Annotated in this window: 56 protein-coding genes (2 of these 56 cut by a window edge); 29 read left to right on the top strand and 27 right to left on the bottom strand. The window is 62.5% G+C overall.

What is annotated here, in order from left to right; all coding sequences use genetic code 11:
• The 4 genes in view from rpoB to BB347_RS12170 are tightly spaced (at most 3 nt apart) and all read left to right on the top strand, a layout consistent with a single transcriptional unit that may run on beyond the window.
• On the top strand, positions 1-1143 hold the 3' portion of the coding sequence (gene rpoB / locus BB347_RS12155) for a DNA-directed RNA polymerase subunit B (protein ID WP_076583661.1). It extends 687 nt beyond the left edge of the window; 1143 of the gene's 1830 nt are visible here — the last part of the coding sequence; its start codon lies off the left edge, out of view; its stop codon occupies positions 1141-1143.
• Between the two features lie 3 nt (positions 1144-1146).
• A complete protein-coding gene (locus tag BB347_RS12160; protein ID WP_076583663.1) occupies positions 1147-4071 on the top strand; it encodes a DNA-directed RNA polymerase subunit A' in 2925 nt (974 codons plus the stop codon).
• The gene (gene rpoA2 / locus BB347_RS12165) at positions 4064-5254 is read left to right on the top strand and encodes a DNA-directed RNA polymerase subunit A'' (RefSeq protein WP_076583665.1); all 1191 of its coding nucleotides are present in this window, start codon (positions 4064-4066) and stop codon (positions 5252-5254) included. Before BB347_RS12160 ends, rpoA2 begins: the two co-directional genes overlap by 8 nt.
• A complete protein-coding gene (locus BB347_RS12170) occupies positions 5254-5673 on the top strand; it encodes a NusA-like transcription termination signal-binding factor (RefSeq protein WP_076583667.1) in 420 nt (139 codons plus the stop codon). The genes rpoA2 and BB347_RS12170 overlap by 1 nt, the downstream gene beginning before the upstream one ends.
• A 73-nt stretch (positions 5674-5746) precedes the next feature.
• Here the strand turns inward: BB347_RS12170 and BB347_RS12175 are convergent, their stop codons facing one another.
• A complete protein-coding gene (locus BB347_RS12175; protein WP_139327054.1) occupies positions 5747-6190 on the bottom strand; it encodes a hypothetical protein in 444 nt (147 codons plus the stop codon).
• Positions 6191-6557: 367 nt separating this feature from the next.
• On the opposite strand from BB347_RS12175, the gene BB347_RS12180 reads away from it, so the two are divergent.
• From BB347_RS12180 to BB347_RS19985, 3 genes are all read left to right on the top strand, one after another.
• On the top strand, positions 6558-6986 hold the full coding sequence (locus tag BB347_RS12180) for a 30S ribosomal protein S12 (protein ID WP_004267302.1): 429 nt from the start codon (positions 6558-6560) through the stop codon (positions 6984-6986).
• Between the two features lie 2 nt (positions 6987-6988).
• Entirely contained in the window at positions 6989-7597 is a 609-nt protein-coding gene (locus tag BB347_RS12185; RefSeq protein ID WP_076583670.1) for a 30S ribosomal protein S7, read from the top strand.
• A 211-nt stretch (positions 7598-7808) separates the two neighbouring features.
• The gene (locus BB347_RS19985; RefSeq protein WP_449289603.1) at positions 7809-7934 is read left to right on the top strand and encodes a DUF7503 family protein; all 126 of its coding nucleotides are present in this window, start codon (positions 7809-7811) and stop codon (positions 7932-7934) included.
• Positions 7935-7941: 7 nt separating this feature from the next.
• On the opposite strand, the gene BB347_RS12190 is transcribed toward BB347_RS19985, so the two are convergent.
• The 3 genes from BB347_RS12190 to BB347_RS12200 all read right to left on the bottom strand — a co-directional run bounded on the left by BB347_RS12190 (position 7942) and on the right by BB347_RS12200 (position 11774).
• Complete coding sequence (locus tag BB347_RS12190; RefSeq protein ID WP_076583672.1) at positions 7942-10026, bottom strand: hypothetical protein; 2085 nt, start codon at positions 10024-10026, stop codon at positions 7942-7944.
• A gap of 66 nt (positions 10027-10092) precedes the next feature.
• On the bottom strand, positions 10093-10812 hold the full coding sequence (locus BB347_RS12195; protein WP_076583673.1) for a DUF7504 family protein: 720 nt from the start codon (positions 10810-10812) through the stop codon (positions 10093-10095).
• A 206-nt stretch (positions 10813-11018) separates the two neighbouring features.
• A complete protein-coding gene (locus tag BB347_RS12200; RefSeq protein ID WP_076583675.1) occupies positions 11019-11774 on the bottom strand; it encodes a DUF5781 family protein in 756 nt (251 codons plus the stop codon).
• 244 nt (positions 11775-12018) lie between these two features.
• Here BB347_RS12200 and BB347_RS12205 point away from each other — a divergent pair, with 244 nt between their 5' ends.
• Entirely contained in the window at positions 12019-14205 is a 2187-nt protein-coding gene (locus tag BB347_RS12205; RefSeq protein ID WP_076583677.1) for an elongation factor EF-2, read from the top strand.
• A gap of 255 nt (positions 14206-14460) precedes the next feature.
• On the opposite strand, the gene BB347_RS12210 is transcribed toward BB347_RS12205, so the two are convergent.
• Both BB347_RS12210 and serS read right to left on the bottom strand, forming a co-directional pair.
• Positions 14461-15603 carry a Fic family protein gene (locus BB347_RS12210; protein ID WP_076583678.1) on the bottom strand — a complete coding sequence of 381 codons (1143 nt, stop codon included), beginning with the start codon at positions 15601-15603 and terminating at the stop codon, positions 14461-14463.
• Positions 15604-15746: 143 nt separating this feature from the next.
• Positions 15747-17126: a serine--tRNA ligase gene (gene serS / locus BB347_RS12215; RefSeq protein WP_076583680.1), complete on the bottom strand. Its 1380-nt coding sequence runs from the start codon at positions 17124-17126 to the stop codon at positions 15747-15749.
• Positions 17127-17263: 137 nt separating this feature from the next.
• Here serS and BB347_RS12220 point away from each other — a divergent pair, with 137 nt between their 5' ends.
• The gene (locus BB347_RS12220) at positions 17264-18472 is read left to right on the top strand and encodes a potassium channel family protein (RefSeq protein ID WP_076583682.1); all 1209 of its coding nucleotides are present in this window, start codon (positions 17264-17266) and stop codon (positions 18470-18472) included.
• Between the two features lie 40 nt (positions 18473-18512).
• Here BB347_RS12220 and BB347_RS19355 read toward each other — a convergent pair whose 3' ends face one another.
• The 3 genes from BB347_RS19355 to BB347_RS12230 all read right to left on the bottom strand — a co-directional run bounded on the left by BB347_RS19355 (position 18513) and on the right by BB347_RS12230 (position 20063).
• Positions 18513-18650 (bottom strand): hypothetical protein, encoded by a 138-nt coding sequence (locus tag BB347_RS19355; protein ID WP_168170952.1) that lies wholly within the window; start codon positions 18648-18650, stop codon positions 18513-18515.
• A gap of 256 nt (positions 18651-18906) precedes the next feature.
• Entirely contained in the window at positions 18907-19488 is a 582-nt protein-coding gene (locus BB347_RS12225; RefSeq protein ID WP_076583684.1) for a magnesium transporter, read from the bottom strand.
• Entirely contained in the window at positions 19488-20063 is a 576-nt protein-coding gene (locus BB347_RS12230) for a magnesium transporter (RefSeq protein ID WP_076583686.1), read from the bottom strand. Before BB347_RS12230 ends, BB347_RS12225 begins: the two co-directional genes overlap by 1 nt.
• 168 nt (positions 20064-20231) lie before the next feature.
• Between BB347_RS12230 and BB347_RS19360 the strand changes: the two genes are divergently transcribed.
• Both BB347_RS19360 and mgtE read left to right on the top strand, forming a co-directional pair.
• On the top strand, positions 20232-20408 hold the full coding sequence (locus BB347_RS19360; protein ID WP_168170953.1) for a hypothetical protein: 177 nt from the start codon (positions 20232-20234) through the stop codon (positions 20406-20408).
• Positions 20395-21462, top strand: a complete 1068-nt coding sequence (gene mgtE, locus BB347_RS12235) for a magnesium transporter (protein ID WP_076583688.1) — start codon at positions 20395-20397, stop codon at positions 21460-21462. The genes BB347_RS19360 and mgtE overlap by 14 nt, the downstream gene beginning before the upstream one ends.
• Before the next feature lie 76 nt (positions 21463-21538).
• Here the strand turns inward: mgtE and BB347_RS12240 are convergent, their stop codons facing one another.
• Entirely contained in the window at positions 21539-21931 is a 393-nt protein-coding gene (locus BB347_RS12240) for a fluoride efflux transporter FluC (protein WP_076583690.1), read from the bottom strand.
• Complete coding sequence (locus tag BB347_RS12245; RefSeq protein WP_076583692.1) at positions 21928-22341, bottom strand: fluoride efflux transporter FluC; 414 nt, start codon at positions 22339-22341, stop codon at positions 21928-21930. The genes BB347_RS12240 and BB347_RS12245 overlap by 4 nt, the downstream gene beginning before the upstream one ends.
• A gap of 232 nt (positions 22342-22573) precedes the next feature.
• Between BB347_RS12245 and BB347_RS12250 the strand changes: the two genes are divergently transcribed.
• Entirely contained in the window at positions 22574-23479 is a 906-nt protein-coding gene (locus BB347_RS12250) for a cation diffusion facilitator family transporter (protein ID WP_076583694.1), read from the top strand.
• A gap of 3 nt (positions 23480-23482) precedes the next feature.
• Here the strand turns inward: BB347_RS12250 and BB347_RS12255 are convergent, their stop codons facing one another.
• The gene (locus tag BB347_RS12255) at positions 23483-24709 is read right to left on the bottom strand and encodes a sensor histidine kinase (RefSeq protein WP_076583696.1); all 1227 of its coding nucleotides are present in this window, start codon (positions 24707-24709) and stop codon (positions 23483-23485) included.
• 151 nt (positions 24710-24860) lie between these two features.
• On the opposite strand from BB347_RS12255, the gene BB347_RS12260 reads away from it, so the two are divergent.
• The 4 genes from BB347_RS12260 to BB347_RS12275 all read left to right on the top strand — a co-directional run bounded on the left by BB347_RS12260 (position 24861) and on the right by BB347_RS12275 (position 30135).
• The gene (locus tag BB347_RS12260) at positions 24861-25787 is read left to right on the top strand and encodes an MBL fold metallo-hydrolase (RefSeq protein WP_076583698.1); all 927 of its coding nucleotides are present in this window, start codon (positions 24861-24863) and stop codon (positions 25785-25787) included.
• Between the two features lie 203 nt (positions 25788-25990).
• Entirely contained in the window at positions 25991-27949 is a 1959-nt protein-coding gene (locus BB347_RS12265; RefSeq protein WP_076583701.1) for an AMP-dependent synthetase/ligase, read from the top strand.
• Between the two features lie 80 nt (positions 27950-28029).
• Positions 28030-28302 (top strand): hypothetical protein, encoded by a 273-nt coding sequence (locus BB347_RS12270; protein WP_076583703.1) that lies wholly within the window; start codon positions 28030-28032, stop codon positions 28300-28302.
• Between the two features lie 144 nt (positions 28303-28446).
• Complete coding sequence (locus BB347_RS12275; protein WP_076583705.1) at positions 28447-30135, top strand: aldehyde ferredoxin oxidoreductase family protein; 1689 nt, start codon at positions 28447-28449, stop codon at positions 30133-30135.
• A gap of 106 nt (positions 30136-30241) precedes the next feature.
• On the opposite strand, the gene BB347_RS12280 is transcribed toward BB347_RS12275, so the two are convergent.
• A complete protein-coding gene (locus tag BB347_RS12280; protein WP_076583707.1) occupies positions 30242-30679 on the bottom strand; it encodes a hypothetical protein in 438 nt (145 codons plus the stop codon).
• Between the two features lie 209 nt (positions 30680-30888).
• On the opposite strand from BB347_RS12280, the gene BB347_RS12285 reads away from it, so the two are divergent.
• Entirely contained in the window at positions 30889-31275 is a 387-nt protein-coding gene (locus BB347_RS12285) for a hotdog family protein (RefSeq protein ID WP_076583709.1), read from the top strand.
• A gap of 119 nt (positions 31276-31394) precedes the next feature.
• Here the strand turns inward: BB347_RS12285 and BB347_RS12290 are convergent, their stop codons facing one another.
• The 3 genes from BB347_RS12290 to BB347_RS12300 all read right to left on the bottom strand — a co-directional run bounded on the left by BB347_RS12290 (position 31395) and on the right by BB347_RS12300 (position 34448).
• A complete protein-coding gene (locus tag BB347_RS12290; protein WP_076583711.1) occupies positions 31395-31685 on the bottom strand; it encodes a hypothetical protein in 291 nt (96 codons plus the stop codon).
• 41 nt (positions 31686-31726) lie between these two features.
• Positions 31727-32863 carry a thiolase family protein gene (locus BB347_RS12295; RefSeq protein WP_076583713.1) on the bottom strand — a complete coding sequence of 379 codons (1137 nt, stop codon included), beginning with the start codon at positions 32861-32863 and terminating at the stop codon, positions 31727-31729.
• Positions 32864-32984: 121 nt separating this feature from the next.
• Entirely contained in the window at positions 32985-34448 is a 1464-nt protein-coding gene (locus BB347_RS12300) for a hypothetical protein (RefSeq protein WP_076583714.1), read from the bottom strand.
• Between the two features lie 229 nt (positions 34449-34677).
• On the opposite strand from BB347_RS12300, the gene BB347_RS12305 reads away from it, so the two are divergent.
• Positions 34678-35532, top strand: a complete 855-nt coding sequence (locus BB347_RS12305; RefSeq protein ID WP_076583716.1) for a DUF5806 family protein — start codon at positions 34678-34680, stop codon at positions 35530-35532.
• A gap of 363 nt (positions 35533-35895) precedes the next feature.
• Positions 35896-36852, top strand: a complete 957-nt coding sequence (locus BB347_RS12310; protein ID WP_076583717.1) for a hypothetical protein — start codon at positions 35896-35898, stop codon at positions 36850-36852.
• 215 nt (positions 36853-37067) lie between these two features.
• Here BB347_RS12310 and BB347_RS12315 read toward each other — a convergent pair whose 3' ends face one another.
• Entirely contained in the window at positions 37068-37610 is a 543-nt protein-coding gene (locus BB347_RS12315) for a DUF7529 family protein (protein ID WP_076583719.1), read from the bottom strand.
• Positions 37611-37709: 99 nt separating this feature from the next.
• Positions 37710-38420, bottom strand: coding sequence for a lipoyl protein ligase domain-containing protein (locus BB347_RS12320; protein ID WP_076583720.1), 711 nt, complete (start codon positions 38418-38420; stop codon positions 37710-37712).
• 172 nt (positions 38421-38592) lie between these two features.
• Between BB347_RS12320 and BB347_RS12325 the strand changes: the two genes are divergently transcribed.
• Complete coding sequence (locus tag BB347_RS12325) at positions 38593-38754, top strand: preprotein translocase subunit Sec61beta (protein WP_076583722.1); 162 nt, start codon at positions 38593-38595, stop codon at positions 38752-38754.
• 95 nt (positions 38755-38849) lie between these two features.
• Here the strand turns inward: BB347_RS12325 and BB347_RS12330 are convergent, their stop codons facing one another.
• The 6 genes from BB347_RS12330 to BB347_RS12355 all read right to left on the bottom strand — a co-directional run bounded on the left by BB347_RS12330 (position 38850) and on the right by BB347_RS12355 (position 44884).
• Entirely contained in the window at positions 38850-39599 is a 750-nt protein-coding gene (locus BB347_RS12330) for a protein-L-isoaspartate O-methyltransferase family protein (protein WP_076583723.1), read from the bottom strand.
• 107 nt (positions 39600-39706) lie between these two features.
• Positions 39707-40366 (bottom strand): HVO_0476 family zinc finger protein, encoded by a 660-nt coding sequence (locus BB347_RS12335; protein WP_076583725.1) that lies wholly within the window; start codon positions 40364-40366, stop codon positions 39707-39709.
• Between the two features lie 149 nt (positions 40367-40515).
• On the bottom strand, positions 40516-41466 hold the full coding sequence (locus tag BB347_RS12340; protein ID WP_076583727.1) for an aminopeptidase: 951 nt from the start codon (positions 41464-41466) through the stop codon (positions 40516-40518).
• A 70-nt stretch (positions 41467-41536) separates the two neighbouring features.
• Positions 41537-42736, bottom strand: coding sequence for a hypothetical protein (locus BB347_RS12345; protein WP_076583729.1), 1200 nt, complete (start codon positions 42734-42736; stop codon positions 41537-41539).
• A gap of 1 nt (position 42737) precedes the next feature.
• Complete coding sequence (locus BB347_RS12350) at positions 42738-44057, bottom strand: hypothetical protein (RefSeq protein WP_076583730.1); 1320 nt, start codon at positions 44055-44057, stop codon at positions 42738-42740.
• Between the two features lie 233 nt (positions 44058-44290).
• Positions 44291-44884 carry a DUF7382 domain-containing protein gene (locus BB347_RS12355; RefSeq protein ID WP_076583732.1) on the bottom strand — a complete coding sequence of 198 codons (594 nt, stop codon included), beginning with the start codon at positions 44882-44884 and terminating at the stop codon, positions 44291-44293.
• Between the two features lie 75 nt (positions 44885-44959).
• On the opposite strand from BB347_RS12355, the gene BB347_RS12360 reads away from it, so the two are divergent.
• From BB347_RS12360 to BB347_RS12385, 6 genes are all read left to right on the top strand, one after another.
• A complete protein-coding gene (locus BB347_RS12360) occupies positions 44960-46012 on the top strand; it encodes an ATP-binding protein (RefSeq protein ID WP_076583734.1) in 1053 nt (350 codons plus the stop codon).
• A gap of 92 nt (positions 46013-46104) precedes the next feature.
• Positions 46105-46767, top strand: coding sequence for a DUF7310 family coiled-coil domain-containing protein (locus tag BB347_RS12365; protein ID WP_236995950.1), 663 nt, complete (start codon positions 46105-46107; stop codon positions 46765-46767).
• Positions 46764-47228, top strand: a complete 465-nt coding sequence (locus BB347_RS12370) for a DUF7311 family protein (RefSeq protein WP_076583737.1) — start codon at positions 46764-46766, stop codon at positions 47226-47228. The genes BB347_RS12365 and BB347_RS12370 overlap by 4 nt, the downstream gene beginning before the upstream one ends.
• 31 nt (positions 47229-47259) lie before the next feature.
• Entirely contained in the window at positions 47260-49185 is a 1926-nt protein-coding gene (locus BB347_RS12375; protein ID WP_076583887.1) for an ATPase, T2SS/T4P/T4SS family, read from the top strand.
• Between the two features lie 3 nt (positions 49186-49188).
• Positions 49189-50910 (top strand): secretion system protein, encoded by a 1722-nt coding sequence (locus tag BB347_RS12380; RefSeq protein ID WP_076583738.1) that lies wholly within the window; start codon positions 49189-49191, stop codon positions 50908-50910.
• Positions 50911-50985: 75 nt separating this feature from the next.
• A complete protein-coding gene (locus BB347_RS12385; protein ID WP_076583740.1) occupies positions 50986-52341 on the top strand; it encodes a DUF7125 family protein in 1356 nt (451 codons plus the stop codon).
• 53 nt (positions 52342-52394) lie between these two features.
• Here the strand turns inward: BB347_RS12385 and BB347_RS12390 are convergent, their stop codons facing one another.
• Both BB347_RS12390 and BB347_RS12395 read right to left on the bottom strand, forming a co-directional pair.
• The gene (locus BB347_RS12390) at positions 52395-53090 is read right to left on the bottom strand and encodes a MinD/ParA family ATP-binding protein (RefSeq protein WP_076583741.1); all 696 of its coding nucleotides are present in this window, start codon (positions 53088-53090) and stop codon (positions 52395-52397) included.
• Positions 53087-53452, bottom strand: a complete 366-nt coding sequence (locus BB347_RS12395) for a DUF7857 domain-containing protein (protein ID WP_076583743.1) — start codon at positions 53450-53452, stop codon at positions 53087-53089. The genes BB347_RS12390 and BB347_RS12395 overlap by 4 nt, the downstream gene beginning before the upstream one ends.
• A gap of 184 nt (positions 53453-53636) precedes the next feature.
• Between BB347_RS12395 and BB347_RS12400 the strand changes: the two genes are divergently transcribed.
• Positions 53637-54650: a type II glyceraldehyde-3-phosphate dehydrogenase gene (locus tag BB347_RS12400; RefSeq protein ID WP_076583744.1), complete on the top strand. Its 1014-nt coding sequence runs from the start codon at positions 53637-53639 to the stop codon at positions 54648-54650.
• A gap of 119 nt (positions 54651-54769) precedes the next feature.
• Complete coding sequence (locus tag BB347_RS12405) at positions 54770-55171, top strand: Hsp20/alpha crystallin family protein (protein ID WP_076583746.1); 402 nt, start codon at positions 54770-54772, stop codon at positions 55169-55171.
• A gap of 99 nt (positions 55172-55270) precedes the next feature.
• Here the strand turns inward: BB347_RS12405 and BB347_RS12410 are convergent, their stop codons facing one another.
• The gene (locus BB347_RS12410) at positions 55271-56146 is read right to left on the bottom strand and encodes an ATP-grasp domain-containing protein (RefSeq protein ID WP_076583747.1); all 876 of its coding nucleotides are present in this window, start codon (positions 56144-56146) and stop codon (positions 55271-55273) included.
• Positions 56147-56270: 124 nt separating this feature from the next.
• On the opposite strand from BB347_RS12410, the gene BB347_RS12415 reads away from it, so the two are divergent.
• Positions 56271-56422, top strand: the 5' portion of a protein-coding gene (locus BB347_RS12415; RefSeq protein ID WP_076583750.1) for a bile acid:sodium symporter family protein. It continues 694 nt past the right edge of the window; only the first 152 of its 846 coding nucleotides appear in the window; its start codon is at positions 56271-56273; the stop codon falls past the right edge of the window.

The following is a 56422-nucleotide window of genomic DNA, read 5'->3' on the forward strand; positions in this document are numbered from 1 at the left end:
AAAGCCAGCGTCGAGCGTGCACTCGCGCGTTCGCACTTCTTCCGGACCTACGAGGGCGAGGAACGACGCTACCCTGGTGGGCAGGAGGATCGCTTCGAAATCCCGAGCCAGGACGTCCGTGGCGCACGCGGTGAGGAAGCCTACGCCCACTTGGACGAGGACGGCCTCGTGAATCCGGAAACGACCGTCGACGAGAACTCCGTGCTACTCGGCAAGACCTCTCCGCCGCGATTCCTGGAAGAGCCCGACGACATGGGCGGCCTCTCGCCACAGAAGCGTCGGGAGACCAGTGTCACGATGCGCTCGGGAGAGAGCGGCGTCGTCGACACGGTCACCTTGATGGAAGGCGAGGACGGCTCGAAGCTCTCGAAGGTCTCCGTGCGCGACGAGCGAATCCCCGAACTCGGGGACAAGTTCGCGTCCCGTCACGGACAGAAGGGCGTCGTCGGCCACCTCGCGCCACAGGAGGACATGCCGTTTACCGAGGAGGGAGTCGTTCCCGACCTCGTCCTCAATCCACACGCGTTGCCATCGCGGATGACTGTCGGGCACATCCTCGAGATGATCGGCGGGAAACTCGGTGCGATGGAAGGCCGCCGTGTCGACGGGACGCCGTTCCTCGGCGAGGACGAGGACGAACTCCGCGATGGACTCGAGGAGAACGGCTTCAACTCCGCGGGGAAGGAGACGATGTACTCCGGCGTGACGGGAGAGAAGATTGAAGCCGAAATCTTCGTCGGGATCATCTTCTACCAGAAACTCTACCACATGGTCTCGAACAAACTGCACGCCCGTTCGCGCGGTCCCGTGCAAGTTCTCACTCGCCAGCCAACGGAGGGTCGCGCCCGCGAAGGTGGACTCCGTATCGGTGAGATGGAACGGGACGTCTTCATCGGTCACGGTGCCGCGATGACGCTCAAGGAACGACTGCTCGACGAATCCGACCGCGAGTTCATCAACGTCTGTGGCCAGTGTGGGATGAGCGCGGTCGAGAACGTCGAACAACGACGTGTTTACTGTCCGAACTGCGACGAGGAGACCGACATCCACGAGATCGAGATGAGCTACGCGTTCAAGCTTCTCTTAGACGAGATGAAGGCACTGGGTATCGCGCCACGACTGGAACTGGCAGACGCCGTTTAAACAATGCAACACAGCACACCAAAAGATATCGGATCGATCAACTTCGGGCTGATGGAGCCCGAGGAGTACCGGGAGATGAGCGCGACGAAGATCATCACCGCCGACACCTACGACGACGACGGGTTCCCCATCGACATGGGGTTGATGGACCCGCGTCTCGGCGTGATCGATCCCGGCCTCGAGTGTAAGACCTGCGGGAAACACTCCGGTTCCTGTAACGGCCACTTCGGCCACATCGAACTGGCCGCGCCGGTCATCCACGTCGGCTTTACGAAGCTCATTCGACGACTCCTGCGAGGGACTTGCCGAGAGTGTTCGAAGCTCCTGCTCACCGAGGACGAACGAGAGGAGTTCCGAGCGGACATCACGGAGTCTCGAAAGCTCGGTCGTGACCTCAACGACGTCACCAAAGCCGCGATCCGACAGGCTCGAAAGAAAGATCGCTGTCCGTTCTGTGGCGAGGTCCAGTACGATATCGACCACGAGAAGCCAACGACCTACTACGAGGTCCAACAGGTTCTGACGAGCGAGTACTCCCAGCGCATCGCTGGTGCGATGCAGGGCGACGAGGAGGAAGGCATCGAGCGAACGACGCCGGACGAACTTGCCGAGAAGACAGAGATCGAACTCACGCGGGTCAACGAGATTCTCTCGGGATCGTTCCGTCCACGCGAGAGCCAGCGAAAGGCAATCGAGAAGGCACTCGACATCGACCTCACGGAAGAGGACACGAACAAACTGATGCCGAGTGACATCCGGGATTGGTTCGAAGCGATTCCGGACGAGGATATTCAGGTACTCGGCATCGACGCCGATCGTTCCCGGCCGGAGTGGATGATCCTGACGGTCCTCCCAGTTCCGCCGGTTACCGCACGGCCGTCGATCACGCTCGACAACGGCCAGCGATCCGAGGACGACCTCACCCACAAGCTGGTCGACATTATCCGAATCAACCAGCGGTTCATGGAGAACCGTGAGGCAGGAGCACCACAGCTGATCATCGAGGACCTCTGGGAACTCCTGCAGTACCACGTCACCACGTTCATGGACAACGAGATTTCGGGAACGCCGCCGGCACGACACCGCTCCGGACGCCCGCTCAAGACGCTCTCCCAGCGTCTGAAGGGCAAGGAAGGTCGCTTCCGTGGCTCCCTGTCCGGAAAGCGTGTCAACTTCTCGGCTCGTACCGTCATCTCGCCGGACCCGACCCTCTCGCTGAACGAAGTCGGGGTTCCAGACCGCGTCGCGAAGGAGATGACCCAGACGATGAACGTCACCGAGCGCAATCTCGAGGATGCCCGTCGGTTCGTCTCCAATGGTCCCGAGGGCCACCCTGGCGCGAATTACGTCCGTCGGCCGGACGGGCGACGACTGAAGGTGACCGAGAAGAACTGCGAGCAACTCGCAGAGAAGGTCGAAGCCGGGTGGGAGGTCAACCGACACCTCATCGACGGCGACATCGTCATCTTCAACCGCCAGCCGTCGCTCCACCGGATGTCGATCATGGCCCACGAGGTCGTGGTTATGCCGTACAAGACGTTCCGACTCAACACCGTCGTCTGTCCGCCGTACAACGCCGACTTCGACGGGGACGAGATGAACATGCACGCCCTGCAGAACGAGGAGGCCCGCGCCGAAGCGCGCGTCCTCATGCGCGTGCAAGAACAGATCCTGAGCCCACGCTTCGGTGAGAACATCATCGGTGCAATTCAGGACCACATCTCCGGAACGTACCTGCTCACGCACGACAACCCGCGGTTCAACGAGACACAGGCACTCGACTTGCTTCGGGCGACCCGAATCGACGAACTGCCGGAGCCGAGCGGAATCGACGACGAAGACGAACCGTTCTGGACCGGCCACGACGTCTTCTCCGAACTCTTGCCCGACGATCTCGACCTCGAGTTCACCGGCACTGTCGGCGATCAGGTCGTCGTCGAAGACGGGCAGTTGCTCGAGGGAACGATCGCCGAGGACGAAGTCGGCGAGTTCGGCGGCGAAATTGTCGACACGATCACGAAAGAGTACGGCAACACCCGCTCGCGGATCTTCATCAACGAGATTTCGACGCTCGCAATGCGTGCGATCATGCACTTCGGGTTCTCGATCGGGATCGACGACGAGACCATCCCGGAGGAAGCACAGTCTCGAATCGACGAGACGATCGAGGACGCGAACGACCGCGTCGAGGAACTCATCGATGCCTACGAGAACAACGACCTCGAGAGTCTCCCCGGTCGAACGATCGACGAGACCCTCGAGATGAAGATCATGCAGACGCTCTCGCGTGCGCGTGACAATGCGGGGAACATCGCCGACGAGCACTTCCAGGACGACAACCCGGCGGTCGTTATGGCGAACTCCGGTGCGCGTGGGTCGATGCTCAACCTGACGCAGATGGCCGGCGCAGTCGGTCAGCAGGCAGTTCGCGGGGAGCGAATCAACCGCGGCTACGAGGATCGGACCCTGAGCCACTACGAGCCAAACGACCTTTCCGCGGAGGCACACGGATTCGTCGAGAACTCCTACACCAGCGGCCTGACGCCCCGGGAGTTCTTCTTCCACGCGATGGGTGGCCGCGAGGGCCTGGTCGACACGGCAGTCCGAACCTCGAAGTCCGGCTACCTCCAGCGTCGGCTGATCAACGCCCTCTCCGAACTCGAGACTCAATACGACGGGACGGTCCGAGACACCTCGGACACCATCGTCCAATTCGAGTTTGGTGAGGACGGCACCTCGCCGGTTCGCGTCTCCTCTGGAACGGACAACACCATCGATGTCGACGACATCGCGACTCGCGTGCTCGATTCGGAGTTCGACTCCGAGGCCGATCGAGACGACTTCCTCGGTACGAAGCCACAACTGACGAACCTCTCGGAGCACGCGGATGATCGCCTCGAGGGAACGGAGGTGACCTCCGATGACTGAGGTCGACTACGACGTGAGCGACGACACGATCGCCGTCGTCGAGGACGCCGACCTTCCGCGACGACTCAAAGACGAGGTCTACGAGACGATCGAATCGCGAGACGACGCAACGGTCGAAGACGCCGACGAACTCGCGAAAGCCGTCGAAACGCGCTACGTCGATACGCGCGTCGACCCACTCGATCCCGTCGGAACCGTCTCGGCACAGTCGATCGGCGAACCCGGAACGCAGCTGACGATGAACACGTTCCACTACGCCGGTGTCGCGGAGATCGACGTTACCCAGGGGCTTCCACGCCTCATCGAACTCGTCGACGCGCGGAAGACTCCGGATACGCCGATGATGACGGTCTATCTGGAAGACGAGTACGCAACCGAACGCGAGAACGCCCACGAAGTCGTCTGGAAACTCGAGGCGACGAAGATCCTCGCACTCGGTGACGTCTCGACGAACGTCGCCGACATGCGGGTTCAGATCTCGCTCAACGAGGACACGCTAGAAGAGCGCATGATCACGCCCGACGAGGTTGCCGAGATCATCGAGGACAACCTCGACGTGAGCACGGTTCAGCAGGGGACCGAGATTCAGTTCGGTCCGGAAGAACCGTCGTACCGAGACCTCCTGCAGTTAGTCGAAGAACTGCGCGACATCACGTTCAAGGGAATCGAAGAGATTTCCCGCGTCGTGATCCGTCGCGAAGAACTCGAGGACGGCGAGGAGTTCGTCCTCTATACGGAAGGATCGGCCTTCGGTGACGCTCTCGAAATCGAGGGTGTCGACGCCTCGAGAACGACGTGTAACAACATCCACGAGATCCACCGAAATCTGGGTATCGAGGCCGCCCGCGAAGCGATCATCGAGGAGACGAACAACACGCTGGCCGAGCAGGGTCTCGACGACGTGAACGTTCGCCACCTGATGCTCGTCGCCGACATGATGACCAACGAGGGGACGATCGAGTCGATCGGTCGCCACGGCATTTCCGGATCGAAAGACTCCGTCCTCGCACGTGCGGCATTCGAGGTCACGGTCAACCACCTCCTGAACGCGGCGATCCACGGCGAGATCGACGAACTTGACGGCGTTACCGAGAACGTCATCGTCGGCAAACCGATCAAACTCGGAACCGGGGACGTCGACCTGCGGATGGGATCGACCGGGCCGAGTAGTCAAGCCGACTGATGGGCGTCACCCTCGAGGACGAGGCACGCCGGTACCTCGCGGCCTTCGAAGACGTGACGGAGACGACGGGACGGGATTGTCTCGTCGACGATGAGACGCTACTAATCGTCGTAAACAGCGGCGAGATGGGTGAGGCGATCGGTCCGGGCGGCCAGAACGTTACGCAGTTCGAGGATCGAGTCGACAAATCGGTTCGGCTCGTCGAAGGCGCGGACGATCCCGAAACGTTCGTCGCGAACGCGCTCGCGCCCGCCGCGGTGTACAACGTAACCGTCAGCGAAAACGACGATCTCGTCGCCTACGTCGAGGTCGCGGACGAAGACCGCGGCGTCGCGATCGGTTCGGGCGGCGAGACGATCGAGCGGGCGCGTACCCTCGCGGATCGCCACTTCGGGTTCGACGACGTGCAGTTGATCTGAGTCGGTCTGCGCACGTCCTTTTGTTTTGAACCGTACTTTGCCTCGAGAGGCGTAAAAACCGCTATTCGGCTTTTCAGCGTCGGAACTTGTCGCTTACGAGTATCCGTACAAGCGTGTCGAGTCGCCCGATCCCGGCCCCGAGGATGATCATCCACGCCGCCGTCGGCGGAACCGACAGCGCGTACAGGAAGCGTTCGGTCGCGATTCCGGGGGACGTCTCGAGGCTCATTCTGAGGCCGACGAAGATGACGATAAAGGGGAGTTGAAAGATGATCAGTAGCCATTCGACCATCGGATACTGATTTGCCGCGGCCACCATCGAGACGGAGATTGCAACGACGATGCTGAGACCGATCAGTGTCCTATTGTCCGGTTCGACGAGGATTTTACCGACGGGACGGGTTCGTGCTGGCTCGAGGACTTCCTCAGGAGTTGCCCGCGCCAACCCCATGGCGGCGAGATACGAAACGGCGCCCAACCCGAGGGCCGTATGAATCGTACGCGACGTTACCGTCACGAAGAGAACCGTGAGAAGGAGAAGGGTTAGGAGGGGAAACGTCCCCCGTCTCGTTGGCTGGAACACGCCAAATGCATGATAACTGTCTGAAATGAGTTGGCTACGTAAACAGATTTTCGTTTGTCGTGAGCGGTGGGCAGAGAGGAGAGCGTGACCGATGACCAGCGTTGGGGCCGATAGGAGAATCGGCTCACCCTCTTCGGAAACCTCCGCCCCGCCGAGGCGCGCTACGCCGTGCTCTGTCCGTAACTCGAGTCGTTCTGAAACGCGCTCAGATTCCTCGAGGGGGGTACCTCAAGCGTTCTCGAGGCGTAACGCCCGACTCCAAAAGGGGACGCTTAAGTGCCTCCGTCGGATACCGACGTGCATGGCAAACGGCAAATACGCCGCGCGCAAGCTCAAGAAGGACCGCCAGAATCAGCGGTGGTCCGACTCTGACTACGCGCGCCGTGCACGTGGACTTCGAGAGAAGTCGGACCCGCTCGAGGGTGCCCCGCAGGCTCGCGGTATCGTCCTCGAAAAGGTTGGCATCGAAGCGAAACAGCCCAACTCGGCGATTCGAAAGTGCGTCCGAGTGCAGCTCATCAAGAACGGAAAGCAAGTCACCGCGTTCTGTCCCGGTGACGGTGCCATTTCGTTCATCGACGAACACGACGAAGTCACCATCGCCGGTATCGGTGGGGCGAAGGGTCGTGCGATGGGTGACCTTTCCGGTGTCAACTACAAGGTCGACAAGGTCAACGGCGTCGCGCTGAAAGAACTCGTTCGCGGAAACGCAGAGAAACCGGTGCGATAATCATGGCGACAGAAGATCAACCAGATCCAGACGCCCCTGCTGGCGGCGCAGACGTGGGCGCACAGTTGTTCGGCACGTGGGATATCGGCGAAATCGCGTACGAAGATCCCTCGACCGAACGCTACATCACGGTTACGCCAGTCGCTCACACCGCCGGTCGACACGCCGGTAAACAGTTCAAGAAGTCCCAGGTCTCCATCGTCGAGCGCTTCATCAACCGACTGATGCAGACCGAGGAGAACACGGGGAAGAAACAACAGACGCTCAATCACGTCCGCGATGCGTTCGAACTCATCAACGAGCGGACCGACGAAAACCCGATTCAGGTACTTGTCACCGCCGTCGAGAACGCCGCTCCGCGTGAGGAGACCGTCCGCCTGAAATACGGTGGTATCTCCGTTCCGAAAGCCGTCGACGTCGCACCTCAGCGACGAGTCGATCAGGCGCTCAAGTTCCTCGCAGAGGGTGTCTACAACGACTCGTTCAAAACGCCGACGCCGGCTGCAGAGGCAATCGCGAGTCAGCTCATCGGTGCCTCTAACTACGACGTCCAGACGTACGCTGTGAGTCAGAAAGAAGAAAAAGAGCGCGTTGCAGCAGCAGCACGCTAACTCCGACGCGATATTTTCTCTCTCGACGCCAGCTCTTCTCGAGAGAAATCTCTCGATGCCGTCGGTACGGAGATCGCCTCGTCGAACATCCTCGTGAACACAACTGACTGTGTTCTTGATACAACTCGAGAGAATGGTTCCACTCTGGTTTTACTTGTGAGAATTTTTCAGAAAAATTTATTCCGGCTCGGGACGATGTATCTGTTGCACCATGTCCGAACTTACCACACACTTAAAGAACCACCCACGAATGATCGGTATTCTGTTCGCAATATTGCTCGCCCTCTCACAGGCGGGAACCGCTGCTGCGAACATGGAATTTTACCCGGGACCGTAACTGAGTGCTAGAGTCGCTCAGTTACGTCGTCACTCCAGCGTATTTCATCGTCGACCAGAAGCGGTGTCTCTTTCAATCGGAGAAAGTCCTCGAGTTGTTGGGGTGTCGCGGAGACCGATTCGATTCGTTTAGGGTGCAAGTAGTACGACGTGATAGGCTCTAAATGGGATGTAACGACACTCCCCTTTTTCGTCCCAGCGCCTTCGTAGGTTTCGAGTGAAACGGTGAATTCGTCAGCACTGACGGGATCGGTTATCCCGTCGTGAAACACGCACAGCGCTGGTACGCCGGTCGTTGGCTGAGCGATCGTCGTCGTTCCGTCGCCGACGATCTGATACTGGCCCGCGACGGTGCTTTCCTTTCGTGCGAGATTGAGTGCAGCGTAGAGTGAGAATCCGTGGTTCAAGAGGCGTGCGACAACGCCGCCGACGTTGATGGCTCCGTTGTTGACGACATCGCCCCGGGTCGTGATGCCACCGACACTCCCCGATTCGATCAAGTGGATCCCCTGTTCGTGGGATTGACAGGCGTTGAGGATGAACGCTTTTACACCGACTTCGTCGACGGTCTCTGCGCTCAGGACGCCATCTGTACACTGGAACCCACCGGTGTCGATGTGTCCGATATAGTGAAAGAAGTCACCGTTGCTCGAGAGGATCTCCTCGAGTTCAGCCACGGTGACGTCGTAGGAGACGGTCACGTCGAAGGGAAGTTCCTCGTGCGTTCCGTAGACGCCGTTTACGGTCTCGAGTTCGTCTGACATCCGCTCGTCGGTACAGACGACGTCGATCTCGATTGGATCCGCTCCAGGTCGTCGATCGACGTTGTTGTAGAATGCCGAGAGTGGTGTCGTACTTCGGAGCGTACTCTCGCTTGCGCGCTGCCACACCTGCTGTACTGTCTTCCCCGTCGTCGGAATACTCTCACTCGAGGACTCGTTTCCACTACGTTCGTGGCGGTTTTCGGTAGTACCCGACCGAGTGAAGTCAGCAACTGCTCGTCGCTGTTGGGTCGACGTAGATTGGTGTGTGGTGTTGCTATCGGTCGTCTGCACGATTGCGAGGTCGTTCGCGATAAACGGGAGGAACGGGGCCCGATCTGGAGTTGGACGACAGTGGACCTCGAGGCGCCACTCGGGAATGTGGTCTGCGATCACCGAATGCGGGACCTCGAGGTAGCGTTCGAGTTGCACCGCCAGTGGTTCGTCGTAGAGTGCGTCGATATCGAACGGGAGATGGGATTCGACGGCCGGCCGCTCGGCGAGGGGCAGCGGTGTAATTCCCGCCGTCCGAACGATGCAATCGAGGAAGAACACGTGCTTCAACACCCGCCCGACCGTTCGTTCGAAGGATTCCCCTGTATCGAGTGGATACTCGAATCCGCGGTCGGTAGTGAGTTGTGGGCTGGGACCTGGGACGACTGATGCGCCGAGATAGTATGCCAGTGAAACCACTGGGAACAGCTGTCGGTGTGTCGGCTGTATCGTAATTTCCACGCCCGTGTCCGGTGTGTCGAGCGAGTCTGGAATCGCTACTTCGTCACCGATCTTCAGTGAGGGCGGATGTCCACGAAGGGTTGGATACGATCGATCGGCCTCGAGCGTCTTCAGTGCGGACCCGAACGCGGAGACGGCCGTCATGACGTCCGTCGGCGCTGTCGTCGTCGTGATCTGTTGGGCCGGGCGCGTGTGGTACGACCGGGCACCGACGACGACGCGCGTTTCGTCGCCAAAGGCGATGTGTGTTTGATCCGCGTCGAAGTAGACGTACGCACTCCCCGTTGCCTCGAGGTAGATTTTCAGGGAGGCGGAGAGTTCGAGCGTGTACTGTCCGGCCGGCATCGACGTCGGGTTCGGCGGTTTCGCCTCGGCGACCATCGCGCCACTCTCGTCTCGGATGTAGACGTGCTTGTTCGTCGGGAGCGTGATCGTGTTCGTCGATATCTCGACCGCTGCATCGACTGGATACTCGAGACGAGCAGTGCGTACGGGTGTTGGCGACACCGTCGTCTGTGTTATGAGTCGATAGCGATGTCGCTCGATCGGATCGATAATGACGATTCCATCGTTGGTCCGTTTGAACTTCGGTTTCATGGCGAGGACGATTCGGGCTGGCGTCGTGCTAGTGCACAGTAGACGACTCGGGCGGTGGGTCGGCGACTACTCGCGCGAGATCCAACCGGAACTGCGGTTACCCTCGTTGATCGACCACTGTTCTTGGAACTCCCCGTCTCGTTCGCGAAGTTCGACGACGATGTCGAAGAGGGGTTCGAGAAGGGAGACGGCGTCTGCGTCGCGCTCGAGTGGGAGGTGATAGTGGATCATGCCGCTTGAATCCTGTACTTTGCCGGTGGTCAGATGCACGAACTTGAAAACACGTTCGACGCCGTATTCCTCGAGCAGTGGCACCAGTGAGTCGACACCGACGCGGAGTGCTGCGGGTTCGAATCCGTCGTTGCTCGCCTCGAGCGTGTCGACTGCCCTCGATATTTCGACGGCGAGGTCGGTGAGTGACGTCGTTCTCGCGGGTGTTTGCTCGAGGGCTGTCGACGAGCGTTCCACGAACGTGGACCCGTTGTTGTCGGTACTGACGCTCCGGGCGTGTGTTTCGTAGCTGATGAGTTCGAGGGGGTCGGACGACAGTTGCGCTGCGTCGAGAACGTCAGTGGTTCGGTACGGTCGACCGAGGGTAGATACCAGCACACGATGGCGTGAGCGGGCAGCCGATTGGCCCAGGAGACGGTGACAAATATCTCGGCGGTAGTCAGTGTCGACGGCACCGACGACGAGGACGCTCGCACCCGAGCGCTTCAGTTGTGACAACGTTTTGGTAAACTGCCCCTCGCTGGTCGTCTCACCCCAGCTGTCTCGCGAACTCATCGATATATTCCACACATCGACGGGTAAAACATTAAATGTTCGGGCTCGTTGGGACAGTGTGTCCGTTTGTGAGTCTGTCTCGATCGTTTCGGAGCGTTCGCGAAACATGACGTCTTGTCGAACAGACGGAAATACGGAGCGGTTGTGACGGACGGGAAACGGTCTCGGTCGGAGGAGTGTCACTTCTGGCAGGCACGAAACGACGGTTACTCTCCCGTAGCTCCACCGTCATCGACGTATGCGCGAGTCGCGTCGACGAGCATCTGTCGATACGTACTCGAGTCCGGATTCGCGACGAGTTCGCGAAAGCGGCGTTTGAACCCCTCGAAGTCGACGCTCGGCGCGTCCATCGCGGCAGCGTACGCGAGGTCGTACAGTCGGTGGTCGTCCTCGACGAGGTCGTGACGTTCGGCCAGTGCGAGCGCGAACGCGGCGTTGACGGCGGTGATATCCGGATCTGCACTCGCAGAGCGGCGCGTGAGTCCTGACCGAGACGGCGTCTCGGGTCGGTCGGCGACGGCCATCGCGAGGCTGGACTCGAGGAACGACAGGAGTTTTTCGCCGGGACCGACGGTGAGCGTGATATCGTCGGCGTAGATGTCCTTCATGTGATTTGCGATCTGGTAGCAGTGCGAGAGCTTTCGGCGCTCGACGCTCTTGCCGGCCAGTCCGAGGTAGAGAACCTCTTCTGTCGATTGGGTGTGGGAAGGATGGGCCTGCTCGTACCTGGCCATATGGGAGAACTCGTGAAGGGCGAGTTCGCGAGCCATCGCGCTCGAGGCGGCTTGTTTCGAGATGTTCAGGACGTGTCGGTCGTCGTAGTGTCCGGCCCAGGTTCGTTCGTCCGGGTCGTCTCGGAGGTGGACGTGGACGGGCAACGAGAGATCGTGTTCCGTTTCGAAGAGGTCACGGGCCCCGAGGAACGGAGAAGTCGGCCCTGCACCCTGTACGCGGAGATCCATGGGTATCTGTATCACGTCCTGCCGCCCTATGTCTTTTGCGCTCGTCCTCTCTGATTACTGATGGGTAATCGGTCGTTCCTCGAGGTTGTATTCACGCGTCCGAGTCCCGCCGTTTTGTCTTTACAGGCTGCATGTTATTCACTCACTCAGATTGGAAATTATGGCGTAACGTGCGCGAATCCGACGGATTCGAGCGACGACGAAACACTACCCTTTTGACCCCGCTACCGATAATAGGTGGTATATGGGCCGACGCAAGAAAATCGTCCAAGAGTGTGAACGGTTGATGGACGAACCGGAGAACATCCGGAACATCGCCATCGCCGCTCACGTCGATCACGGAAAAACAACCCTTTCTGACAATCTCCTCGCTGGTGCCGGCATGATCTCCGACGAGACTGCCGGCGAACAGCTCGCGATGGACACGGAAGAAGACGAACAAGAACGCGGGATCACCATCGACGCGGCGAACGTTTCGATGACGCACGAGTACGAGGACACCAACCACCTCATCAACCTCATCGACACGCCCGGCCACGTCGACTTCGGTGGCGACGTGACCCGTGCGATGCGCGCCGTCGACGGTGCGCTCGTCGTCGTCGACGCCGTCGAGGGAGCCATGCCACAGACCGAAACGGTTCTGCGACAAGCACTCCGCGAGGGCGTCAAGCCGACCCTGTTCATCAACAAGGTCGACCGTCTGATCTCCGAACTGCAGGAAGGTCCCGAGGAGATGCAACAGCGACTCGTCTCGGTCATCAACGACGTCAACGAACTCATTCGTGGCATGACCGAGGAGATGGACGACATCGACGACTGGACCGTCTCCGTCGAGGACGGCACCGTCGGCTTCGGTTCCGCACTGTACAAGTGGGGCGTCTCGATGCCGTCGATGCAGGCCACCGGCATGGACTTCGCCGAGATCATGGAACTCGAGCGCGCCGACAAGCGCCAGGAACTCCACGAGAAGACGCCGCTTTCGGACGTCGTACTCGACATGGTCTGTGAGCACTTCCCGAACCCCGTCGACGCACAGCCGATGCGTATCCCGCGTATCTGGCGCGGTGACGACGAATCCGACCTGGCAGAGGGAATGCGCCTCGTCGACGAATCCGGCGAGGTCGTCTTCATGGTCACCGACATCGGGATGGACCCACACGCCGGCGAAATCGCCTCCGGTCGTGTCTTCTCGGGAACGCTCGAGAAGGGCCAGGAACTGTACGTCTCCGGGACCGCGGGCAAGAACCGCGTCCAGTCCGTCGGGATCTACATGGGTGGCGAGCGCGAGGAAGTCGACAACGTTCCCGCGGGGAACATCGCGGCCGTCACCGGCCTGCGAGACGCCATCGCGGGCTCGACGGTCTCTTCCGTCGAGATGACGCCGTTCGAGTCGATCGAGCACATCTCGGAACCGGTCATTACGAAGAGCGTCGAGGCCCAGACGATGGACGACCTGCCAAAGCTCATCGAGACGCTGCGCCAGGTCTCCAAGGAGGACCCGACGATCCAGATTACGATCAACGAGGACACCGGCGAGCACCTGATCTCCGGACAGGGTGAACTTCACCTCGAGGTCATCACCCAGCGTATCGAGAAGAACCAGGGCATTCCGGTCAACACCGGTGAACCGATCGTCGTCTACCGCGAGCAGTCCCAGCGGCCGAGCGACGAGATCGAAGGTATCTCGCCGAACCGCCACAACCGCTTCTACGTCTCCGTCGAGCCGATGTCGGACGAACTCGTCGAGACGATCAAGCTGGGCGAGGCGTCGATGGACATGCCAGAGCAGGAGCGTCGAGAGGCCTTACAAGAGGCCGGCATGGACAAAGACGACTCCCAGGAAGTCGAACACATCCACGGGACGAACATCCTCATCGACGATACGAAGGGGATCCAGCACCTGAACGAGACGATGGAACTCGTGATCGAGGGATTCGAGGACGCCCTCGACAACGGGCCGCTCGCGAACGAACCGGTCCAGGGGACGCTCATCCGACTGCACGACGCCCGACTCCACGAGGACACCATCCACCGCGGCCCGGCACAGGTCATCCCGGCAACCCGAAACGCGCTCCACAAGGCGCTGATCGACGGGAAGATCAAGCTGCTCGAGCCGATGCAGGACGCTCGTATCGACGTGCCAAACGACCACATGGGTGCCGCATCCGGCGAGATCCAGGGCCGACGTGGCCGCGTCGACGACATGTATCAGGAGGGTGACCTCATGGTCGTCGAGGGTATCGCACCCGTCGACGAGATGATCGGCTTCGCGAGCGACATTCGCTCCGCGACCGAGGGTCGCGCCGCCTGGAACACCGAGAACGCCGGCTTCGAGGTCATGTCCGACTCGCTCCAGCGCGAGAAGATCATGGAGATCCGCGAGCGCAAGGGCATGAAACTCGAGCTTCCGCCAAGCATCGACTACATCTAAGCGCCGGTTTACTCCTCGAGTGCGCTTCGCGCACCGTTTCTTTGTTTGCGAACGGCTCGAGACTGTTCTCGAGCACAGTGCTCATGTTCACCTACAGTCGGTCGGGACCGTTCAGTAACAGTGCCGACTCGACGCTCGCGGTGGATCGGACGGTTTGGTCGTCCCCGAACGCTGATCCGAGCCGGACGGGCTGTTAGTTAGATGTAGCGGGTGTGGGTTAACCAAACCGTCTCATTACGGTCGCGTAGTTCACGTTCAATTTGAGTCGAGCACGTCGAGTACGTCGGGGGCTTCGTACACTTTGCCGCGCTGTTTTCCGGTCGTTTCCCGAACGATGCCCTCGCGTTCGAGTGCGCTGATCGCCTCGTAGACCGAGGGTTTCGACCGACCGATCGCCTCAATAGCTCGCGGGCCGGTGAGGTAGGGCTGTTCGAAGACGTAATCGACGAGTTCTCGAGCTGTCGGATGGCTCGGGAACCGCTCTCGGTACGCTCGACGAAGGTCAGTCAGTTCGACGCCGCAGTCGTAGGCGTCGATGGCCTGTTCGGCGATGGCGTCCAGGACGAACGTCGTCCACTCCTCGTAGGCTCCCTCGGTGCTGACGGCTAGCAGCTTTTCGCGGTAGTCCCCGCCGAACCGCTTGAAGTACGCGCTGAGGTAGAGATACGGGCCAGGGAGCAAGCCGGCATCGTAGAGCTGGAGCATGATCAGCAACCGGCCGAGTCGGCCGTTACCGTCTCGGAATGGATGGATCGCCTCGAACTGGTAGTGGATGAGTGCGGTGTCGATCAGCGGCGGGTACTCACCACGCTGTGCGTACGAGAAGAGTTGATCTAACAGGAGCTCGACCAGGTCGGGGTTCGCGGGAATGAACGAGGCGTTTTTCGGCCCGCCGTCCGGGGAGCCAATGTACACGGGGATATCTCGGAGTTCGCCCGGGCGTTGCTCTTCGCCGCGGACGCCTCCGAGGAGAATATCGTGAAGGTCGCAGGTAAACTCTTGATCGATGTCCCCGCCGTCGTCGAGGTGCTCGAAGCCGTACGTGACCGCGTCGACGTAGTTGTACGCTTCGCGGACGTCGTCGCGCTCGGCGGCGGATCGCTCAGGTGTCGAACCGAGTTCGTGGGCGTAAATATCGGAAATCGTTACGTTCGTCCCCTCGACCTGGGAACTCATCGCCGCCTCGCGGTGGACGAACGGCGCGATCAGCAGGTTCGGGTTCTCGAGATCGCGCTCGAGCGTCGCCAGCCGACCCAGCGCGTAGTTCGCGTCGCCGTAGACGGCGAGTAAGTCGTCAGTATACTCGAGGTCGGGTGGGAGGCTGGCCGGCGTGTGACACGGGAGGTCGTCGTATTCGTCGATTCGGCCGGGGCCGTCCGTGAAGTCCGCCGAGTCCATCGTACTACGCGAGACTCTGGCAGCCAGCAAGTTAGTTGTTCTGGCGTTGGGTTAACTTATGGACGAACGAGCGTCGTGGGCGTTACTCGAGTGGCAGTAGCCATAACGAAGTAGGGGTGTATGGCCGTTCGGCGTTCGGGTGATTACTCCCGTTCGCCCGCACCGAGCGCAGCCTCTCCAACCTTCTCGTGGCCTTCGATAACCTCCTGTCCATCCATGTACGGCCGCAGCGGTTCAGGAATCGTCACCGTGCCGTCGTCGTTCTGGTAGTACTCGAGGATGGCCACCATAACCCGCGGCAGCGCCAGTCCCGAGGCGTTCAGGGTGTGGAGGTACTCGGCCGACTCGTGGCGCTCGGGGCGATAGCGCAGGCCGGCGCGTCGGGCCTGAAAGTCCTCGAAGTTCGAGGCGCTCGAGACCTCGAGCCAGCGCCCGCCCTCCTCGGGGCCGTCGTCCATGTCGTCGCCGGGAGCCCAGATTTCGATGTCGTAGGTCTTCGCGCTCGCGAAGGTCAGATCGCCGGTACAGAGTTCGAGAATGCGGTACGGAAGTTCCAGTCGGCGCAGGACTTCCTCGGCTTCCGAGAGCAGGCCCTCGAGTCGGTCGTGGCTCTCCTCGGGTTCGACGAAGTTGACGAGTTCGACCTTGTTGAACTGGTGGACGCGGACGATGCCGCGCGTCTCGGTGCCGTGCTCGCCGGCCTCGCGGCGAAAGTTCGGCGTGTAGGCCTGGTGTTTGAGCGGGAGGTCGTCCGTGAGGAGGATCTCTTCGCTGTACATGTTGGTGACGGGCACCTCCGCGGTCGGACAGAGCCAGAGGTCGTCGTCGTCGTAGTCTTCCTCGTTGCTTCCCCCGAGTCGGTAGGCGTCGTCCGCAAACTTCGGGAGCTGGCCGGTGCCGCGCATCGATTCGCTCGAGACGGGAATCGGCGGGAAGAGATCGACGTAGTCCTGTTCGCGGTGAACGTCCATCATGAACTGGACGAGGGCGTGCTCGAGTCGTGCGCCGTCGCCTTTGAGGAAGTAAAAGCCAGAGCCCGTCGTCTTCGCGCCGCGTGCCTCGTCGATGATGTCGAGATCCTCGCCGAGTTCGTAGTGGGGTGTAATTTCGTCGGCGTCGACGCGGAGGTTCTCGAAGCCCCAGCGTCGGTCCTCGACGTTGTGGCGCTCGTCGACACCCTTCGGGACGCTTTCGTGTGGGAGTTGGGGAACCTCGAGCATTCGCTCGTCCAGTTCCTCGCGCAACTCGGTGGCTTCGTCTTCGACGTCTTCGATTTCGGCTTTCAGCTCCTTCGACTGGGAGATCGCCTCGTCCTTTTCGTCTTGTTTGCCGTCGGCGACTAATTCGCCGATTCGTTGGGTAACCTGATTGCGCTCGTGACGCAGTTCGTCGCCGCGAGCTTTCAGTTCTCGCCACCGTTCGTCGATCTCGAGGAGGTCGTCGAGGTCGACGTCGGCGCCGCGGGCCTCGAGCGCGTCGCGTACCTCCTGGGGGTTCTCGCGAAGATAAGTCCGGTCGAGCATGCTCGTGGCTTCTTCGTGGCGGGGCAAAACCGTGTCGGAAGCAGCCCTCGTGGCGATTGTCGCAGTTGGTGAGAATGCGAGGCGAATATGGCGAGTCGCGGGAAACGCTTTTTTCGGTACGGGACGGGGTTTCGCGTATGGACCCGCTCGAGGGCGAAGCGTCGTCGGCATCGGTCGAGTACGAGCCCGTCAGCGTCAAGGACGTCCTCGTCGAGATGAAAGACACCGCGGAGTTGCTGATCGACCTCTCGTATTCGGCCGTCCTTCACCGAAACGCGGACCTCGCACACGAAGTGTTGCGCTTAGAAGAGCGAATGAACGTCCTCGAGCTTCGCGCGCGGATGAGCCTCATGATGGCCGTTCGGAAGCCGGCCGACGCGGAGGAACTCGCGCCGGTGTTAGGAATCGTCGCCGCAGCCGACACGATCAGCGACGCGGCCGGCGACATCGCGAAGATCGTCTTAGAGGAGATGGGACTGCCCGACGCGATGCGAGCGGCGCTTCCGGAAGCCGCGGAGACCCTCGTTCGCGGTGTCGTCGACCCGAACTCCGCGTACGCCGGCCGAACGCTCGCGGATATCGACCTCGAGTCCGAAACCGGCGTTCGCGTGATCGCCCTCCGTCGCGGAGACGAGTGGCTGCTCAACCCTGGCCCGGAGACATCCATCGAGGGGGATGACGTGGCGCTCCTTCGCGGCCCCGACCCGGCGATCGGCGAGGTTTGTACGGAACTCACCGGGGAGACGTTCGAGCCGCCGACGATCGACGATCCGGGCATTCCGGATCTCGAACGGGCGGTCGATACGATCGTCCACATGAAAAACCTCTCCGAGTTGGCGGTCGATCTGGCCTACAGCAGCGTGTTGTTCGACAGCGCGGAGTTGGCCGAGGAGGTCCGCAACCTCGAGGTCGAAGTCGACGCGATGCAATCGCGATTCGAGGCGTGGACGCTGCGCGCGGCGGCCGACGCGAACGACCCGGTCGTCTTGCGCGGGCTCATTCGACTCGGAACCAGCACGGAGGTCATCAGCGACGCGGCGGTCGACATCAGTGAGGGCGTCCTTCGTGATATCGACGTCCATCCGGTCGTCCAGCAGGCGGTTCAAGAGAGTGACGAGATCATTACTCGAGTCGAGGTCGAACCCGAGAGCGAACTCGACGGGACCGCCGTGGTCGCGGGCGTTCCCGACGTCGAGTCGACGATGTCGGTGATCGCGATTCGCCGTCCCGGCGACGGCTGGTTGTTGGTCGCGGATTCGGACGCGGAACTGCGCGGCGGCGACGTACTCATCTCGAAGGGGACGCGGACGGCCGCGGACGCGTTCGACGCGCTCTCGACGGTGTGATGTCTTTGTCCCCGTCTATCCGAATTCGCAGGTTCGTCTCTCACGTGTTCGTCGTGAGAATCGCGACCAACTCGAGGTAGACGAGCGCCCCGAGGAGGGCGACGGCGATGGCGACGAGGAGGGGGACGCCGGTTTTTACGGCGAGCGGGACGCGACCCGTTTGAAACGACGGAATCATGCGTTTCCCCGCTCGTCGGTGCGTCGGTGTCCCTGTCCTCGACCGTCGATACGCCGGTGATCGTCGGTGCGTCGGCGGTCGATTAGGCGTGCGCGTCGGAGGACTCGAGGTGCTCGTTCGTGATGACTGGTGACGTGTGAGGCCATACCGTGTGGCCAACAGCGTGCTATTTGAATCTCAGTCAGACGCCTGACAGACGGCCGCTCCGTACCGGAACACGGCCGTCTCGACGAGACGATTCGACGGCCTGAGTCGCTTAGAATCCGAGGACGTGCGCCGAGACGCCGATGAAGATGACCATGCCGAAGACGTCGACGACGTTGGTGACGATCGGAATCGTCGTGTCGTCGGGGTCGATTCCCATCCGATAGGAGCCGTACGTGGCGGCGAAACTGAAGATAATCGCGATGACGGCGACGGACATCCCGCTGACGAGCGAGATGAATAGCAGCGACGGAAACCCGACCGTCCCGCCGAAGAGGACGGTGTCAAGCAGACCAGCACCGATCGCGAGAGCCGTGAATATCGTCACTGCGAGCGCGAGGACCGCCGCGATGTCAGCCCAGAGTTCCCGATCGCGCGGATCGAGTTCGGTCGTCCCCAGGTGAAAGCGCGTCGACAGCCGAGAGCTCAGGATGGCACCGAGATTTCCGCCCATGTCGACCATCGTCGGCACCATCACCGCGAGGATGGCGATTTCCTCGATCATCTCCTCCGCGGATTCGAGGGTGATGCCGGCCCAGAGGACGATGGCCGAGAGCACGATAAGCAGCGGAAACATGTTTCCGACGATCGACTTCCAGTTCCACGTCCCGAGTGAGCCCTGTGGGACGACCATCAGAGCAACACCTCCATCGTCCCGACGGCGAACAACAAGAACAACATCCCGAAGATGTCACCGAGCGTCGTGACGACCGGTCCGACGAGGTTGTCCGGATCGTAGCCGTGTCGATAGCCCGCGAAGATCAACGCGAGCAAGCCGGCGATCATGACGAACGAGGTCAACACGCCGGAGATCAACATAATTCCGACGAGTTCGTACAGGGCGGCGACGTCGCCCCAGCCCAACACCCACTCGAGGGCGACCCAGGTGAGCGCACCGATAACGACCGAGATGCCGATGCCGTTGATGAACGACGCCAGCACGGCGTTGATCAGCCGCTCGTTCCACTCGAAGTGAGGTTCGATCAGCCCCTGGTGGAGCCCGCTGGCGATTCGGCCGCCGAGTGCGCCGTAGACGTTCCCGCGGGTTGCAAGAAACACGGGAATCATGACGAAGAGGCCGGGAAACCGTTCGATACTATCGACGAGTCCTTCGAGTACGAGTCCGGCGAAGAGCCCGCCACTGAGTGCGATGAACAATATCGGGAGCGCTTCTCGGTAGATAGACCAGACATCGCCGCGAACGCTCATACCAGAGAGTCACTCAATTCGATGTTAAACGTACCGGCACCACGACGGCGTTTCTCGACGAGACAAACGGCCGACATTTGACACAAGTCACCAAATTCCGTGGTGAGAATTAGCGATGTTAGTCGGAGTAGAAACTATCTTTAGCCTATTCTAATAATCGGCCAGTGCATGCTGTACACCAATCACAGCAGTCGAGATGGAACCGTTAGCAACGAGGCCGAACCAGTTACCGCCGGTCACGAATTCACTCGGACGCTCGAGGATCTGATCCTCGACTTGCTTCAAGGAGAGTTCGCAGGCGTCATTCGCTCGCACAGCCGCGGTGAGGTGTATGGGGGCGAGTAATCCCGACCTCGAGTTCCACGCGGATCGCACAGCAGAGATGGTCGACGACGAGTACGTCGCCGTCACGCAGGAGACGTTCGTCGACACCGCGATCGAGGAGTTCCGCGCGTTCGAACCCGAATCCGACGAAACGACCGTCTATTATCTCTACGTCACCGACAACTCTGGCCGACTCGTCGGCGTCATGTCACTCCGGGAGCTGCTCAACGCACCCGAAGACGACGTCGTCGAGGCGCACATGTCGACCGACCTCATTACGATCAACGCCGACGCCGATCCGGAGTACGCCGCGAGCGAGATGGCCGAACGGGACTTCCCCGCCTTGCCGGTCGTCGACGACGACGGCGTGTTGGTCGGCGTGTTGCGAACCGACGACATGATCGAGGTCGTCGAGGAGGAAGCCACCGAGGATATCATGAAGAGCGCCGGCTTCTCGTTCGCTGACGTCGAAACGAGTCGATCTTCAGCGATCCTCGAGTCTTCGATTCTGAAGATCCTGCGACTGCGCCTGCCGTGGTTACTCGTCGCACTCGCCGGCGGGCTCACCGCCGGACTGGTCATCGAAGGCTTCGAGGAGACGCTCGAGGCCATCATCGTGCTCGGCTTCTTCATTCCCGTCATCATGGACATGGGCGGCAACGTCGGCACGCAGGCCTCGACGATTTTCGTCCGCGGCCTCGCCGTGGGTCACATCGACGACCGAAACGCGATGCGCCACTTCCGACGCGAGGCCGGCGTCGGACTGACGATCGGCGTCATCATCGGCGCGATCGGCTCCGCGGCGGCGTACCTGTATCTCATGTACGTCCGCGGACTCGAGGAACCGCTCGCGACCCACGGCGACGTGCTCTCCGTGAGCGCCGTGTTGTTCGTCTCCCTCGCGGCCGTCTGTACGATCGCGAGCACGGTCGGCTACGTCGTGCCGTGGATCGCCCACAAACTCGGGTACGACCCGGCGGCCGTCTCCGACCCGCTCGTCACGACGGTCAAGGACATCACCGCGCTGGTGATCTACTTCGGGATGGCGACGCTGCTGCTCGGTCATCTGGTCTGATTCGAGCGCGATTCAGAACGGACCTTTTCTTTTTACGTGCGATCTCGAGGCTTAAGCCAGTCAACTGAGACGAATCTCAGACCAGTCCAACCGAGACGAGTCCCCAGGCGATGCCGATCGCGCTCAGCGAGAGGGCCAGGTTGCCCGCAGCGTTCGCCACGGCGAGGAGTCGGTCGCCGCGTTCGTACAGTTGGACGGTTTCGACGGAAAACGACGAGAAGGTCGTAAACGCCCCGCAGATACCGATGCCGACCAGCTGAATCGTCGTGTCTCCCGCGCCCAGGAACGTCGCCAGTCCGAAGACGAAGCTGCCGAGCACGTTGACCGCGAGCGTCGGCCACGGGAAGCGCTCGCTCGAGAACTGGAGGTAGACCCAGTGGCGCAAGAGCGCCCCGATCGCGCCGCCGGTGCCGACGACGTGTGCCGGTTCGGGCTCGAACGCGAGGGCGACGATCGGCTCGACGCTCACGCCGTCTCACCCTCGGTTGCAGCGGCGTCATCACTGTCGCGAAGCTGGCGCGCGAGTTCGCGACTCGCGAGGACGGCGGCGAAGCCGAGTCCGTAGTTGCCGGCGACGATCGCGACGAACAAGAGCGGATCGGCCGCCAGGGCCGACTGGACGGCGAACGTGCTGTAGGTCGTCAGCGACGAGAGAAAACCGGTCGTGAAGACGGTTCGGGATCTGCTTCCAACGTATCCCGTGTACTCGGCTTCGTAGACGAGAAAGCCGAGCAGGAAGCAGCCGAACACGTTGGCCAGCAAAACGGCCTGTATTTCGGTGAACGCGCCGAGTGCGAAGTACCGGAGGTTCGCGCCGGCGAAGCCGCCGATGGCGATCAGTGCGAGCGTCTCGAGTCGAACGAGGGGGTGGGCTGCCATGGCTGATGGTGAAACAGGGACCGTCAGCCGTCCTCGCGGTCGGCGATGGCCGACGCGAGGCAGTCGGCAGTTGGATCAGGCGGGCCCCATCGCCCGGTTGCCTCGGGATTCACACACCAGTGGCTTCAGAATTACGGTCCGCCGACTGTGATGACTCCCTTCCGAGCGCGCGGGCCGCGAGGACCGAAGCGGAAGGAAAAGACCCAAGTTTAGACTTGCTCTAAACCCGACCATGGCAAGCGCCGAGGACGAGCGACGCGGGTTTACTCGAGCGTCGTGGGTGAACGTCCTCGGCAACGCGGCGAAGATCGTCGTCGAGGGGGCCGTCGGACTGGCCTTCGGCAGCGTCGCGCTGCTCGCCGACGCGGCGCACTCGATCGCGGACCTGGTCGCGAGCGGCGTGGTCTTGATCTGGGGGCGCAGTTCCTTCGACGAACCCGACGATACGCACCCCCACGGTCACGATCGAATCGAACCGCTGACCGCGCTGTTCGTCGGCGCGATGATCGCCCTCCTCGGATTGAACTTGCTCTACGAATCGTTTCAGGGGATCCTTCACGGCGTCGACGTCGTCTTTCACCCGCTCTTGCTCGGTGCGCTGGCGTTCGCGATCCTCGACATGTACCTCGTCTACCGCTACACGTCGCTCGTCAACGAGGACATCGACTCGACGGCGCTCAAGGCGCTCGCGACGGACTGTCTGAACGATATCTACACCTCCTTCGCCGCCGTCGTCGGCGTCATCGGCGTGTTGCTCGGCTTTCCGCTGCTCGATCCCCTCGCCGGCGCACTCGTGAGCGTGCTGGTCGTCTATCAGGGCGTCGAAATTAGCCGCGAGAACGTCGATTACCTCATCGGTGCGGCACCCCACCCCGAGAAGCGAGGCGAGATCACCGAAGCGCTTCGTGACCATCCCAACGTGCAGGGCGTTCACGATCTGACCGTCTTCTACGACGGTCCCGTCCTCGAGGTCGAAGTGCACGTCGAGGTCGACGGCGACATGCCGTTCCGACAGGCACACGACATCGAGTCGGACCTGATCGATCGACTCCGCGCGCTCGAGGACGTCGGTGACGCACACGTCCACCTCGATCCCTCTGGGATCGGCGAGTGGAAAGACTGTCGAGACGACCGCTGAGGCTTACCCGTCGCCGGCAGCAGTCCTCGCGGATCGGTTCGTCGATGCCGACTCACCCGTGTCGTCAGTTACGTCCGTGTTGTCAGTATCGTCCGCCTCGCCGGTATCGTTCGCACCACGACCGTCGGTATCGGCCAGCGGCAACGTAACGGTGAACCTCGAGCCGTCGGGGCCGGTCTCGCTCAACTCGACGCGACCGCCGTACCGATTCGTCAGAATTTTGACAAGATACAGTCCTAACCCGTGGTTTCGTGACTTTCGCTCGAACAGCGTCTGCTGTGTCTCCTCAGAAATTCCCGGACCGTTGTCCGCGACTTCGACAGTCGCCGCGTCGGCCGTCGTCGCCACCGTGAGTGCGACGCGTGGTGTGTCGCTATCGTTGTGCTCGATGGCGTTCTCGAGGAGGTTGATGACGATCCACTTCACGCCACTGTTTGCGCTGACGGCCACGTCGTCGGGAATCGACGTCTCGATCTCGAGTTCGTCGAACCGTTCGTCAAAAGACCGTCCCTCTTCGCGTACCAGCGCGCTCAAGTCGACGCTCGTCGTCGGGTCCCGCGTTTGACTGGCGTTCAACATCGCTCGCACGTCGTCGATCACGTCGGTGAGCGCCTCGCTCTCGCGATCGATCGTCTCGAGACTCGATCGGTGGCGGTGCTCACCGCTCGTCTCCTCGAGTATCAACGAGGCGTGCCCGTTGATGATCTGGGCGCTGTTGAGCACTTCGTGACGAAGGAGGTCGTTCAGATACGTCAACACCTCGCGTTCGTCCTCGAGTCGCTCCGCCCTGACGGCCGCTGCCGTCGCTTCGACTTCGCGCTGGATCGCTCGGGCTTCGATGAATCCGAACGTGAATCCGGCGACTGCGCCAATGTTTACGGCGAAGTGCGCCCAGGCGACGTCGCCGGCGAATGAGTACCACGGAAAGAGGACGATCATCGCGAGATTGATCGCCAAAAATCCGAGTCCGACGGCTGTCGTCCAGTAGACGACTCGACAGTAGCGACCGACGCCGATCTGGCTTCGCTCGAGGCGGTACCCGCCCCAGACGAGTCCGACGGCGGGAACGGCGATCGTGCCCACGCTGAGCGCGACAGCCGTCGTATCGAGTACCGAACGAAACCAGACCACCCAGCCGAGAAAGAGCGCGATCGAGAGCAGACCGAACCCGCTGATGAGCCACGCTAGCTTCGCCCGGACTGTCTGACAGAGTGTGCCAACGCTGTTCATCGCAAACTCTCCCTCGAATCGACCGAGTTACCCACCCACATCTACCGTCACCAACACGACGCGCGTTAAAGGGTGTACCGGCCAGCAAACGCCACTATCGGGCGTTCACCGAGACACGAGCTTTTAACCGTACAGCCGTGAGGATACGGGTATGGATTCGGCTATCGGCGACGTACAGGAAGTGACGGCGGGCGAGTGTACTGACTGCTATTTTGTGGACACTGGTATGTACGAGACGTCCGGCTACGGTGGCGTCTACATCGTCGACGACGACAACCCGGCCGTCGTCGAGACGGGACTCGGGACGAACCACGACCTCATTCTCGAGGCACTCGAGGAACTCGAGATCGCCCGCGAGGACCTCGCGGCGATCGTCGTCACGCACATCCACCTCGATCACGCCGGCGGCGCCGGATTCCTCGCCGAGGCGTGCCCGAACGCGGACGTCTACGTCCCCGCACCTGGAACCTCGCTGCTCGCGGACCCCTCGAAATTAGTCGCCGGAACGAAAGCCGCCGTCGGTGACCAGTGGCAGTACTACGTCGACCCGCGTCCCATCGACGAGGATCGAATCGTCAGCGTCGAGGACGGGGACGTCATCGACCTCGGGACGCACGAACTCCGGGCCCACCACGCCCCCGGCCACGCGTTCCACCAACTGGTCTACGAAGATCCCGCGAACGACGCCGTCTTCGCCGGCGACGCCGCGGGTATCTGGGCACCCGGCCCGGAGACGATCACGGAGACCTCTCCGCCCTCCGATTTCGACCTCGAGGAGTGTCTCGCGGACGTCGAGATGCTCCAGGAACTCGACCCGGACGTGCTCCTCTACACCCACTTCGGCGCGCGAGACGTCGGCGACGACGCCGAGGCCGCACTCGAGGAGTACGCCACCGTCCTCACCGAGTGGGTCGCGGAAGTCGAATCGAAACGGGAGGAACTCGGGGACGACGAGGCCGTCATCGAGCACTTCGCGGCCTCGAGCGAGATGGCCGGCACTTGGGGAGAAGAAAAAGCGAGTGCGGAAGCGGTGATGAACGCGCGTGGCGTTCTCGGCTATCTCGACGCCAACGAGTAACTCGAACCGACCGTCCTGCCCTCACTGTTCGCGCGCAGACTCGAAGTATCCTGCCGAACCATCAACTAATCAATATTATTCGGGAATACGGCTATTTCGGCAGTTTCAGAGCTGGATACGTTGTTCTCGAGACGAATAAACGCCGATGAATATTGCTGGAGTTTCAGCACGTTTTATCGCACGGCAGGTACTGTCACACGTATATGAGTTGGCGGGATGCCGAACGAGAGTACGAGGACGAGGTAATCGGGGAGACGACACTTGGCCGCCTGTTCGAGGATACCGTCGAACGGAACGCGAACCGGCCGGCCCAGCAGTACAAGGGCGGAATCTACGACCGGTCGTTGACCGATTCGGTCCTTCCGGCCGCCGATGCCGGCGAGTTTCGCTCGATTTCGTACTCCGAGATGCGCGACCTCGTCCGCAATCTATCGGCAGGGTTTCACGACCTCGGAGTCGGTCAGGGCGATCGAGTCGGACTCTTCGCCAATACGCGAATGGAGTGGGCCCAGTGTGACTTCGCACTCCTGAGTGCGGGTGCCGTCATCACCACCGTCTACACGAGTTCCTCGCCCGACCAAGTCGAGTACCTCCTCGACGACCCGGACGCCTCCGCCGTCGTCGTCGAAAACGAGAACCTCCTCGAGAAGGTTCTCACGGTCGAAGACGACCTCGACCTCGAGTTCATCGTCTCGATGGACGAGCTGTCGGGCTACGACGACCGCGACGACATCCTAACTCTCGCAGACGTTTACGAGCGCGGCGAGGAGACGTTCGACCTCGAGGCTCACCAGGAACGCGTCGACGCGCCCGAGATGGACGATCTGGCGAGCCTGATCTACACGAGCGGAACGACGGGTCAGCCGAAGGGCGTCCAGTTGACCCACAAGAACTTTCGCTCGAACGTCAACGCGGTCCGAAAACGGTTCGCGCCGCGGCCGGACAAGCCCGACGATGTCCCGGCGCTCGACGAGGACTCGCTGGCGATGTCGTACCTGCCGCTGGCACACGTTTTCGAGCGGACGGCGGGACACTTCGTCCTCTTCGCGACCGGGGCGTGCGTCGCCTACGCGGAGAATCCGGACACCTTACAGGAGGACTTCGCGACCGTTCAGCCGACGACGGCGACGAGCGTTCCGCGGGTCTACGAGAAGATCTACGACGGGATTCGCGAACAGGCGAGCGAGTCCGGCGCTAAACGGCGCATCTTCGAGTGGGCGACCGACGTCGGCGTCGAGTACCAGCGAGCGGACTCGCCCGGACCGATCCTGAAAGCGAAGCAGCGCCTCGCGGACAAACTGGTCTTTTCGACCGTTCGCGAGGCGCTCGGCGGGGAGATCGAGTTGCTGATCAGCGGCGGCGGCAGCCTCTCGCCCGAACTCTGTCAGCTTTATCACGCGATGGGGCTGCCGATCTACGAAGGCTACGGCCTCACCGAAACGTCGCCGGTCGTTTCGACGAACCCGCCGGAAGCGGTCGAGATCGGCACCATCGGTCCGGCGCTGCCCGGCGTCGAACTGGACGTCGACGAGAGCGTCGCGGACCAGGAGGCGTTTACGGACGATCCCGGCGACGTCGGCGAACTCCTCGTCAACGGCCCCAACGTCACGCAGGGGTACTGGAACAAACCCGGCGCGACCGAGGGGGCGTTCACGGAAGACGACGACGGCGAGCGCTGGTTCCGAACGGGCGACATCGTTCACCTCCGACCCGACGGCTACCTCGAGTTCCGCGACCGGGTGAAACAGATCATCGTCCTCTCGACGGGGAAGAACGTCGCCCCTGGGCCGATCGAGGACGGCTTCGCGGCCAGCGAGGTCGTCGAGCAGTGTATGGTCGTCGGCAACGACGAGAAGTACATCGGCGCGCTGGTCGTCCCCAATACGGAGCACATCCGCGACTGGGCCGAGGAGGAGGGTATCGACCTTCCCGACGACCTCGAGGAGATGTGCGACGACGAGCGCGTCCGCGAGTACGTCGGCGAGGAAGTCCAGCGAGTCAACGAGGACTTCGAGAAACACGAGACGATCAAGCGCTTCGAACTCGTCCCACAGGAGTTCACGGAAGAAAACGAGATGCTGACACCGACGATGAAGAAGAAGCGCCGCGTCATCTTAGACGAGTTCGACGACCGCGTGGATCGGATCTACGAGGACGAGTAGGCGGCTTGCGCTGACGGCGACGTTTCCCGCGGACCGGCTGAATCCACAAGACAGATATCGGTGCTCGCGCGTCCACGGGTATGGTCCCTTCCCCTACGTTGTCCCTCCAGACGACCGCCGACGTGCTTTTCCCCGGCACCACGGTCCGCTACTACTATCGAACCGGCGATTCACTGGCGACCGTCGTCGACCGATCCGACCGATTCATCACCTTCCTCGGTACGGAGTGTGACGGCCGATTCACCTACGATCAGATCGACCGCCTATTTGCGGACGACCGACTCGAGGTCGTTCTCGACGACCGAACGCACGTTCCCGGAGACGACGTGACGACGCCGTCTTCGGCCGACTAACTTTCCCTCGAGTCGAGGGTGAACTCCCGGGCTCTCGAATGACTCACTCGAGTGGTTCATCGTCGACTCCGCTCGTCTGCAAGTGTTCTTTTCACCGACAGGAACCGGTACCATTTTGCAGACGCGGACGCCACTAGTGTCCATATGAAACACGTCCGGGGACCGCTGTGTACGATCGATGTCGGGGAACAGACGAGCGACACCGAGGATATCGACGATGTCCTCGAGTCGTACCTCGGTGGTCGTGCGCTCGGAACGAAACTGGCCCACGATCGGGTTCCGTTCGACGCCGACCCGCTTGGGGCCGAGAACCGTCTGTACCTGGCGACGGGACCACTCCAGCACTCGACGATGAGCTTTACCGGCCGGATGTCCGCAACGGGTGTCTCGCCGCTCACCGACGGCCTCCTCTCCTCGAACGCGGGGGGATTCCTCTCGCGAAACTTCACCGGCACGGGCTACAGTGCTGTCGAGATCACCGGCTCGAGCGACGAACTGGTGATCGTTCACGTCACCGACGAGGGCGTCGAGTTCGAGGCCGTTCCGGACCTCGCGGAGGCGACCGTCACCGACACCTGCGAGTACATCGAAGACGAACACGGCCTCGAGGAAGACCACACGGTCGTCGTCGGCCCCGCCGGCGAGAACGAGGTGCGCTTCGCCTCGATCATGACATCGAGGGAGCGGGCCTTCGGACGGGGCGGTCTCGGTGCCGTCCTCGGCGCGAAGAACGTGAAGGCGATCACGTTCGACGGCGACTCGACCAACGAAGTCGAGATTCCGCCGGTCCAGATGGAGATCCACGGCGAAGCCGCCCAGGCCGAGCATCCGATGAAAGAGTCGGGGACGACCTCCGTCACGGAGTACGCGAACATGGTCGAGGCGCTCCCGACGCGGTACTTCTCGGAACTCTCCTTCGAAGGCGCAGCGGACATTGGGGGCGACGCCGTCGCCGAGAAGAAGTACAAGAAGGGGACCTGTTCGGCCTGTGCGTTCGCGTGCAAGCTGCCGACGAAAGACGAAGAGCGCGACGTCGTCACCGAAGGGCCGGAGTACGAGACGGTCATGGCGTTCGGCTCGAACTCGGGCGTGGACGACGTCGTCGACGTGATGAAATCGAACAAGCTCTGTGACGAACTCGGTCTCGACACCATTTCGGCGGGCGATGTCGTCGCGGCCTACCTTGAAAGCGAGGACGAGTTCGGCAACGTCGACCTGATCCACGACCTCGTCGAGAAAATCGCCTACCGCGAGGACGTCGGCGACACGCTCGCGGAGGGCATCGACGCCTTCCACGACGAACTTGGCGTCGAGAACTGGACGGTCAAGGGCATGGAGTTCCCCGCCCACGACGGGCGCACCCTCAACGGACAGGGCCTCGCGTTCGCCACCTCCAACCGCGGCGCCGACCACATGTACGCCGAGTTCTACCCCTACGAGTACCCGCTCGTCGACGCCGACGACGCCTTCGACAAGGACGGCCTCGAGGGCAAGCCGCCGAAGGTTATCGAACTCGAGAACATCAACGCGATCAAAGACAGCGGCGTCCTCTGTAAGTTCTCGCGGGACTTCATGACCGAAGAGCGCCTCGAGACCCTCCTCGACGCCGACTACGAGGAACTCCTCGAACTCGGCGGCGAGGTCGTCTCCCTCGAGCGTCACTTCAACAACCAGCGCGGCTTCGACCGCGGGGACGACACGCTGCCCTACGAAGTGCCGGAGTTCGAAACGGGACTCTCCGAGTACTACGACGAACGCAACTGGAACGACGACGGGACGGTACCCGCCGATCGCTTCGACTCGAGTGCGGCGAGTGCACCCGCAGACGACTGAGAAACAGGCGTCGGTCGTTGTCGCTGATTTTCCCACGTTCGCGTTTCGATTGTCGATCCGTATTCTGCTACAGGAACATGAGCCTCGGAGGCCCCGGCCGTCGAGGTTACCGCGAGCCCTGATCTCCGGCGTCGTCGTCCTGATTGCCCCACTCGCCGCGATGTTCTCCCCACTCGTCGCTTTCACCCCTGTCGCTCCCATCCTCCGTTTCGGCCCAGGCATCGGCGTCCGCCCCATCCCACTCGGCGTCGCCGGGGTCCGGCCGGTCGTCGCCTCGAGAGCGAAGCGGTGCATCGTCGGCTCTCGAGGGGTGAATGTTGTAGTTCTGGCCCTTGTAGGGATCCTCTTCGGGTTTGTAGTCGAGTTCGCTGCGCTCGAAGATGTAGATGAAAAAGCCGAAAATCGGGATACAGAACGTGATCGCCGCCCACTTCTTCGGTGGCTCGAGGCCGACCTTCCCGGCGTCGTAGTAGACGAACGCGGTGAGCGCGAGGTGCCAGGCGAGCGGGATGACGACGATCGCCGCCAACAAGATGTCGCTCATACGCGTGTGTTCGGGCCGGAACTATCTAAACGTCCGGCCGTACGGCCGTACGGCTGACTCGAGCGTGTGGAGGGTGTGTTCGGGCCTCGAGTGGATTTGTGGTGGGCGATAGCAGTGGCGCAGTCACTGAGACGGGGGATATACCGATTCCACCGCTGTCATACCGCTATCCTCTTGTTTCAGGGGCGTAATTAGTACGATCGATTCCGATGACTCAGCCAGTCGAAGGCGAGACGAGAACGTTCGAGCGGACGTTTACGGTCGAAGACGTTCGGCAGTTCGCCGAACTCACCGGTGACGATCAGCCCCGTCACACCGAACCCGACGAAAACGGACGAGTGATGGTTCAGGGGTTACTGACTGCGACGCTGCCGACGAAACTCGGTAGCGACAACGAGGTGTTGGCCAGTACGATGGAACTCGACTTTCGTCGGCCGGTTTTTACCGGCGAACGGATCACCTGCCGGTCGACGTACGATACGGTCGTCGAACGAGACGACCGCTACGAGTTCACGAGCGATGTCGTGTGCGAGAACGACGACGGTGACACCGTGTTGACCACGACGACCGAAGGCCTCATCTGGAAGGGTGAGTGACCCAATCGCGACTGCTGTCGGTGTCCGTGGTTTCCGATTGGGGACACTGACGAAGTTGGCGCTGTGTTACTCACACCGGCAACGGGGATACCCACGTCCTCCCCAACCGATTTGCTCACTCACGGCGTTCGTTCGCGCATCCACCGGAAGACGCGTACGTCTTCCGAGCCTTCGCTCGCGTACTCGCGAAGACCTCGCACGCTAACGTCGATCAGTTCTCGCCGGTGCTCGAACGTGCTCGAGAGCGCGCGCCATATCGCCTGCCGTTCACCCTCCGAGAAACCCGTTCGAACTCCGCGGCTCTCGGCCGTTGGCCTCCGAACCGCGCCGTAGTTGACGTCGAACTCGAGCGCCGCTCCCTGACGCGACCACCGTTTGTCTCGGCCGACTCGCTCGCGTCGCTCACTCACGGCCTCGCAAAACCTGGACCAAAAGGTCGAAACTGCAATCCTTAGTTGACGTCGAACTCGATCGCTGCTCCCTGTCCAAAGCCGACACAGAGCGTCGCCAGACCGAGACCGCCGCCGCGTTTCTGGAGTTCGTGAATCAGCGTCACTGGCAGGCGAGCGCCGGAGGCACCCAGCGGGTGACCGATGGCGATTGCGCCGCCGTTGACGTTGAATCGCTCGGGGTCGATACCGAGTTCGTCGCGCGAGTACAGCGACTGGCTCGCGAACGCTTCGTTGAGTTCGACCAGTTCGTACTCGTCGATATCGCGACCGTTTCGCTCGAGGAGCCCTTCCGTCGCCGGGACCGGACCGATTCCCATGACGGTCGGGTCGACGCCGGCGACGTTGTTCATCCCGACCTCGGCCATGATCTCGAGGTCGTTCTCTTCGGCAAACTCCTCGCTGGTGATGAGCAGCGCGGAGGCACCGTCGGAGATCTGGGAGGCGTTGCCGGGGGTGACGCTGCCGTCGGATTTGAAGACGGTCGGCAGTTCGGCGAGTTTCTCGGCGGTCGTGCCGGGGCGGATGCCCTCGTCTTCGGAGACGGTCTCTTCGTCGGTCTCGATCGGGACGATCTCGTCGTCGAAGCGGCCTTCTTCGGTGGCTTCCTCGGCGTTTTGCTGGCTGCGGGCGGCGTACTCGTCTTGTTCCTCGCGGCTGACACCGTACTCCTCGGCGACCTTCTCGGCGGTCATCCCCATCTGGAGTTCGCCGACGTTGTAGAGTTCGGCCAGGCGCGGGTGGATGTCCGACATGCCGTCGCCCATCGGGACGCGGCTCATGCTCTCGACGCCGCCGGCGATGATGGCGTCGCGGTTGCCCGCGGCGATGGCGTCCGAAGCGGAGATAACCGATTGCATCGAGGAGGCACACCAGCGGTTGATCGTCGTCGCCGGGACGCTCTCGCCGAGTTCCGAGAGGAGGGCGATCACGCGAGCGAGGTTGTTGTCTTGCTCGCCGCGTTGCTGGGCGCAGCCCCACATGAGATCGTCGATATCCTCGCCAGACAGGCCAGTCTCGGCGAGAATTTCGTCGATGAGCGGCACGGAGAGATCCTCGCTGCGGAGATCGGCGTACACACCGTCTTCTTTCCCCTGCGGGGTTCGGACAGCCTTCACCACGACTGGTGTCTGTGACATACTCTAACGAATAACCCTCGTAAACTTAAATCCGGTCGAACTGCCGTACACAGGCTAGGTGTTTACGACGAACGCGACTCACAACCGATCGTGAGTGTCGCGTTCGCCCAAACCGGGTTCGCTATCGAGTCTGCTCGTGATCCGGAAGGTGAACCGTCATCCGATGATCGTCCGAGGGCCTGTTCGGTACCTTCACCGTTCGCTCGAGGCCGCCCCTGTCTCGTGACACGCCCGTAATGGAGACGACGTCGTCCGGCGGATCGGCCGCTGGAATGTGCGTGTTGATCCCGGTCAGAAACGGCAGTGCCTGAAACGCGGGTACCGGCTGTGTGACGTCGGTCTCGCCGTCTTCGCCGGCGTCGAACACCATCGGCGTAACGATGCCGTCCTCGAGCGGGGCCGTCGCCTCGGTGAGTACGCTCGTCTCGTTGATCAGGAGTTCGTCGCTGGCATCGCCCTGGTCGGCCCACCACTCTTTGTCGCGGTTGATCACCAGTGCGGTGTGATCGGGGCCGCGGTCGACGAGTTCGTCAGTGAGGCCGCCGGGTTCGCCGACGAGCAGGCGAACGAAGCCGTTGCTTCGCAGTTCGGGCTGACGGTAGACGTGGTTGCTCACGCCGTTGCACTCGCGCACGACGAACTCGTGGTGGTCGGTTCCGTCGACTTCGAGTGGGCCCCACCGACCGTCGTCCTTCAGCGTTTGCGTTGCCACCGTCTCTTCTCGAGAGCCTGTCTTCGGGTTAATCGCGTACACCTCGAGGGTGGCACCTTCGACGCCGACGTTGTCGGGGAACACGAGTGCTCGACCGGAGAGGGTAACCTCGTCGGCAGGCTCGGGTTCGATTTGGGTCGTCTTCGGTGCGTCGTCGGTCAGGAACTCGTAGATTGCCCCGAACGCCTCTTCGCTGGTGGCGACTTCGACGTGGCCTTGCTCGAAGAACTCGTTTGCTGCGCCACCGATTTCGGCGTCCTCGTTGCCGAGCGCCCAGAGGGCGAGCGTGGGGACGCCACCCGGTGGTGAATCGGCCTCCCTCCCGTCGATGTTGACGTAGTTTGCGGCCGATTCGGCACGGTCCGGGTCGGCGAGATAGCCTTGGAGCACTTGCGTTCCGAGTGAATGGCCTAACAAGTCGACGCCGTCGGCACCCGTCTCCGCGAGCAGGTCGTCGACTCGCTCGTGGACGCCCGCGATAACGTCCTCTTGGATTTCCTCGAACGCGAGGCTGTCGTACTCGTAGGCGGCGAGGTACTCCTGTGGATAGCCGTTGCTCGTAAAGCGCATCGCCTGCGATTCGAACTGCGTCGCCGACCCCATGCCGCCGTGGACGAAGAGCACGGGTCGATCGGGGCCGTCCGATTTTGACTTCTCGTCTTCCCCGTCAGATTTCGACTCCTCGGTGTCGTCGTTCTTGCCGTCCCCGTCCCCGGTTCCGTCGTCGCTACTCGAGTCGTCTCCGTCGTCTCCCTCGGCGTCGTCGCTGGTATCGCTCGCACAGCCTGCAAGTGCCGCCAGTCCACCGACACTCGCTGTGACACCGGCCAGTTCGAGAAGTCGTCGCCGCGATTGTGTGTTTGTATCGGTCATGACACGGAATTAATGTTTACGAATTGTGATAAAGTAATCAACTGGTTACCGACCGTCGTTCTCGTGGCCATCGGTTACTACTCGAGTGGGCCAGCCACGGCTCGATCGCGTGCATTGTCGTCTCGTGGGAGTAGGATGCCCAACACGTTCGGAGGGAACGGATTTCGCGGAGACGACGACCCTTCCCTCGAGAACAACGCTTATCCCGAATTGCTGGCAATACGCGGCTATGGACGAGGACGGATTATCCGCCGCTCGAGACGACGCCGACGACGAACCGGCGTCCGACCCCGATCACGACGCCGAATCTCCCTCCGAATCGAACGCGAGCGCTGTGGCGGCTGACACGCCTGCCGAGAAGGGCACGTCGGACGAGACGCTCGAGTCCACCGACGAGAGAAGCGGCGAGTCGGATGCTGTGGATGCAGACGGCGATGAAGTGGCTACTGGCGGCGACGCAGACGACACTCGACCGACCGACGATGCGAACGACGCCCGATTGGCCGACGACGACCGCGAGGACGAAGCGGAGGTCGAACCCGAGTCGGCCTCGATGCCGAGCGTGCCCGACACCGAACCGGAAGCGAGCGATGTCCCCGAGGACGTCCAGAAGTACGCGCGTTTCAAGAAAATGGACGGCGCACAGTACGACCGCGTCAACGAGTTCCTGCGCGATCGAACGTACATCACGGCTCGAGAGTGGGCGATCGCCCGTCTCTGTTCTGACTTCCGGACCGAAACCGGCGTCGAGATGACCAAAATCGGCGAGAACCTCCCCGAACTCGTCCCCTTCATGACCGACACCTACACTCCACAGGCCGTCAACCAGGCCCGTTCGTCGTTCGAGGAGAAAGTTCGGACGGCCGGCGCGACCTTCCTCTACGGCGCGATGTGTGATTTCTTCACCGCCGAGGAACTCGACGACGTCATGTACGAGTCGACGGAGGTCGCGAAGTTCTTACTCGAGGTCGAAGGCGTCGACCTCTCCGTCGAGGACGAACTCGAGGCCGAAGAACGGATCTCGAGCGTGATGCGCGACGTCCGCGAGGCGAGCGAGCAACTGCGCGAAGAAGACGATACGTGAGTTACCGACTCCTGTCCGTTGGCTAACGAGTGCCTGTCCGTCGTTGTTCGTACGCGAACGGTCTCGCTCGCGTGGTAGGTACCCCGTTCCGGATCGTGTGGCACTACGTTCTCGAGGTGCGGGATTCGTCGCTCGCGGGCCCTCGCCTGCTCGAGTCGGACCTATCTACCTCGGACATCGACGAGTTACCGAGTCGAACGATAGCAACCACAGGGGAGTGGTTTCTTCGTCCCCCTACGAATCGTGTCACACTACCACACTGCCCGTCGTATACGTAGCAACTATCGAGTCGTCGGTTGTTCACAATCAGACAGTCTCTAGCGGATTCGATACAAACACGTTCTAGGTGTGAATTTTCATCGGATGACGACAAATACAACTGCTAGCGACGAACCAACGATTGACGAAGTCGACGATACTGATCCGGCTGACGGAGCGAGTGACGCGGGCGTCACTCGACGACGCGCGCTACACGTGGGCGGAGTAGTCGGTCTCGGTGGCTTGCTCGGCGGAATCGGTGCGGGATCGAACACTGCGGCGGCCGCTGACTCGAGTTCGGTTGTCCACCTCGATTACGACGACTACGACGACTGGAGCGACGTCTACCGGGTGTCGAACGGCAACAGCGACGCCCTGTCGCTCGTCGCGTCACCGACGTACTCGGGAGAGCGCGCGTTGCAACTCCAGGTTTCTGAGGGCGACCACTGGGGTGTGAGCACCCACTACGACTTCGAGGACGGCTTGCTCGAACTCCACGGGCGCGTGCGCTTTGCGCTCAACACGAACTGGTCGATGGAGGGGCGCAACTTCGCGAACTGTCGTCTCTGGAACTGTGCGATTTCCCACGGCGAGGGCAGCGCAGGTGGCGGCGACACCGACGGGACGAATGGCTGGAGTAACCGCCTGTACGTGACGAGTCGCGGAACGAATCCTGACGGCCCGTTCCACCTGCTCTCGAACACGTACCACATGGATCACCCCGGCTGGGGCGATCAGGACTACCTCATCGACGGCGAACCGGAGGCAATCGGTGCACCCGAGATCGAGCCGGGGACGTGGTACGAATTCGAATACTACGTCGCCGTGAATACGATCGCGGCCGGCATGGCGATTCCAAACGGCGTCGTTCGCTACTGGCTCGACGACGAACTCATCTACGACCGCAGTGACTTCCGGTTCACAACGGACCAGGAGAACAACGTCATCGACTCGAACGGTCCCGTTGGCCACTACGGCGGGACCTACACTGCACCCCAGAACCTCTACGCCTACTACGACGACCACTCCATGGCGCTCGGTGGCACGCTCGATGACTGTTAACGCGTAGCCTCCGTGTGGCCACAGATGGACCGAGACACGGTCGTTCACCGACCGGCTGATTTCGCTGCACACGCGAACGGTCGAAATCCGAATTCGTCGACCGAGGGATAGCGGACGGCTCTGACGTCTGCTCCGACGATGGTCCGCGTCTACTCCGGCAAGGGTCCACGTCTGCTCCGACGGTCCACCCGTTACTCGAGTGCGAAGCCGAGTCCCTACTGTGTCCACTCGCGAACGTCTGTCTCTTCGAGAAAGAGCGACGGATCGTCGTGTGAAAAACTGATCCAGCGCTTCGGTTCGGGTTCGCGTCCGGAGTCGGACTCGCCTTCCCCGTCAGCGTTGGTAGCCCCCGCGCTCAGCACGTGCACTAGCAACTCCTCTTGGGTGAGTGCGGTTTCGAACACGTGTTGTGCGTCGGAAACATCGTACGCGAGTGGCACGATTACCGCCGTTTCACTTTCGTCGTCGCGTTCGACGGCGAGCGCGAGTCGCCGATCTGACTCGTCGGGCGGCGGTCGGTAGTACACCTCCGCGGCGGTGATCGTGACGTTACCGCGTTCGATCACGTCCTCGAGCACCTGATACTCGTCCGTCGAAACTGCGACATCGAACCCAATCCGTTCTTCCCGTGCAACTGGCGCGATCTCGTCGGGCTCGAGTACGATCGCATCCCAGCCGTTCGCCCGATACTCCTCGGCGATCGCCCTCGCATCCTCGAGGAGGGTGTCCCACTGTGAGTCAGGCGTCTCTGTCGTCATCGGGGTACCTCTCGCGGGTGTTCGACTCGAAGCGCTGGAGTAGGGAGTGACAGTGACATACTCGTACGTAGACGGCCGACCGGAAAAACAGCCGTGCTCTCAGCTGTCGACGGATTCGATTCGAACGGTTGCTCTCTCGTCGCCGACGAGTGCGTCCTCGAGTGCCGAACGAACGACTTCGGGATCACTCGGTCCCCCTGCTGTTCCAACGGTTCCGACGGTGGCGGGATCGAACTCGAGTGCGAGCGCGTCGTAGACCGACTCGAGGACGCTCGCCACCCCATCACGATTCGACACGAGCACGACGCCGGCGACGACGGCCACGTCCTGTCGGATCCGTTGGGCGAGTCCGGCTACCTTTCGACGGCCACCATCCGAATCCACGAGGGACAGTGAGTGTGTCCCCGGACAAAACGAGCGTTCGGGTTCGCCGCGACCGACCTCGAGGTCGCCGTCGAGGCGATCGAGTGCGTCCTCGAGTGTCGCAGTCGCCCGCTCGTACCGTTCGCTGGTTCCCCGGCGGAAGTCCTCGATCGGTTCTACGCGGGTGAACGCGAGTGACGTTTCGCCGTCGAACGCGACCGCACGACCGCCGACATCGCGCTCGACCGGGACGAATTCGCGTTCTCGAGCACGCTCACGGGCCTGCTCGTAGCCCTCCCGTCGCTGATCTCGCCGACCGAACGCGACCTGCCGGTGGGGTCGCCAGACGCGGATCGCCGACTCGTCGTCTGTAACGCTCGAGTACAGTCGGCGACTGAGTTCCCGGTCCGCATCGACGGTCGCCCCCCGGCCGCGAATCACGCGCATCGTCTCGGTGATCGTTCCGTGGTGAGTTATGTCCTTCTTCCCACGGGATGTTTGTCACGCCATGGTCTCGAGGTCCTATCCTTCTCGTGAGCAGAGAGTCGACCGAGAGACAACGGAGAGCGAATCGTGTGAAGGACAAAAGATTTAGTGCTATCGTCTCGTAGGGTGACGTATGGATAAAGGACAGAATACCGGTGGGCTGATGTCCAGTGCCGGGCTCGTTCGGTACTTCGACGCAGAGGACTCCAACTCGATCAAGATTGACCCGAAGACGATCATCGCGACCGGCGTACTCATCGGCGTGTTGATCCAACTTCTCACCTTCGTCGCGTAATCGCTCGCCCGTCTTTTCACCGACCACCGCACCGCATCGACTACCATCTCCCTCGAGGGAGCACCAGCTTTCTCGCCCATTTCGACCGCTCGCGGTTAGTTAGACCCGACCGTGTCCTCCCACTCGATCCACTCTTGCTCCCAGCCCCGCCGTGATTCGCTTCGCCGGATGGCGTGCTCGCGATCCTCTCGAGCCGTTCGATTCCGCTCGACGGCACCCGACTGCTCACCGTCGACCAGTAACGGCTTCACCGAGACGGCTGCGAACGTTCGTCGCTCCCTGTTTGCCGACACTGCTTCGAGTCGCTGGCGCTGCGTTCCACGAGGATAGACCAGTCTCCCGCCGTCGGCCAGTTGCTCGAGCAACGCTTCCGGCGGGTCGACGGCGGCCGCCTCGAGCAAGATTCGATCGAACGGCGCGTATTCGGGGAGTCCGCGCGCTCCGTCGCGCCGATCGACGAGGACGCCGCCGTAGCCCGCTCGTTCGAGGTTCTGGCGAGCGTCGATGACGAGCGGTCGGGAGATGTCGATGGCGTGGACGTTGGTGTCGCCGACGATTTCGGCCGCGACGGCGGCCGTGTAGCCCACGCCAGCACCGACGATCAATACGTCGTCGCCGTCCTCGAGGTCGAGCGCTTGCAGGAATCGTGCGGCCGTACTCGGGGCGAGCACGCGGGTTCCGAGCACGTCGTGGACTCGGTCCGCGTAGGCCGTCTGTTCGTCTGGGAGAAACTCGTGGCGCGGAACGTCGCGCATCGCGACGGCGACGGTCTCATCGTGGAGGACGTCCTTCGCAGCGGACTCGAGCCCGTCGACCATATCCTCTCGCAGTACCGCGGGGTCCATACCCCGGCTATCGGTTTGGTGGTTATCAATGGCCCGCTTGCGCGAGCGTTGTACAGACTGCAACAACCGAAAAACGGTGGGAAGAGGGGCTCTCGAGGCCAAATTTCCTACCAGGCCGACCAGGCGCTGGTCTGTTCGTCGTACGCGTAGACGCGTTTCGTGTCCTTGGCGAAGACCGCGTCGCCGTCCATTTCGAAGCGCTTGCGTCGGTATCCCGTCGCGTCGTCGCGCACGACGACGGCGTCGATTTCGAACTCGTCGTCGCCGAACGAGTCGACCGCGCCGACCTCGAACTCGTAGTCGCCGGGGACGTGGACAGTAATACTTCGGCTGTCGTTTCGCGATCCGTCTTGCGGGTGGACGGTCACGTTGACGGCGACGTTGTCGACTTCCCGCGTCCAGACCGTCTCCACATCGTCCACGACTGCCTCCTCTCGTCGCTTCTGTTGGTCGAGTTCGAGACTCGTTACCCGAACCGTCGAGAGCACCTCGTCGGTCTCGAGGATGAACTCGTCGCCGGTCTCGATCGTCTCGCCTTCAGCCGTCGTGACGTTCGCGGTAAAGGACTCGCCTTCCTGCGAGACGACGACGTCGAGCGTGACTTCGCTCTCTTGTTCGGGTTGGACCTTGTGGACGTGCGAACACTCACTACAGCGAACCGTAACCGTCCCGCCGCCTTCCGTCGTCGTCAGGACCTCGTGAACCGTCTCGAGGTCCGGCGAACACGACGGACACGCCGTCGGAACTCGATCCGGAATATCGTTCATACCACGTCCTAACGGCTGCGTCCCTAAAAGCCGATTGAACCTGTGACTGGAGCAGATTCAGATACACGCCCCGTTGTGCTACCGACCACCCACTGTTTTCCCCCACCCGCCGTTTTCCCTCTCTTGCCGTCTTCCCCTCCCACGGCCGACTACTCGGCCTGCGGTAGATCGATTTCGACGCCGTCAGCGAAGACGGTCGGCTCCCGCAAGATACCGTCGAGGTGGATCGGGGCTTCCGTCTCGCCGCCGATTCCCGCGTTGTCTCCGACCGCGATGTGGACGGTACCACCGGCTTTCTCGTCCAACAATACCGAGCCGACGAGTTCGGTGACCGCGACGTTCGTTCCGATCCCCAACTCCGCGAGGTTGTAGGCGGCATCACCAACCTCGTCTGCGGCCGTTTCGACCGTTTCCCGAATTTCGTCATCCGAGATGTGCGTTACGAGCCCGTCTTCGACCTCGAACGTCAACTGCTGACCGTCCTCGAGCAATCCGTGGGGACGCATCGTGCCGTCGACGACGAACGTTCCCTCGGCCGTTTCGGGGCTGATGAACACCTCTCCTGCGGGGAGGTTCGACATGATCCCCGGTTCGTGGACGATTCCGGTATCCGAGAGCCACGCTCGACTCCCCACCGCGAACGTGATATCCGTGCCGACCGGCGTCGTTACGCGAACCGTTTCGGCGTCTGCAACCTGCTCGCGGACGTTTTCGCAGTGGGCGGCGATCGACTCGTAATCGGCGTCCAACCCCGTCGTAAACACGTCTTCGGTAATTCCCGGCAGCGTCGCGACTCGCGCACCTGCGTCGTTCGCTTCGGTGCGAGCGCGGGTGTGACTCAGACTCTTCGTCGTCGGCGCGAGGACGACGTCCGCACCGGCCATCGCCGCCGCGACTGGCGCTGGCGGTTCGCCCCCGTGTGTCTCCCCGGGTGGATATCGGATGATGCTGGCATCGTCGGTGATCTCGCTTGCGACCGCGTACAGCGACTCGCCGATCGGTTCGCGTTTGTCGTCGGTCACGATCACACAGGATTCGTCCGACTCGAGCGCCAGACACTGTCGAACAGCGGTCTCGGCAGCACTCTTACGTGTCGTCATTGCCGTATATGTTCGTCACGTCCCCGAAAGTGTTCGTGTTTTCTCCCCCTGTCCGGCTACGACAGCGTTTTCAGGATGGAGTCATCGTCGAGAGCGACTCGAGTTCCGCGGGCGTCGCGAGCACGTACGCCGTGTCACCAGCCCGGAGAGCTTCACTCTCCGCCGGGAGCGCCACCTCTTCCCCGTCTCGGTCGAGCAAAAGGACAGTTCCCGGAACCCAGTCGACGAACTCGCTTTCGAGCGGTCCGTCCGCGTCGATTTCGATCGCGACGACCGTTTCGGCTGCGCCTCGAATTGCAGCGACGAGCGCGTGCCAATCGTCCGGCGTCTCCGGTCGCGTCGTCAGCCGATATCGCTTTCGGGGTTCGAACGCGTTCGCATCGTCTTCCTCGACGAGGAGCGTCACGACCGATCCGGAACTCGAGCGAAGCGTTCCCGTGGCGACTAACTGGCTCGAGTCGCCCTCGTCCGTCCAGACTTCGATCGGATCGCCCGCGCTCGCGTTCGCCGAGAGAGTGCCTGCGATAGCGACGGCGACCTGATCCGGCCCGAGCGTCGGGCTGATTCCGGATCGCTTTCCACCCACCGAGACCGACGAGACGGTCCCGTCGGCTGCGAGTTCGACGCGAACGTAGCCCACGTCGAAGTCCGTCTCGATTCGGTCTTCGATCCTGGTGCGACGATCTTCGAGGGACAACCCACTCGGGAGGAGAAACCGTCGTCCCTCGAGCACCCGCGGCACCGATTCGTCGACCGCCGGATACCCCTCGGCCTTGTCGATCGACGACGGGAGGGTAACGACGACGGCGAGTCCTGCCGACTGGAGTAATTCGGTGACGGTCCCGGATCCGGTGGCATCGAATCGCCGTATCTCGTAGCTCCCACACGCCAGTCGATCACCGAGTCGGTGGCCCCCGACCGCCGCGACCGTTCCGGCCGCCAGCACTCCGAAGAGAAACGTTCCGGACGTGTAGTGCGTCAACGGCGCATCGGCGATGACGGCGTCGTGGCGAATCGCAACCGCAGTGAGCCAACTCGCCGGCAGCACCAGACCCGCGAGCACTGCGGGTCCAGCGGACAGTTTCCGTACGGTCATCGCTCGGTAGCCAAACGCACCGACGAGTGCGACGATACCGGCGACCACGCCGTACCCGAAGATGTCGAGCAACGCCACGCGGGTCCACTCGAGCGTCGTTCCGTCTCCGACCGAGACGCTGCTCGAGAGTCCACCGTCGGCGCTAAGCGCTTCGAGACCGATGGTTGCGACCATCTTAGTCGCTCACCTCGGGCTGTCGCGCATCTCGATCTGCGATCGGAGCCATGTGCTCAGCACGCTGTGGGCCGAACGGATTTCCATCCGGTCCGAGCAAAAACGCGTCCGTGCCATCCTCGAGCTCGTCCTCACCGGGGAAGAATACCCACTCTGACGCAGGTTCCGCTGGCTTCGTACCGGCGGCCCTGGCTCCGTGGACCGCAGCGATCGTACGTTCGTGTTCGTCGTCCAAAACGGCCGACTTCACGCTCTCGGTGATCGATACCTGCCGGATCGATGTTCCCGCTCGCTCGAGCAACGAGACTGCCTCGAACGCTGGTGCGGTATCGTTGGGCGTCGCGACAATTCGGGCTCGAGACGCCTCGAGAAGAGTGCTCGCGTCGACCGTCGGAACGGCGACGGTTACGAACCCAGGACTCTCACTCGCCGTCGAACTGAGTGGGTGAGCGTGGCCCCGTTTCTCGAGTCGGTCGACCGTCGTTCCGGTGGCAGTGTCCGGTTCGGTCGCCCGTGTAGGCGCTTCACCGCCACACGTCTCGTCGATGACCCCGAGTCCAGCCTCGTTGGTGACGCCGAGTACCGTTCCGACGACCGAACCAGACGCCGTTTCGACGACAACTGTATCGCCGCGAGCCAATCCCGCCGGAAGCAGGGATCGAACCGAGACGGCGCGGTAGCCGTTAGGGACGTGCTTCGACGTTCCGTTGGCGGGCGGAGCAGCCCTGATGGTTGCACGGCCGCGACCGTCGATGGTGACGGCGACCGCCTCGAGACCGTCTCTCGTTCGGAGTCGGTCCTCGAGTCGACTCTCGAGGGCGCACAGTGGGAGGTCGGCGGGGAGTCGCCAGGCCCCGTCCTCGAGTGTGCGCCGTCGTTGCGGTGTCAACGGCGGATACCCCTCGAACTCGCGGATCTCGCCGCTCGAGCGAATCGTGACCTGCCCCATTGCGTCGACCGCATCGATCGCATCGGCGCTGAGCGGCTGCGCTCGTTCGACCGATTCGCCGGCAAACTGTGGCAGATCGAGCGCGAGTTGTCGCCCCCAACTCGTCGCGTAGACGCCGAGGAGCACGCTGAACCCGAGTCCGAGCAGCCCCTCGAGTGGCGATGTCTGCAGGTCGAGCACACCGGCAGCCGTGCCCGTGGTTGCGGCGAGGAGCGCGGTTCCGAGACCACCGACGAGGACGGGAACTGTCTTGGCTGTCACCTGCGTGACTACGAAACTGAGACCGCCATTGAGCGTGGCGAAGACGACCGAACACAGGAGAACGAACGAGACGGTCGTCAGCACCTCGACGGGGGTGAAGAGCTGCTCCATTAGCACCCCCTCGGTTGCTGCCACCGAGTCCTCGTCCCACCTGAACGAGGCGAACGCTCAGCAGTACTCGAGAGCGCTCTCGAGTCGGGCGATTCACTCGGATCGATGCCGATTGCTGCTGGTCCCCGTCGGTTCGCTGGCTGGTCTGATTTCGGCGACTTTAGTAGATCAACTGACCTGTGTGGCGGTCTCGTCGGTTGTGTACTGATTGAACCCATCGTTCCAATCGACCGTTAGGACTCGACCCGGATCTCCGGGTTCGGCTGTTCGTCGATGTAGTTACTGTCCGACGGCGGGACGACCTCGAGCTCGAGCGTCCCGATATCTTGATCCGCACGCAGACTCTGATTGCCGTCGAATTTGAGGACCGCCTGGTGGTCGTCGATGCCCGAATGCCCCTGTGCGTCGTCGTCGTCGCCGGTATCTGCGGCGACAACGCCGTCGAGTTGGGCGTCGCCGGCCGTCGCAATTACCGTCGCGTCTTCGACGTTGTTCCCGTTTTCATCGATGACGTCGACCAGCACTTCGTCGTCTCCTGATCCGTCCGAACCGTCCACTCCGGCCTCGATTATCTGATCCTCGTCGTTGACCTCGACGGTCACTTCGGTGTCGCCGACGTCGCCGATACCGCCGAGCATGTTCAACATGAGTGCGAGTGCCGCGACGCCGACGACCAGGGCGATGACGAGCCGAATTGGCAACCCCTCGATCGCCCGATCGTCTCGAGTGAACGACGTTCGTGAGTGGTTTCGTAAGCGCGAACGCGACGATCGATCGGTCGTCGCCGACCGCTCAGTTCGCTCCGAAGAGTGCGTGTCCGATAGCATGCCCCTCCTTGGCTGCGTCTTTGCACTTAAACTCTCGACCCACGGTTCAAGTACGAATCCGCGCCAGTTCCCTGCGTGAGTTTCATACTCGGCCGTCGCGGTGCGCTCGAAGCGGGACCGGTGGGGCGACTCGGTTCGTATCGCGCCCGCGATGGCAGCGAAGGTGCACCGCTGCACGTCGATTTTGACGGGCCCCACGCGATGTTGGTCGTCGGGAAACGTGGATACGGGAAATCCTACACGCTGGGCGTCCTCGCGGAAGGGCTCGCTCGAGCGTGCGGCGTCGCACCGGTAATCGTCGATCCGATGGGCGTCTTCGACACGCTCGCCGCCCCGTCGACCGGATCACCGGTTCCGGCGGCGGTGATCGCAGAGCCGGCCGTCGCGCCGAAAGCACTCGACCCCAGCTCGTGGTGTGCGCTGCTCGGCCTCTCGCCAGAGAGCGGCGCAGGGGGACTGATCTGGCGTGCAGCGCAGCGCGAAACGACGCTCTCGGGAATGCTGGCTCACGTCGAGAACGCTGGCGCACCGTCCGCCGATACGCGAGCCGCGAGTAACCACCTGCGACTCGCCGAGGCGTGGGACGTCTTCGATTCAGACGGACTCGAGGCAGCGGCGCTCGCCGGGCCCGAAGTCACGGTACTCGACGTTTCGGGACTCGAGTCCGCGCCGATGAACGTCGTCTGTCGTGGCGTCGCGGAGACGCTCTATCGCGCTCGCGTCACGGAGGCCATCGACCGACTGCCGTGGGTGCTCCTCGACGAGGCGCACACGTTCTTCGACGGAGTCGCTGAACCGGCGCTTCGACGGATCCTGACGCGCGGGCGTGCACCCGGTGTGAGCCTCGTCTCGGCGACCCAGCGCCCGAGTGCGATTCCGCCGGTCGGCATCTCCCAGGCTGATATTCTGGTTTCCCATCGGCTGACAGCCCAGGCGGACCTCGAGGCGCTGGAACGAGCACAACCGACGTACCTGAACGGGTCGTTATCGGACGCGGATCGACTGCCCGAAGCCCCCGGTGCGGTCGTCATCATCGACGACACGACCGAGACGATTCACTCGGCACAGATACGAACGCGGGACACACCACACGGTGGTGACAGTCCACGTGCGAGCGATGTCGTGTAATATCTCTGGTAATATCTCTGGTGGCTGACGCTGTTCTCGGACCTGAATCGTCCGTGATGGTCTTTAAATACGATGGCGCGGCCAACACCCCCATGACCGATATCGAGCGGATCGACCAGCGACTTTCCGCGCTCGAGCGCGCGGTCGTCGACAACGATCTCGAGTTCGATCGACTCGAGGATCTCGCCACGCTAACAGCAACCGTCGACCGACTCGAAGCGCGCCTCGAGGAACACGAGCGCCGACTCGCCGAACTCGAGGGCTCCGTCGATGCCGTTAGCGGGTTCGTCGACAATGTGGGGGCGGTCAACGACGGCGTCGAGCAACGAGCCGATGCGGCGATTGCAGCCGTCGACCGACTCGAGTACCGTTTGGACGAGTTCGAGCGCGTCCTCGCGAACCGAGACGCAGCGGATCCGACAGCAGACCGCGTTGACGAAGCACCCGGCGTTTTCCCAGTCAGGTCGAGCGAGGCTGTGCAAGCCGAGTCTGACGTGGCCGTCTCGGCGGAGTCGGCGGCCCAATCCGAACGCGACGGAATTTCGGCCCCGAGTACACTCGAGGAGCGGCCAGATCGGGTGACAGCCAGCGCCGAAGCCGTCGCATCGGACCTTCTCGACGACGCTGCCGGCGAGGTGGGATCGGAGAGGGTATCACCAGCCATCGACGAGCACGCGTCGAACTCGTCCGAGGACGGTGGAAACGAATCTGACTCGAGGTCGTTCGTCGCCTCCTTGCGGGCCCGGTTCGCGTGATTCGCTACGTCCTCATCGTGTTGGTGACAGTTGCGCTGCTCGTACTTTCGATGCCCGCGATCGACCGGGCAGCGACGCTCAACAGCGAGCGACAGGTCGATACCACGCTCGCGTCGATCGACGACGCCGCGACCGATCTCGAGTCGAACGAGGAGGTGACACCGGCGGGCCATCCCGATCCACAGCGCGTCGTCGACCTGGCGCTTCCCGCGAGTACGCTCACCACGGAAGGAGTTGACCACTTCGAACTGGATCCACACGAGAGTAGCGGCTACACCCACGCCCGGTACGTCCTCGCGGACGGGACGACGCGTGAACGGACGATCGACGCGACCATCGTCTGGAACGATCCTGATCGCACCGATGCGACCGAAATCGGTGGCAGCAGCGACCAACAACTCGTCTTTCGCCTCGTCGAAACCGACGACGGCGACCCCATCGTCGTCGCATCCTATGCCTGAGTTTAAACCGGATCACGCGGCCAGTATCGGCATGTCTCAGGATGGTGTCACGAACGCACTCAGGTCCGTTTTCGCCGACCTCGAGTGGCTCTCGCTGTTCGACGACGGCGAGATGGGGGCTGCGTGTACGTGTCGACTTACGTTCGAAGATGACCGGTTGCTCATCGACGCAGACGGGTGCGACGGTGACCTCGCGAGTTCCCCGACATGTCGACACGCCGCCGTCGAAGCCCTCTCGGACCGTGACGTCTCGGGAATCCGCACCCGCTCGAACGGGATCGAACACCGCTACGACCAGCGAGGTGTGGACCTCCTCGGTGCAGCAGGCCGCTTCCTCGAGTTGCTCGGAGACCGAGACGAACGCCTCGCTGAAGCCGTTACGCGCGACCCGCTCTCAGTGACGACGAACATCACCGACCAAATTGGCCCCGTCGGCGACGTCGCACTCGAGTCGGGCCTTCTCGAGGCAGTCCGTGCCGTCGATAGCTACGAATCGGCGCTCTACTCGGCCACCGGCCTCACCATCGGTCACTACTTCCTCGATCACCGACTGGGCGACGACGGGCGTCTGGAGGACGCCCGGACGCTCGAGACCGGCAGCGAAGCCCGAATCTACGCCCGGCCGGATAGCGTTCCGCTGTACGTCCTCGACGTCGTCGATCAGACGCTTTCAGCGGCTGAGCGAGGTCACCTCCTCGCGGGTTACGAAGCCATCGCAGAGGGGTACGTCGAGGGTGATCGGGCGGCCTCTCGTGCGATCGAGTACGCGACGGACGAGCCAGCAGATCCGGTACTGGCTCGCGTCCTCGCCAAACACACGAGCGGATACGGCATTCTCGAGGATTTATTCGCCGACGAACGGGTGACGGACGTCTACGTGACCTCGCCCGTGTCGAGGAACCCGATTCGCGTCGTCGTCGACGGCGAGTCCATGACGACGAACGTCCACTTGACATCGGATGGCGCTGGTGCGCTGGCCTCTCGCGTGCGCCGAACCAGCGGGCGCGCGTTCTCGAGAGCGAACCCGACGGTCGATGCGGTCGCGACGCTCGAGAACGGCACGGGCATTCGCGTCGCAGGTGTGACCGAACCGGTCGCGTCGGGAGTCGGATTCGCGTTTCGCGAGGAAGCTGGGGACCGCTTCACGCTCCCCGCGCTCGTCGCGAACGGGACCATGTCTGTCGCGGTCGCGGGCTTTCTCTCGGTCGCCATCGAGCGAAACGCCGCCGCGTTGATCGCCGGCACTCGAGGTTCGGGCAAGACGACGCTGCTCGGAACGCTGTTGTACGAACTGACACCGGACACGCGAACCGTGTTGATCGAGGACACGCCGGAACTCCCCGTCGAGTCGCTCCAGTCGGTCGACCGGGACGTTCAGGCGCTTCGAACCGGCTCGGACGACGGTCCGGAAATCTCCCCGGATGAAGCGCTCAGGACGGCTCTCAGGCTGGGCGATGGTGCGCTCGTAGTCGGCGAAATTCGCGGGGACGAGGCGCACGTCCTCTACGAGGCGATGCGCGTCGGTGCGAACGCGAACGCAGTGCTCGGAACGATCCACGGCGACGGTGGCGACGACGTCTACGAACGCGTCGTCTCCGACCTCGCCGTCGAGCCCTCGTCGTTCGGTGCGACGGATCTCGTCGTGACGGTCCAAGCCCACGAGACGGAGACTGGACGGAGCCGCCGCGTCGCGACGGTCGAGGAGGTCATCACCAACGGCGAGAATATCTGGTTCGAGTCGTTGTACGAACTGGAGGGCGAACAGGCCGCCTCGACCGGTCGGATCGATCGCGGTGAGAGTCGACTCGTCGATCACCTGGCCGGACCGACCGAGGCGTACGCGTCGGTTCGTCGGGAAATTGCCGACCGAACCGAGGAAATTTCGGCTCTCGTTTCCGACGGACGGACCACTCCGCGTGACGTCGCAGCGGCGTACGCCGATCGGAGGCTCGAGTGACCGATGTCGTCGCTCGACGCACTCGTTTTGCACCTTTCTGCGTTCTACCCCTACGAGGTCGATACGAGCGAGGAACTCGCCGAGTCGCTTTCGTTTATCGAATCGCCCCACGACGCCGAGACGATCGTTCGGGCGGGGTACGGCGGCGGGATTCTCGGTGCGGTGATTCCACTCCCGCTACTGCTGACGGAGACGCCACTCTCGTTCGTCTTGTTCTTCGTGCTGGTGACGCCGCTCGCGGCGATTCACTCGATTCACTCGCTGCCACACCTGCAGGCGGCGTTTCGCCGAACGGAGGCCCTCGGCGACACGCCGAACCTCGTCGGGCGCGCCGTGTTACGGATGCAGGTCCAGCCGGCTCTCGAGAGCGCCGTTCGCTTCGCTGCCGATACCGGTCGGGGCCCGCTCGCGGCGAGTCTCAACGGCCACATCGACCGATCGATGGGGACCGCCCAGACCGGTCTCCTCTCCTTCGCCGAGGAGTGGGCGACGTGGTTTCCCGCATTGCGCCGCTCTGCACACCTGCTCGCGACGGCACAAGACGCTCCTGATGGGGAACGAATTCGGACGCTCGATCGGGCGCTTTCGGCCGTCCTGACCGGGACGCGAAATCAGATGGCGGACTTCACGGCTGCGATTCGCGGGCCGACGACGGCATTGTTCGCGTTCGGAATCATGGTTCCACTCGCACTGATCGCGCTCGTGCCTGCCGTCCCGATGGTCGGCATTCCGGTCAACATCTGGATCTTCGTCCTGTTGTACAATGTCGTTCTCCCGGCGTGTCTCGTCGCTGCGAGCCTCTGGTTGCTCACCCGTCGCCCGGTCGCCTTTCCGCCACCGAACGTCAGTCACGACCATCCCGACGTTCCCGACCGGCTCTGGATTCGCGGCCTCTGGGGCGTACTCGCAGCGGTGGGTGGCTATACGATCACGGCGTCGTTCGGACCGTCCCATCTGGCACCGGTCATCGGCGTCGGCCTCGGTCTGGGGACGGCTCTCTTCGCGATTTTCACACCCATTCTCGCGGTTCGAAACGACGTCCGGGCCGTCGAAGCGCACCTCACCGACGCCCTCTACATCGTCGGTCGACAGGTCGCCGAAGGCGAGTCCGTCGAGTCGGCCATCGAACTCGCCGCCGAACGGGTCCCGGCCGAAACTGGCGCGGTCTTCGAACACGCGGCTGGCGTTCAGCGTCGCCTTCATGCAAGCGTCGAAGCGGCGTTCCTCGGCGAGTACGGCGCACTGAAGGCCGTTCCGAGTCCTCGAGCCCACGGCACTGCTGCCTTGCTCGCGATCGCCGCCGAAGAAGGTAAACCGGCGGGGAGAGCCATCGTTTCGATGGCCGACCACCTCGAGGAACTCGACGAGGTCGAAGCCAAGACCAAACGGAGTCTCAAACAGGTGACGGAGACCCTCGACAATACGGCGGCGTACTTCGGGCCGCTCGTCGCCGGCGCGACGGTCGCGATGGCTGAAATGATTGCCGATGAGAATATGATGGACACGACGGATCTCGACGCCGCGGCGTTTCCCGCCGAATCGCTCGCGGTCGTCGTCGGCGTCTACCTGATCGCGCTCTGCGTGATCCTTCTCCCGCTTTCGATCGCACTCCGATATGGTATGGACCGTGCGCTCTTTGGGTATCACGTCGGCCGCGCGCTCATCGCGTCGATGATCATCTACGGCCTCTCCGTCTCGGTTCTCGAGTACGTACTCGTGTTCTGACCATCGTCGCCGACGCCGTCTCGCTGTCGGTGCCAACGGCCGCGGGTTCAAAAAGGAAGCCGCACCAGTCACCCTATGATCGCCATCGCCGGTGCGAAAGGTGGATGTGGAAAGACAGTAACGACGCTCGGGCTCACGGAGGCGTTCGCTCGAGAAGGCACGCCAGCTATCGCGATCGACGCCGACAGACAGCTCCCGAATTTACACGTCGCAGGCGGTGTCGACAGGGAACCGACACTTGCAATGATCTCGACTGACGCTGGACGTAGCGACCGAACAGGTGACGCTGGCGGCGTCGATCTTCGATCGATCGCCCAGGTGAGTCCGCGAACCACGAGCGCCGGCATCGTTCCGGCTCCGGCCCCCACCGACTCACTCGACCTCGAGTCCGTACTCGAGGGTCTCGAGAGCGAAACCGGTCAGCTTCTCGTGGACTGTCCGTCCGGTGCGGGGCCGGACGTGGTGGAACCGCTCTCGGCGGCCGACGGCGTCGTCGTCACGACTGATGGGGATCGAAGTCTGCGGGCTGCCAAAACGACGGTCGCGATGGCTCGTCGACTCGGCGTGCGCGTCCTCGGCGTCGTGGTGAACAGGTGCTCGAGCGTTCCACCGGCGATCGAGTCGTGGGTCGACGTACCGGTCCTCGGTGTGGTTCCGGAGGCGACGTCGCCGCTGACGGACGAGGCGACGACGAGTGCCTACGCGGACGTAGTCGAAACGCTGCGGACGCGACACGCGACCGATCGAACGGCGGTTGCGTACGACGACGACCGATTGCCGACGGGGATTGCGCCGCTCGACCGCCATCTCGGCGGTGGCCTCGTTCCGGGTTCCGTCCTCGCGGTGACGGCTGAGCCTGCCAGCCAGTCCGAACACCTGGTCTACGAGGCCACGGCTCCTCGCGGAACGCTGTATCTGACGACCGACCGATCGGCCGACAACGTTCGACGGGCGCTCGAGACGACTACCGTCGACACTGGTACCCCGACGATCCGCCGCGTCACTGGTGACGACCGACTCGAGGATGCGACGGCCTTCATCGAGAAACTACCAACGGGTGCGACCCTCGTCGTCGACGTGATGGGCCCACTGGAACGCCACGGTCGAGAAGCGTACGTCTCGTTCTTGAACGATCTGAAGGATCGACTGGTCGAAACCGAGAGTATCGCGTTGTTGCACTGTCTCGAGGGCGCTGTCCGTCCCGAGCACAGAATCGCGACGATTCACGCGGCTGACGCAGTCGTCGCCGTCGAGTCGGCACCATCGGTCCGCGACTCGGCGAGCGGACGCGAACTCACGATTCGGAAGTGCCGGCACGAACGAGTGAGTTCTGCGCCGATCGACCTCGAGGGAACGGACGCCCGCTCGACTCTCCACGAATCGACGTCAGCGTCGACGGCCACTCGAGACGCGGAGGCTCCGGATCAGTAATTTGCCAGAGACGTACTCGCCAGAGAGGCCGAACCGATACGCGAGACGGCTGGTCACAGGACGCCAACGCGACCCGAGAGGCGCTTTTCACAGCGTTCGATCGCTCGCCCGAGCGATTCGAAGTCGGCGGTTCCCTCACAGGTGGGGTTCCAGTCACGTACTGGTCGCCACTGGGACATCGCCTCGTCGATCGCCGCTCGTTCCTCGATTACCGTCGTTTTCGCCCCGAACCTTCGTTCGACTCGAGTCGCGAGTTCGTCGTCTGGCTTTCTGACGCGATTGAGAACGACCGCCGCAATTGGGGTCTCGAGGTCGCGCGCGAGTGCTCGCGTTCTGAGCGCATCGACGAGTGCGGATTCGGTCGGCGTCGTGACGAGGACTGCGGCGTGTACGCTGTGTAACTGGGTTCCGACGTCGCGTGCCAGCCCTGCCGGGCAATCGACGACGACGCGGCCACACGATCGCTCGAGTCGCCCGAGTGCGTCCTCGAGCGCAGAGAGGTTCGCCGCGCGAGCACCGGCGAGCGTTCGCCCACAGGGCAGGACGCGAACCGAGCCAAACGAGTCGACGGCCTCGAGCGGGGTTGCCCGGCCCGCGAGCACGTCGTGGAGGTCGGGGCCGTGCCCGCGAGGGAGGTCCGCCGTCGAGAGGTCGGCGTCGACGACGACGGCGTCGAGTTCTCGAGCGAGGTTCAACGAGACGGTCGATTTGCCGACGCCGCCTTTCCCGCCGGTAACGGCGACGATCATGGCGCCGGTGGCAACACGTCGGCAGGAGGTGCCCACCCCTCGAGTTCGGCGAGCGTTTCCGTTGGCGTCTCCCTCTCGTCGTCGGAACTGCGATTCTGGTCACTGAGTTCGAGCGGTGGCTCTGTCGGCTGGGCTGGACTCGCGAATCCGATTCCTCGAGTGCGTCCCGGTTTGATCGTTCCGTTCCACGTCTTCCCGTCCCACTCGGGTGCGGTGACGCCGTCGCGTCGTGGCGGCCAGACCGGCCCCTCGAGTCGACTCTCGAGACGGACCGTCTGGGGCGTCGTCTGCGTGTTTCGAACGAGTGCCGTCACGAACGTGACGCCATCGCGGCGCGTCACGTCGTAGTCGAGTGTAACCATGCCGATGGTTTCCGGCGTCTTTTCCTAAAAAGTCACACACGAACGAGCGGACGATCACTGGTTCTCGTCGGCGACGGTACGTCCCGAAATACTCACGATAGCCGACGTAAAACTCTCTTCTGAGTAACAATCGATCGCGAAGCCTCGAAACGGTTATCCCGTTCGGTAGTGCAGTTTCGGACATATGATTCAGGTCGCCATTAACGGCTACGGCACGATCGGCAAACGCGTCGCGGACGCCGTTCGAGCACAACCAGACATGGAGGTTCTCGGCGTTGCCAAGACGCGACCCAACTTCGAGGCCGAGACGGCACTCGAGAAGGACTTCGACCTCTACGCCGCGATCGAAGAACGCGCTGGCCAGTTCGCCGAGGCCGGCCTCGAGATCGCGGGCCCCGTCGAGGACCTCGTCGACGCAGCCGATATCGTCGTCGACGCCACGCCCTCCGGAATCGGTGCCGAGAACAAGGCCCTCTACGAGGAGTACGACACGCCCGCACTCTATCAGGGTGGCGAGGACGCCGACCTCGTCGAGACGAGTTTCAACGCCCGATCGAACTTCGAGGACGCCGTCGGTGCCGACCACGTCCGCGTCGTCTCTTGTAACACGACCGGTCTCTCCCGTGTGATCGCACCGCTTCGCGAAGCCTACGGCGTCGAGAAGGTCCGCGCAACCCTCGTTCGCCGCGGTGGCGACCCCGGACAGACCGGCCGCGGCCCGATCAACGACATTCTGCCGAATCCGGTGACGATTCCCTCCCATCACGGGCCCGACGTCGAGACCATCTTCGACGACCTCGACATCGACACGCTCGGGATGAAAGTCCCCGCGACGCTGATGCACATGCACAGCCTCAACGTCACCCTCGAGGCCGATGTCGACGCTGCAGACGTTCGCGAACTGTTGGCCGAGGAGTCGCGTCTATTCTTGATCCCCGAGTCGATGGCCATCGACGGCAGCGGGAAACTCAAGGAGTACGCGATGGACGTCGGTCGCCCGCGCGCCGACATCTGGGAGAACTGCATCTGGGAGGAATCCATCTCGACCGTCGGGCGCGACCTCTACCTCTTCCAAGGGATCCACCAGGAGAGCGACGTCGTCCCCGAGAACGTCGACGCGATCCGTGCAGTCCTTGGCGAAGCCGACGCCGAAGAGAGCATCGAGTTGACCAACGAAACGATGGGTGTCGGGCTGTAATCGCCGGCTTTCCGATCTCTACTCGAGGGTTTCGCCGCCGTTACGGTCGGTGCCTTCGTTCACCCCGAACAACTAGTGACGACAGAAAGTTTTTGCCTCGCGGTCTACTACCTTCTCGTATGCGCCGAGACGACCGCGACGAACCCTTCGATGATCTGTTTCGCGAGATCGAGCGGATGATGAACGAGATGATGAACGGTGCAGACGGGAACGTCGATTTCGCCTCCTCGGGTGACGTCGACAACGGCTTCGGCATGGACACGCACGTCGACATCCACGAAACCGACGAGGAGATCCGCGTCATCGCAGACCTTCCCGGCGTCGAGAAACACAACATCGACCTCGAGTGTGACGGCAAGTCACTGACCATCTCCGCCTCGAGCGACCACCGTGAGTACGACGAACGCGTCTCGCTCCCACAGCGCGTCAACGAACACTCCGCCGCCGCGACCTACAACAACGGCGTCCTCGAGGTCGTCTTCGATCTCGCAGAACAGTCGTCCGGAATCAGTCTCGAATAACGACGCTCGCGGTCGCGTGTCGCCGTTTCTGTCGACTCGTTCGCTCACGCACACTCCGTCTCGCAGTACGGTCGCCGACCCTGGTTCGCTCGTTTTAGTTCAGTTCCGATCGGCAGCGTTTCGAATCGCCGCTGTGAGTCGATCGTAGAAGTCCGGTTCGTACTTCGTCTCCTCGTCGATCGTCGGTCGTGCGTTCGTCTCGTTGACCACCAGTTTCTCGCCCGTCTCGAGCAAATCGACCCCGAGGAAGGGAATCTCGAGTTCCCTCGCGACGGATTCGGCGAGGTCTCGCCAGACGTGGGGGAGGTCGACGCCGGTGGCCACCGCACCGCGGTGGACGTTGTGCTTCCACTGGCCCTCCGAAACGGCGTCCTCGGGGAGTCGCCGTTCGACGGCACCCACGTACTCGCCCTCGAGGACCATCACCCGATAGTCGGTCGCCTCGGGGAGGTACTCCTGAACCAGGAAGGACCGATCACCCGTCGCGCGGTAGTCGTGGACCAGCGAGAGGTAATCACAGATGCCCAGAAACGAATCGAGGTCGTGGGCTTTCGCGACGCCCACTCCTCGCGTCGTCGAATTCGGTTTGACGACGACCGGCGGCTCGAACCGTTCGAACGCGTCGGTTAGTTCCGCCTCTCCGACCTCGTTCGAGACGTAGACCGACTTCGGAACCGGCAGATCGGCTCGCTCGAGGCGGGCGAGCACCTCGGCTTTGTTCCGCGAGGTGAGGACCGTTTCGTGGTCGTTGAGCCACGGCACCTCGAGCAAGGCGTCTGCGACTCCCCCTTCCATCAGTCGACCGGGGTAGACGAAGCCGGCGTCGTACTCCTCGCCCGACCACGGCGCGTTCTCTCCCAGCGAAACGACGCGTTCACTCGCGGGCACGTGGTGAACTCGTATTCCCCGTTCTGCCAACGGTTCGCGCATCCGTTGGAACGTCTCCTGGTCGTTGGCGACCGCGAGATCGATCATACTCGAGTGTGGGGTGAGACGGGTAAAAAGGTGCCTCGAAGGTGGTGAGGAGTACGGTGTCGCCATCGAATAACGAACGACATATACTGGTCGTTTCCCTACATTCGACTATCGTGGGAGACGAATGGTAGCGGTCCCCGTCGATGCGATTGTGGATGTCGCGACGACCGTTTTCGTTCTGTCGACGATGCTCGCGATGGGGTTCGAACTCGCGCCCGCTCAGTTAGTGAACGCGCTCAGGAAGCGACGGCTTCTGGCGAAGTCGCTGTTGGTAAA

This window comes from Natronorubrum daqingense, assembly GCF_001971705.1.
Taxonomy (GTDB): domain Archaea; phylum Halobacteriota; class Halobacteria; order Halobacteriales; family Natrialbaceae; genus Natronorubrum; species Natronorubrum daqingense.

Bases quoted from the DNA above. Each gene is read 5' to 3' on its own strand.
- BB347_RS12160 (WP_076583663.1), top strand. From the start codon at position 1,147: ATGCAACACAGCACACCAAAAGATATCGGATCGATCAACTTCGGGCTG.
- rpoA2 (WP_076583665.1), top strand. From the start codon at position 4,064: ATGACTGAGGTCGACTACGACGTGAGCGACGACACGATCGCCGTCGTC.
- BB347_RS12170 (WP_076583667.1), top strand. From the start codon at position 5,254: ATGGGCGTCACCCTCGAGGACGAGGCACGCCGGTACCTCGCGGCCTTC.
- BB347_RS12180 (WP_004267302.1), top strand. From the start codon at position 6,558: ATGGCAAACGGCAAATACGCCGCGCGCAAGCTCAAGAAGGACCGCCAG.
- BB347_RS12185 (WP_076583670.1), top strand. From the start codon at position 6,989: ATGGCGACAGAAGATCAACCAGATCCAGACGCCCCTGCTGGCGGCGCA.
- BB347_RS19985 (WP_449289603.1), top strand. From the start codon at position 7,809: ATGTCCGAACTTACCACACACTTAAAGAACCACCCACGAATGATCGGT.
- BB347_RS12190 (WP_076583672.1), bottom strand. From the start codon at position 10,026: ATGAAACCGAAGTTCAAACGGACCAACGATGGAATCGTCATTATCGAT.
- BB347_RS12195 (WP_076583673.1), bottom strand. From the start codon at position 10,812: ATGAGTTCGCGAGACAGCTGGGGTGAGACGACCAGCGAGGGGCAGTTT.
- BB347_RS12200 (WP_076583675.1), bottom strand. From the start codon at position 11,774: ATGGATCTCCGCGTACAGGGTGCAGGGCCGACTTCTCCGTTCCTCGGG.
- BB347_RS12205 (WP_076583677.1), top strand. From the start codon at position 12,019: ATGGGCCGACGCAAGAAAATCGTCCAAGAGTGTGAACGGTTGATGGAC.
- BB347_RS12210 (WP_076583678.1), bottom strand. From the start codon at position 15,603: ATGGACTCGGCGGACTTCACGGACGGCCCCGGCCGAATCGACGAATAC.
- serS (WP_076583680.1), bottom strand. From the start codon at position 17,126: ATGCTCGACCGGACTTATCTTCGCGAGAACCCCCAGGAGGTACGCGAC.
- BB347_RS12220 (WP_076583682.1), top strand. From the start codon at position 17,264: ATGGACCCGCTCGAGGGCGAAGCGTCGTCGGCATCGGTCGAGTACGAG.
- BB347_RS19355 (WP_168170952.1), bottom strand. From the start codon at position 18,650: ATGATTCCGTCGTTTCAAACGGGTCGCGTCCCGCTCGCCGTAAAAACC.
- BB347_RS12225 (WP_076583684.1), bottom strand. From the start codon at position 19,488: ATGGTCGTCCCACAGGGCTCACTCGGGACGTGGAACTGGAAGTCGATC.
- BB347_RS12230 (WP_076583686.1), bottom strand. From the start codon at position 20,063: ATGAGCGTTCGCGGCGATGTCTGGTCTATCTACCGAGAAGCGCTCCCG.
- BB347_RS19360 (WP_168170953.1), top strand. From the start codon at position 20,232: ATGCTGTACACCAATCACAGCAGTCGAGATGGAACCGTTAGCAACGAG.
- mgtE (WP_076583688.1), top strand. From the start codon at position 20,395: ATGGGGGCGAGTAATCCCGACCTCGAGTTCCACGCGGATCGCACAGCA.
- BB347_RS12245 (WP_076583692.1), bottom strand. From the start codon at position 22,341: ATGGCAGCCCACCCCCTCGTTCGACTCGAGACGCTCGCACTGATCGCC.
- BB347_RS12250 (WP_076583694.1), top strand. From the start codon at position 22,574: ATGGCAAGCGCCGAGGACGAGCGACGCGGGTTTACTCGAGCGTCGTGG.
- BB347_RS12255 (WP_076583696.1), bottom strand. From the start codon at position 24,709: ATGAACAGCGTTGGCACACTCTGTCAGACAGTCCGGGCGAAGCTAGCG.
- BB347_RS12260 (WP_076583698.1), top strand. From the start codon at position 24,861: ATGGATTCGGCTATCGGCGACGTACAGGAAGTGACGGCGGGCGAGTGT.
- BB347_RS12265 (WP_076583701.1), top strand. From the start codon at position 25,991: ATGAGTTGGCGGGATGCCGAACGAGAGTACGAGGACGAGGTAATCGGG.
- BB347_RS12270 (WP_076583703.1), top strand. From the start codon at position 28,030: ATGGTCCCTTCCCCTACGTTGTCCCTCCAGACGACCGCCGACGTGCTT.
- BB347_RS12275 (WP_076583705.1), top strand. From the start codon at position 28,447: ATGAAACACGTCCGGGGACCGCTGTGTACGATCGATGTCGGGGAACAG.
- BB347_RS12280 (WP_076583707.1), bottom strand. From the start codon at position 30,679: ATGAGCGACATCTTGTTGGCGGCGATCGTCGTCATCCCGCTCGCCTGG.
- BB347_RS12285 (WP_076583709.1), top strand. From the start codon at position 30,889: ATGACTCAGCCAGTCGAAGGCGAGACGAGAACGTTCGAGCGGACGTTT.
- BB347_RS12295 (WP_076583713.1), bottom strand. From the start codon at position 32,863: ATGTCACAGACACCAGTCGTGGTGAAGGCTGTCCGAACCCCGCAGGGG.
- BB347_RS12300 (WP_076583714.1), bottom strand. From the start codon at position 34,448: ATGACCGATACAAACACACAATCGCGGCGACGACTTCTCGAACTGGCC.
- BB347_RS12305 (WP_076583716.1), top strand. From the start codon at position 34,678: ATGGACGAGGACGGATTATCCGCCGCTCGAGACGACGCCGACGACGAA.
- BB347_RS12310 (WP_076583717.1), top strand. From the start codon at position 35,896: ATGACGACAAATACAACTGCTAGCGACGAACCAACGATTGACGAAGTC.
- BB347_RS12315 (WP_076583719.1), bottom strand. From the start codon at position 37,610: ATGACGACAGAGACGCCTGACTCACAGTGGGACACCCTCCTCGAGGAT.
- BB347_RS12320 (WP_076583720.1), bottom strand. From the start codon at position 38,420: ATGCGCGTGATTCGCGGCCGGGGGGCGACCGTCGATGCGGACCGGGAA.
- BB347_RS12325 (WP_076583722.1), top strand. From the start codon at position 38,593: ATGGATAAAGGACAGAATACCGGTGGGCTGATGTCCAGTGCCGGGCTC.
- BB347_RS12330 (WP_076583723.1), bottom strand. From the start codon at position 39,599: ATGGACCCCGCGGTACTGCGAGAGGATATGGTCGACGGGCTCGAGTCC.
- BB347_RS12335 (WP_076583725.1), bottom strand. From the start codon at position 40,366: ATGAACGATATTCCGGATCGAGTTCCGACGGCGTGTCCGTCGTGTTCG.
- BB347_RS12340 (WP_076583727.1), bottom strand. From the start codon at position 41,466: ATGACGACACGTAAGAGTGCTGCCGAGACCGCTGTTCGACAGTGTCTG.
- BB347_RS12345 (WP_076583729.1), bottom strand. From the start codon at position 42,736: ATGGTCGCAACCATCGGTCTCGAAGCGCTTAGCGCCGACGGTGGACTC.
- BB347_RS12350 (WP_076583730.1), bottom strand. From the start codon at position 44,057: ATGGAGCAGCTCTTCACCCCCGTCGAGGTGCTGACGACCGTCTCGTTC.
- BB347_RS12355 (WP_076583732.1), bottom strand. From the start codon at position 44,884: ATGCTATCGGACACGCACTCTTCGGAGCGAACTGAGCGGTCGGCGACG.
- BB347_RS12365 (WP_236995950.1), top strand. From the start codon at position 46,105: ATGACCGATATCGAGCGGATCGACCAGCGACTTTCCGCGCTCGAGCGC.
- BB347_RS12375 (WP_076583887.1), top strand. From the start codon at position 47,260: ATGTCTCAGGATGGTGTCACGAACGCACTCAGGTCCGTTTTCGCCGAC.
- BB347_RS12380 (WP_076583738.1), top strand. From the start codon at position 49,189: ATGTCGTCGCTCGACGCACTCGTTTTGCACCTTTCTGCGTTCTACCCC.
- BB347_RS12385 (WP_076583740.1), top strand. From the start codon at position 50,986: ATGATCGCCATCGCCGGTGCGAAAGGTGGATGTGGAAAGACAGTAACG.
- BB347_RS12390 (WP_076583741.1), bottom strand. From the start codon at position 53,090: ATGATCGTCGCCGTTACCGGCGGGAAAGGCGGCGTCGGCAAATCGACC.
- BB347_RS12395 (WP_076583743.1), bottom strand. From the start codon at position 53,452: ATGGTTACACTCGACTACGACGTGACGCGCCGCGATGGCGTCACGTTC.
- BB347_RS12400 (WP_076583744.1), top strand. From the start codon at position 53,637: ATGATTCAGGTCGCCATTAACGGCTACGGCACGATCGGCAAACGCGTC.
- BB347_RS12405 (WP_076583746.1), top strand. From the start codon at position 54,770: ATGCGCCGAGACGACCGCGACGAACCCTTCGATGATCTGTTTCGCGAG.
- BB347_RS12410 (WP_076583747.1), bottom strand. From the start codon at position 56,146: ATGATCGATCTCGCGGTCGCCAACGACCAGGAGACGTTCCAACGGATG.